Genomic DNA, 57,671 nt, shown 5'->3' with positions numbered 1-57,671 from the left:
GATCAGGACTCCGGTTCGTCGCGTCCGGTGTCGAACGCGACGAAGCGAAGCTCCGAGGTGTAGTGGTTGCCCCGGTCGTCGGTGAGCCAGGTCTGCTCCGGGGTGGGCAGCATCTCCGTGACGGTCAGCCGCGCGTCCGGGTCCTTGCGGATCAGCCGGCGGGCCGCCTTGGCCAGCAGGTTCACGTACACCGGGCTGTCGAAGTCGACGAACAGCGGCCGCGGCTCGGTCGGCGAGGTCACGAAGACGTACCTCGGCAGTTGGTGGTCCGTGGCCCACCGCCGGGCCTGGACGTACCTGCGGGCCTCGGTCTTCTCCTCGGCGAAGGCCAGCTTGTCGGCGGCGAAGCGCCAGGTCTCCCGGGCCAGGACCAGCTTGTCCACGGTCACCCGGGGGCTGTGGTCGCGCTCCGGCAGGATCCGCCAGCGATCCAGCACCAGCGAGGTCAGGACGTGCGAGAAGACGTCGACCACGTCGAACTCGGCCCCGTCGGGCAGCACGGCCACCAGCCGCTCCCCGTCCGCCTGAACGACGACGTCGGCGCTGTTGACGGTACGCGGCCGGTGCGGGTCCGCGGTGAAGTCCACCAGTGCGACGTAGTAGTCCTCCGGCCGGGCCAGGCTGTAGCGGATCCGGGTGGAGAGCCGGGACCTGTTCTCCTTCGAGATCAACGGCATGAGCCGAGGTTCCGGATAGTCCCGGTCGGTCAGTTCGACCAGCTCGGCCGGGTTCGGGTGCTGGTTGAGGTAGAGCGAGGCGCCCAGGGTGTTGATGGCGACGTGCAGCTCGCCGAGGACCAGTTCGAACTCGCCGCGCCCGACCGCCTCGGCGTCGGTCGCCGCGATCATGACGTCGGGGCTGAGATAGCGAGCCGTCGGCCAGCCGCCGCCGGGCGCGTCGAAGAGCTCGCGTACCCGGTCGGCCAGGTCGGCCAGGGAGAGGACGACCCGTCGGGCCCCGTCGTCGATCCGGAGCAGCCGGACCCAGCGCGCCCAGAACTCAGCCTGCAGCTCGGTGACGTCCGCGACGGCCTCGCCGTGCAGGATCGGCATGCAGGCGAACCAGAACGAGGCCAGGTCGACCGGGCCGTCCAGCCGGTCGAAGACCCGCCGGGCCCGGGCCATCACCCGCTCGGCCAGCGCGGAGGTGAGCCAGGTGGCGCTGGTCAGCAGCGGGTCGAGCGGGGCCAGCGCGGACATGACCTCCGGGCCGACCCGGACCGACGCGGCTCGCCGGCAGTCCGAGTAGACCAGGGCGCGGCCGGGTGCGGTCGTCGCGCCCTTCTCGCGGGTGGCGGCCGTCTCGGTCAGCGCCACGAAGTCGTCCTCCAGCGCGGCCATCGCCGCCGACAACTCGTCCGGTCCGGTTGCCTCGCGGACCCGCGTCCGGTGGTGTTCCAGCGCGGCCAGCTTGTCGAGCCCCCGCTGCCGGGCGGCCGGGTCCTCGACCCGCGCCAGCCAGGCCCGCAGGTGACGCTCCGGAAAGGCGTCGGCGGGGATGTCCAGCCGCCACACCACGAGGCGGCGACGCACCAGCTCGGTGAGCGGTTCGGTAACGTCGCGACCGAGCTCCTGGCCGATCCGCAGCGCCGGTCGGGTGCCGTCGCAGCGGTCGAGGACCTCGGACAGCTCCGGCGTCAGCTGCTGCGCCGGCCGGCCGGGCAGCGACACCGTCCGCCCGTCGACCCGGACGAACGGTACGCGCCGCGGCGCGACCCAACCGGCGAGCGCCGGATCGGCGCCGATGCTGCGGGCCAGGCCGTCAATCGCCCAGCTGGCGAAGTAGATGGTGGTCTCGGCGACGAGGCCCCGGCCGGGGTCGACCGCCAGGCCCGGCACCGTCGGGTCGTACCGGCCCCAGCCGACCGGGCCGAAGAACCCGATGGTGTCGTTCTTGACGCACAGCCGCTGCCAGTAGTGCGCGACGAGTTCCTCCCGCTGGCGCACCTGGCTGGTGCGGGCGACGGTGGGCCGCCACGACAGGTACGGCTGGACGGCCCGGCCGAGCACGACCCGGTTCTGCCACCCCACCGCCGTGAGGAACTCCGGCGCCGCGGCGGCCGACTGCAGGGTCAGGGCGGCCTTGACCGCGGACGCGGCGAACGACTCCTCGAACGTCTTCCACTCCGCCGCCGAGGCGGCCGGAGGAGCACCCGCCAACCTCCGGGAGCCGGGCGGTGGGCCGATCCGGTCGGCGGCCAGGGCCAGCTCGTCGTCCACCAGGCGGAGTACGCCGTCGGCGGGGAACCCCGCCCCGCGCAGGCTGAACTGGTCCCACAGCCGCCACCGTCCGCCCAGCCGCAGCGCGGGGTCCCCCGCGCGGTCGGTGCCGTTCGTGCCGGTCATCACGTCAGACCCCCGATACCGCGTCCGCGCTGACGACCTCGGCGAGTTCCGCCGGCGTCGGGTAGGAGAAGACCAGCGCCACCGGCACCTCCACCCCGACCGCCGTCTCGATGCCCTCGGTGATCTGGAACGCGGCCAGGGAGTCTCCGCCCGCCTCGAAGAAGTCGCTGTCCGCGTCGAGTTCGCCGTCGGCGAGCGTCTCCCGGTAGATCGAGGTGATCAGCTCCCGGAGGTCGGTACCGGCGATCGTCGTGCCGTCGATGATGGTCATCTCAGTCCTTAGGGTCGAAGGGGCTGGGGTTCGTGCCCTGATCGGGTGCCGCCGGGCTGGGCCGGCCGTCGGGTCAGCGGACGCCGCCGGCGGTGAGCGCGCGGCGGTCGATCTTGCCGGTACGGGTGGTCGGGAACCGGGTCAGTCGGGCGAACCGGCGGGGCATCAGGTGTGGCGGCAGCGTCCGCGCCAGGTACGCGCGCAGCACCGCGTCGCCGACCTCGGCCAGGTCGCCGGTGAGATGCGCGACGAGGTACGTCCGAGCCCGCTCGTCGGTCGCCGCGGTGACCGCCGCGCCGGTCACCGCGGGATGGGCCAGCAGTGCGCCCTCGACCTCGGCGGGGTCCACCCGGTAGCCCCTGATCTTGATCTGCCGGTCGGCCCGGCCCAGGTACTCCAGGTTGCCGTCGGGGTGCCGCCGGGCCAGGTCGCCGGTGCGGTAGAGGCGCGCCCCCGCGACGCCGAACGGATCCGGCACGAACCGCTCGGCGGTCAGCGCCGGCCGGCCCGCATAGCCACGCGCCACCCCCGGGCTGGCGACGCACACCTCGCCGCTGTGCCCGTCCGGGACCGGCCGCAGGTCGCCGTCGAGCAGCCGTACCGCCACGCCGTCGATCGTGGTGCCGATGAGGTCGGCGGTGTCCGGCTGCGCCGGCACCTCGAACCGGGTCGCGGTCATCGTGCACTCGGTCGGGCCGTACTGGTTCACCAGCCGGCCGGAGAACAGCTGCCGGCCGCCCGAGGCGAGGAACGGGCGCAGCGACTCGCCGGTGGTGCCGACCAGCCGCAGCCCGCGTAGCCGCCGCGCGGCCCCATCGTGGCGCGCCAGGAAGGTGAGGAACGACGGCGTGACGCTGAGCATCGTGTTGACCTCGAACCGCTCCAGGGCGGCGAAGAACTCGTCCGGCCGCAGCAGCGTCGCGCGGGGCAGCATCACCAGCCGGCCGCCGGCCACCAGCGGCGCGAAGATGTCCCTGATCGACGCGTCGAACCCGAGCGGCGCCAGCTGCACCGCCACCGTGTCCGGCCCGAGCCGGTGGTCGCGGGCGACGAACCGCAGGTACGCGTGCAGCCACCGGTGCTCGACCAGCACCGCGTTCGGCGTGCCGGTCGAGCCGGAGGTGTGGCCGACGTAGGCGAGCGACCGGGGCGCGACCCCCGGCGGCGGCGCGGCCGTGGGGCCGGGCTCGTCGAGCAGGACCGGCGGCCCCGGTACGCCGAGCGCGGCGAACCGGGGTGCCAGCGCCGCCGTGGTGAGCAGGACGTCGGCGCCGGTGACGAGCGAGGCGATCCGCTGGTCGGGCAGGTCGACGTCCACGGCCAGGAACGCGCCGCCGGCCCGCAGCACCGCGGCGATGGCGATGACCGCCTCGGGTCCGCGTTCCAGCGCCACCACGCAGACCCGCTCCGGCCCCACCCCGCCGGCGGTGAGCCGCCCGGCGAGCCGCTCGACGCGCGTGACCAGCTGGGTGTAGCTGAGCGTCCGGTCGTCGGTCACGATCGCGGGGGCGTCGTGCGGGCGCAGGTCGGCGACGAACGTGCTGATCATGCGGACTCCCCCGTGGTCTGGTCGACGGCGACGAGGCGCAGCTCGCAGCCGTATCCGGCCCCCCGGTGATCGGTCAGCCAGGTCTGCTCGGGGGTGGGCAGCATCTCGGTGACGGTCAGCCGGGCCGCCGGGTCGGCGCGGTGCAGCCGGCGGGCGGCCTTGGCGAGGATGTTCACGTAGACCGGGCTGTCGAAGTCCACGTAGAACGGTCGGGGCTCGGTCGGCGAGACCACGAAGACGAAGCGGGGCAGGTCGTGCGCGTCACGCCACCGGCGTGCCCGCACGTACCGCCGGGCCTCGACCTTCTCCGCCGCGAAGTCCAGCGACCCGGTGGCGAACCGCCACGACTCCCGGGCCACCACCATCCGGTCCACGGTCACCCGGGGCGAGTGGTCGGCGGCCGAACGCAGCGCGAAGCCGTTGATGACCTGGTTGGTCAGGGCGTAGCCGAACACGTCCAGCAGACCGAACACGGCCCCGTCCGGCAACACCAGCACCAGGCGGCCGTCCCGCTCCTCGACCAGCACGTCGGCGCCGAGCACCGTACGCGGGCGGCGCGGATCGGCGCTGTGCCCCACCACGGCGACCAGGTGGTCCCGCGGTCGGTCGAGGGCCGGCCGGTTGCGGGCCGACCAGCGCAGTTGCGGGGTCTCCTTCGGCAGCATCGGCAGCACCCGCGGGCCGGGAAAGTCCCGGTCCGTCTCGTCGAGCAACTCCCCGGCGGCGGGGTGCTGCGACACGAAGAGCGACTGGTCGAGGGTGTTCGTCGCCACGTGCAGCTCGCCGAGCACGAGCGTGCAGTCGCCGCGCCGGACCGCCTCGGGATCGTCGGCGACGACGAAGACGTCGGGGCTGACGTACCGGGCGAGGTTCCAGCCGCCCGCCGGCTCGTCGAACGCCTCGCGTACCGCGTCGGCGATCCCGGCGGCGCGGAGCTGCACCCGGCGGGCGCCCGGCGGCGCGTCGACGATCCGCTCCCACCGTTGTCGCAGCTCCGCCTGGATCCGCTCGGCGTCGGCGGCGGCGCCGGGATACGGGGTCGGCTGGCAGCGCATCCAGAGGCTCGCCAGGTCCACCGTCGAGCGTTGGTCGCGCAGCTCCCGGTACACGGCGCCGATCCGCGCCTCGGCGGCCTCGGCGACCCGGTTCGTCATCCAGCGCGCGGCGGTGAGGCAGAGTCCCAGCGGTGCCAGCGCGTCGAGCACGGCGGTGCCGACCCGCACGGTCGCGGCGCGGCGCGAGTCGGAGTAGGCCACCGCCCGGCACGGTGCGGTCCGGGCGCCCTTCTCGCGCTGGGCGGGGGTGCGGGTCAGCTCGACGAACGACGCCTCCAGCCCGGTCAGCGCGGCGATGAGCTCGTCGGGTTCGGTGACGGCCGACCGCAGGCGCTCACGTCCGTGTTCGAGGACGGCCAGCTTCGCCAGGGCAGGCTGGCGCACCGCCGGGTCCGGTATCCGCGCCAACAGGGCGCGCAGCTCACGGTCCGGATGGGTGGCGGAGGGCACGTCGAGCCGCCAGACGATCCAGCGCTGCTCCACCATGACCTGGAGGGCGTGCAGCACCTCCGGCAGGGACCGGCCGGTCGCGTCGGCGAGCTCCGCCGGTTGCCGCGTACCGTCGCACAGCTCGAGGATCCGGCGCAGCTGCGGTGCGACGGCCTGGGCCGGCCGGCCGGGCATCGACACCCGGCCGTCCTCGACCCGGGCGAACGGCACTCGCAGCGGTGGCAGCCACCGTCGCAGCCCCGGGTCGGCGCCGATCTGCCGGGCCAGCGCGTCCACCGCCCAGCTGGACAGGTACACCTCCGACTCGGCGACCAGCCGGTCCCCGGGATCGACCGCGACGCCACGCCGGGTCGGGTCGAAGCGCCCCCAACCGACCGGGCCGAAGAAGCCGATGGTGTCGTTCTTGACGCAGAACCGCTGCCAGTAGTGCGCCACGAGTTCCTCACGCTGCCGGGGCATGCTGGTCCGGCCGGCGGCAGTCGGCACCCAGGACAGGAAGGGCGCGATGCCGGTGCCGAGGACGGCCCGGTTCTGCCACCCCACCGCGGCCCGGAAGTCCGGCCGGCCCGCGATCTCCTGCAGCGTTCCGGCGGTACGCACCGCCGCCGCGTCGAAGCACCGCGCGAACTCGTCCCACTCCGGGCCGGAGAGCGCGTCCGGGACCTTGTCCGCGGCCAGGGCGAGCCCGTCCGGGGCCAACCGCAACACGCCGTCGGCCGGAAAGCCCGGCCCGCGCAGGGCGAACTGCGGCCACAACCGCCAACCACCGGTCAGGAGCACGTCGTCAGGCATTGCTCAGCACCTTCTGCGGGGCGGGCGGGACGCCGACCCGGTCCATCCGGGCCAGCGCGATCAGGAAGTTGAGCGTGGCGAGGGTGGCGCTGGCCGCGACGACGACCAGGCTCGCCCGGATCCCGACCCCCTCCATCAGGAGGCCGGCGCAGAGGAAGCCCAGCGGACCGGCAATGTTGCTGATCGTCAAGACCGCCTGGAGCACCTTGGGCAGCAGCTCGGCCGGGACCCGGGTGCCCAGGATCGTCATGTACGGGGCGTTGGAGACCGACACGGCCGCGGCCGAGACGGCCACCGCCGCCACCAGCACCGCGGGTGGGAAGGGCAGCGGCAACAGCCACAGCGGCAGCGCGACGACGATCATGGCGACGCCGGCCAGCCGAGGCGCCGGCACCCGGCCGGCCAGCACGAAGACCCCGAGCGAACCGAGCAGCGCGCCGGCCCCCTCGGCGGCGACCAGCAGGCCGCCCAGCCGGGCGTTCCCGCCGAAGCTGACGAAGGCGAGCAGCGGCAGGGCCACCGCCAGGACCCGGAGCAGGAACCCGTACATCAGCGTGGAGAGCACCGTCTGGGCCAGGAACCGGTCGGCGCGCAGGTGCCGCAGCCCGGCCAGGACTCCGGGCGGTCCGCCGCGGGCCGGCGCGGACCGGTCGACCTGCGGTACGAACGCCAGCAGCACCAGCGCGGACAGCGCGAACGAGAACGCGTCCAGCCAGAGCACCTGGGCCGGTCCGAAGAGCGCGATCAGCGCGCCCGCGATGGCGGGACCGCCGAACGCGGAGACGCCGTAAATTCCATCCAGGACGCTGTTGGCCCGGGTGAGCGCGTTCGGATCGTCGCCGGTCAGGGCGACCGCCAGCACCCGCTGCGACGCGGCGTACGGCACCCCGAACACCCCGATCACGGCGACCAGCGCCAGCAGGGTGCCCAGGCTGAGCGCGTCGGCGGCGTGCAGCACCGGAACGAGGGCCACGATCGGGGCCCGGGCGAGGTCGCCGACGAGCATCGTCCGGCGCGCGCCGAGCCGCTGGATGACGGTGCCGCCCAGGAACCCGAGCAGCGCGATCGGCAGGATCTGCACGGCGAAGACCAGACCCGTACGGGCCGCCGACCCGGTGCTCTCCAGCACCAGCCACGGCAACGCCAGCATCGTCATCTGGGTGCCGACGGAGGACACCCCGCCGGCGAAATACAGCGCGTTACGCCCGTGCCGCTGCGCCATCACGCGCCGCCGAACAGGGTCTGGCCGGCGCACCACTCCAGCACGGCGCGGGCGCTGTGGTACTTGTTCTCGGCCTGCTGGAAGGCGACGCTGGCCGGACCGTCCAGCACGTCCGCCGTGACCTCCTCGCCGCGGTGGGCCGGCAGGTCGTGCAGGAACACCGTCGCCCCGCAGCGGTCCAGCACGGCGCCGTCGACCCGGAACGGCGCGAACGCGGTACGCCAGTCGGCCGTCGGCTTCGTCGTGCCGGTGGTCTGCCACCGGGTCGTGTAGACCACGTCCACCTCGGGCAGCGCCGACATGTCGTGGCGCTGCTCGATCCTCGCCCCGGTACGCTTCGCGGCCACCTCGGCCCGGTCGAGGAAACGCGACTCGACGCCATAGCCCGGTGGCGTACGCAGGTGCAGTTCGGTGCCCGGGTACCGGGCCAGCGCGAGGGACAGCGCCGAGGCGGTGTTGTTGCCCTCCCCCACGTACAGCACCCGCAGGCCGTCGACAGTCGGGAAGTGCTGGGCCAGCGTGGTCAGGTCGGTCAGGGCCTGGGTGGGGTGCTCGGCCGCGCTCATCGCGTTGACCACCGCCATCCGGTGCTGGGCGGCGTACGCCCGCAGCTCCGACTCGGGGCCGGCGGTCCGGGCGACCAGGACGTCGAGCATCCGAGACAGCACCGCGCCGGTGTCCTCGACCGTCTCGCCGGTGTTCTCCTGCAGGTCGGCCGGACCGTACGTGATCAGGTGGGCGCCGAGGCGCAGCGCGCCCGCGGAGAAGGCCGTCCTGGTCCGGGTGGACGTCTTGCGGAACAGGACACCGACCACGGCCCCGTGCAGCGGCCGGGCGTCCTCGTGCTGGCCGGACGCGTACTCGACGCCGCGCCGCACGATCCAGTGCAGGTCGTCGTCCGTGAGATCGTCGATCGAGATCAGGTGTTGGCGCATGGGCATCGGAACCTCCCCGGTCTCCGGGCCGCGCTGCGGCCGGTGGCCCGCCGGTCTCACGTGGACGTCCGCGGTCGACGTCTCCCCGACCGACTCAGACTGGCTGGTCGCCACCCCGACCGGACAGGGAAGCGGTGGCACGGCTGGCTCGCGGCCACCGCTGCCGGTTCTTCCCGTCCGGCCGGCGGGCGAGGTCGTGGTGGCCTCGTCCCGCCGGCAGGCGGACGGCAGCGGCGCGCGAGGTCACAGCAGCCCGGCCCGCAACGCGTACGCCACGGCGTGGGCCCGGTTGCGCAACCGGTAACGGTGCGTGATGTCGTGCAGGACGCTCGTCACGGTGCGGGGGGAATAGCACAGCGCCCGGGCGATGTCGCCGGTCTCGTGGCCCTCGGCGACCATGCGCAGCACCGCGCGTTCCCGTTCGGTCAGGTTGGCCGCCAGCGCCGGGTCCCGGGCGACGGCACCGTGCTCCAGCAGGCCGTCGAGCATGTCGGGCGGCACCAGGCAGTCACCGCTCGCGGCAGCGAGCACCGCGTGGACCAGCCGGTCCGGGCTGGCGTCGCGGCGGCGGAGCAGTCCCCGCGCCCCGGCCGCGATGGCGTGCAGCGCCGCGGCCGCCGCCAACTCGGCGGCGACGAGGACCACCTCGGGCCGGTGGGGTTTGGCGCGGGTCGCCCGCACCAGGTCGAGGATCTCGTCGTTGACGTCGTCGACGATCACGACGGTGACCCAGGCCGGCTCGCCCGGCACCACCACACTGATGTCCGGGCAACTGAACAGGGCGCTGGTCGTACCCGCCTCCAGTACGGGATCCAGCGCGACAACGTTGACGCTTACAGGCTCGCCCATCTCGGACCTCCTCGTCGGACTGTCGACATCGAAATACGGCGGCCGGGGTGCGCGCATGGGTAGGACGCACGCCAATTCCGGGCCGGGGTAACCGACCGGCCGGCACGGAAGGGCCGCCTGAGGCCGGGTGGCCGCCCTCGACAGCGGCCGGCGACCCGGCGTACGCCGGACCCGCGCGGCACCCGCCCGGTCGCGGATCCCGCTCCGGGTACCGGCCCAGAGAATGTGGGTGTCCTCTACCCATGACCCGGCCCCGGCCGTATGGCAACTTACGGAGCGTGAGTCTTCTATCGACAGCCACGGGTGAGGGATCCGCCACCGACGTACTCGGTCCGCAGTGGTGGGCGAGGGCGCTGGCACCGGCGGACGGCCCGCTCGTGGACGGGGCGGACTCGTCGCGACCGGGCTGGGTCGATGTCGTCGAGCAGGCCGTCGCCGTCGCGGCGGCACACCCGGCCGGCCAGCCGCCGGCCGCCGACGAATGGCCGGACGCGTTCGCCGTGCCGCTGCGACCGTTCCTGGCCGGTGCCGAGGAGTCGCTGGCCGCGTCGGCCCGCCGCCACCTGGCGCCGGAGCAGGTCGAGCTGCGCGCCCTGACGGAGAGTTTCACCGCCGTGCTGGCCCGGCGGCTGGCCCGGATCGCGGCGCGCACCATCGTGCGCGAACTGGAGGTCGCCCGGGCCGCCGGTGACCTGGTCGGCGCCGACGGCCGGCAGCGCTTCACCGACTTCATCGCCCGGCTGTCGACCCGGCGCGGGCTGGTCGCGCTGGTCTCGAGATACCCCGTGCTCGCCCGACTGCTCGGCACGGCCAGTCAGCACGCCACCGAGGCCGCCGTGGAGCTGCTGGCCCGGTTCGGGGCCGACCGCGCGGCGATCGTCGGCGCCCTGCTCGACGGGATGGATCCGGGACCGGTCGTCGCCGTCCGGCCCGGTCTGGGCGACCCGCACCGGCGGGGCCGCTCGGTGTCGGTCGTCGAGTTCGCCGACGGTCGCCAGGTGATCTACCGGCCGCGCAGCCCGCAGGCGCTGGCCCGGTTCGGCGCGGTGGTCGGCTGGTTCAACGAGCGGGTGCCCGACGTGCAGCTCCGTACCCCGGCCGTGCTGGCCCGGCCCGGGTACGGCTGGATCGAGTTCGTGGCGCACCAGCCGCTGGACCAGCCCGGGCAGGCGGCGGACTTCTACCGCCGCGAGGGGATGCTGCTCGCCGCGCTGTACGCGACCCGCGCGATCGACATCCACTGCGAGAACCTCATCGCCAGCGCCGACCAGCCGGTCCTGATCGACGTCGAGACGCTGTTCCATCCGCTGCTGCCGGCGGGGCACACCGTCACCGCCGACCCGGCCGCCGCGGCGCTGGCCGCCTCGGTACGGCGTACCGGCCTGCTGCCGTACCTGACCGTGGGCGAGTACGGCACCCTCGACTTCTCCGGAATGGGCGGCGACCCCGGCGAGACCCGCCCCGACGGGGTGCTGGACTGGGATCCCCCGGCGACCGACACGACCCGACTGGTACGGCAGCCGGCGGCGTTCCCGGGCGCCCAGAACCGCCCGTACCTGGGCGCGGAGCCGCTGGACTCGGCCGACCACGAGGCAGCCGTGCTGGCCGGCTTCCGGCTCGGGTACGACGCGATCGTCCGGGACCGGGCCGGGTTCACCCGGTTGCTGGAGGAGTGCCGCGACGTCGAGATCCGGGTGGTGGCCCGGCGCAGCGGCGGGTACGCCCGGCTGCTCGACGACTCCACCGGGCCGGATCTGCTGGGCGACGTCGACGACTGGGACAAGGCCCTGAACACGCTCCGGGAGGCGTCCGCCCACCATCCCCTCTGGCGCGCGCTGGCCCCGTACGAGATCGCCGACCTGCGTTCCGGTGACATCCCGCTGCTGACCAGCTACCCGGGGACCCGGGACGTCTGGGCCGCCACCGACGAGCGGGTGCCGGATCTGCTCGACCGCAGCGGCCTAGCCGGCGCGGTCTCGACCGTCGAGGCGATGGACGAGGTCGACCGGGGTGACCAGGAGTGGATCATCTCCGCCAGCCTGGCCGCCCGACGCCCGGTCGGCGGGCACCGGGGCGGGCCCGCGCTGCCGGGCCCGTCGACCGTGGTGGACGCCGACCCCGGCCGGCTCCTCGCCGCTGCCTGCGGGCTGGCCGACCAGATCGTCGCCCGGGGCATGACCCAGCGGGAGGCGGACGGGCCCGCCGGCCGGGTGAACTGGATCGGCCTGCAGGCGGTGGAGGACACCCGGTGGATGGTGCTGCCGATGGGCGCCAGCCTGGGCGACGGCTACCTCGGCGTCGCGCTGTTCCTGGCCCAGCTCGCCGAGCTGACCGGCATCGCCCGGTACGCCGAGGTGGCCCGGCGCGCGGTCGGGCCGGTGCCAGCGCTGTGGACCGTGCTCGGCGGTCGCCCGGACCTGCTCTCCGCCATCGGCTGCGGCGGGACCACCGGGCTGGGTGGAATCGCCTACGGCCTGGCCCGGATGTCCACTCTGCTCGGCGACGCGACGCTGCGCGAGTGGGCCGAGACGGCCGTCGAACTGTCCGCCACCGCGGCCCCTGCCCCGGCCCCGCCGGGCTGGACGACGGGTAGCGCCGGCTGCCTCGCCGCGATGGCCGCGGTCCGCGACGAACTCGGCTCGACCGCGGCGGCGCGGCTGGCCGAGGCGTGCGCGGACCGCCTGGTCGAGCTGGTCGAGCGGACCGACGGCCGGTGCGCGGAGGACGGCGAGCCGGTGCTGCCGGGCTTCGCCACCGGACCGGCCGGCATCGGGTGGGCGTTGGCCCGGTTCGCCGAGTCCGGGGCCGACCCGCGGTACGCGCGGGCCGCGTGGCGCGCGGTCGCCCGGGCCGGCGCCCCGGCCGGCGCGATCGCCGACGAGTCGTACGGCTGGTGTTCGGGGGCCGCCGGCCTGCTGATCGCCCGCACCAGCCTGATCGGCGACCCCGCGGCCCGGTCGGTCCTGCCGCGGCTCGCCGACCGTCCGGTGCTGCGCGACCTCAGTCTCTGCCACGGTGAACTCGGCGTCGCCGAGGCGCTGATCGTGGCGGAGGCGGCCGCCCGGGGCCGCGCCGCGCGGCAGGCGCGGCGGCGCCGGGCCGGGCAGATCCTGGCCGCCATCAACCAACACGCCGCCTACTGCGGGACGCCCGGTGGCATCGCGACCCCCGGGCTGCTCAACGGACTCGCGGGCATCGGATACGGGCTGCTCCGGCTCGGCTTCGCCGAACGGGTGCCCTCGGTCCTGCTACTGCAACCCACGCCACGAAAGCCCGCCGAGGCGTTGGCTCAGTTCACTCGATGAGCCACAGCCGACAGACCCACCCACACCATCAGGGAAGCTTCGAAAGAGGAGGAACAATGTCCGAGGTAGCCAACACCACCGTCACGACCGGCGACGACACCGCGACCACCCGCACCCGTGGCACCAACCGGCTGGCGCCGGCCGCGGCCTCCTTCGCGCTGGGTGCGGCCCTGCTGGCCGGGGTGGTTGTCGCGCCGGAAGCGCCGGCGACCGGCCTGGGCAACGCGGCACAGGAGCTGATCGGTATCACCGACACCGGATGCTGCGGGACGCACTGATTGCGCTCAGGAGTCCTTCGGCGCTCCAGGTGATCGCGCCGATCGCTCGGGGAGACCATGCGGGCATGGTCTCCCCGAGCGCGTGACCGGGCCCGGCACCGTCACCGTTTACGCCGATGGACCCGCGTGGTCACGCCCGGTATCGTCTGCGGGCATGCGGACCCGCGCATCGCTCCTGGTGGGCAGAGATGACGAGCTCCGTACGGTCGAGCAGGCACTCCGCGCGGCGAGATCCGGCACGGCCGGGGCCGTGTTCCTGGTCGGTGAGGGCGGCATCGGGAAGTCCCGGCTGGCCGCCGCCGCGGCCGACCTCGGATTCGCCGACGACATGAGCATTCTGCGGGGCCGGGGCAGCTCGGTCGGCCCGATGGTGCCGTTCCGGTCGCTGGCCGAGGCGCTGATGTCACTGCTGCGTGCCGGCGAAACGATCGACATCGAGGCCCTGGGTCCGTACCGGCCGGTCCTCGCGCGGTTGATCCCGGACTGGGGCCCGCCGCCGCCGGGTGAGGCCAGCGCCTCCCTGGTGGTCCTCGCCGAGGCGGTACTGCGGCTGGCCGCCCTGGTCGGCCGTGGACGCGGCTGCCTGATGATCTTCGACGACCTGCAGGACGCCGACGCGGAGACGCTGGCCGTGATCGAGTACCTCGTCGACAACCTCGACCGGCAACCCACGATGCTCCTCGGCACGGTCCGCACCGAGCCCTGCCCCGCCCTCGACCTGGTCCGCTCGGCGGCCCAGCGGCGCTCCGCCGTCCTGATCGAGCTGAATCGGCTCGCCGACGACGAGGTACGCCGGCTGGCCGGCGCGTGCCTCGGCGGCGACGCCGCGGACGTGCCGGAACAGGTCGCCGAACACCTCCGCGCCCACACCGGGGGCATCCCGCTGCTGGTCGAGGAGCTGTTGAGCGGCATGCTCAGCAGCGGCCTGCTGGTCGCCGAGGCGGACGGCTGGCGGGTCACCGGCAAAGTGCAGACGACCGTGTCGACCACGCTGGCGCGCAGCGTGGCGGGGCGGCTGGCCAAGCTCGGCGCGCCAGGACGGGAGCTGCTGTCGGTCGCCGCCGTGCTGGGCCGCCGCTTCCCGCTCGCCGTGGTCCAGACCGCCACCGGGCTGGGCGACCGCGAGCTGCTGAGCTACCTGCACGCCGAACTGACCACCCAGCTCGTCGCGCCGGACGAGGAGATCTCCGGCTGGTACGCCTTCCAGCACCCGCTCATCGCGGAGGCGTTGCAGACGCTGCTCCACCCCGGGGAGCGCAGCCGGCTGACCCGGCAGGTGGCGGACGCGGTCGAGCAGTGTTATCCCGGCCTGCCCGGCGAGTGGTGCCAGATCGCGGCCAGCCTGCGCCTGACCTCCGGCGACCGGTCCAGCGCCGGCCGGCTCTTCGCCGAGGCCGGCCGGCGGGCCCTCGCCCAGGGCGCGGCGAAGTCCGCGGTGACCCTGCTGGACAAGGCGACCGGCCTGCTCACCCAGGACGACGACGCGCAGGACTGCGCCGACGCCTTCGCCACGCTGCTCTACGCGCTGGCCGAGGCGGGCCAGGTCGAGCGGGCGGTCGCGGCGGCCGGCGAACTGGACCGGATCAGCGGCGTGCTGGACCGCCGCGCCCGAGCCCAGCTACACACCCGCCTCGCCTGGGCCGCCGCCGTCGCCGGCCGCTCCGCCGACGGACTGGCCCAGGTGGAGACCGCCCGCCGGCTGCTCGGGCCGGACGCCGCCGACAGGGACGTGGCGCCCGTTGACGCCGTCGCCGCCCACCTGATGCTGGACGTGGCCGGTCCGGGCCAGGTCCGCACCGCGGAGTCGTTGGCCCGGCGCGCGGCGGCGGTCGCCGAGGCGGTCCCGCTGCCGGTGGTCGCCTGCCAGGCATGGCAACTGCTCGGCGCGCTGAGCCGGGGCCGGGACCCGGACGAGGCCACCGCCTGCCTGGAGCGGGCCCGGGAACTGGCGGTACGGCACGGCCTGCGGCTGGAGGAGATCCACGCCCTGATCCGGCTCGGCAACGACGACGCGCTCCGGGACGGCAACGTCGACCGGCTGGAGCAGGTGCGCCTGGAGGCGTCCCAGGTCGGCGCGGTGACCACGCGCTACCAGGCCGAGGCGAGCCTGGCCCTCTACGCCACCCTGCGCGGCGACTTCGCCGACGCCGAGGCGCTGCTCGACCAGGTGCTCGCCGTCACCACCCGGTTGAAGCTGCTGGAGACCACCCGGTACGCGCTCCTGCTGCGCGCCATCGTCGCCGCCCACCGTGGCCGGCGCCGGGAGATGGACGCGGCCCTGGCCGAGCTGCGCCGCTGGGCCGGCGACCTCGCGCAGCTCACCCCCAGGGTGCATGGCCTGGCCCGGGCGTGGTGTGCCCTGCTGGAGGAGAACCGGCCCCGGGCGATCGAGGAGCTGTCGCTGGCGCTCGCGGCGGAGGAGCGCAGCCCGAGCATCTATCAGCTCACCGGCCGGTACGGACTGCACCTGCTGCTGCGGGTGTTGAACGGGGAGGCCGACCACGCGGAGTACACCGCGGTCACCTCGGCGCCGGTCAGTCGGCTGCGCTGGGACCGGCAGTTCGCGCTCTTCGCCAAGGCCGTGTTGGAGGGCCGGGCCGGACGGGCGGCGCAGGCGGCGGAGGCCGTTGCCGAGGCCGAGCGGGTGGGCGCACCCTACGCCACCGGCCGGCACATGGGGCTCCGCCTGGTCAGCGAGGCGGCCGTCGCCGAGAACTGGGGCACGCCGGTCGAGTGGCTGCGCACCGCCGAGGAACACTTCCACACCGTGGAGGTGACGGCGGTGGCGAGCGCCTGCCGGGCGCTGATGCGCCGCGCCGGGGCGCCCGTCGCCCAGCGGCGGCGCGGTGTCCAGGAGATTCCGTCGGCGCTGCGCACGATCGGCGTCACGGTCCGCGAGTTCGAGATCCTCCGGCTGCTGATCGAACGCCTGGGCAACCGCGAGATCGCCGAACGGCTGCACCTGTCGCCGCGCACCGTGGAGAAACACGTGGCCAGCCTCATCGCCAAGACCGGCCAGCGGGACCGGATCGCGTTGAGCGAGTTCGGGTCGATGGCGCTGTCGGCCTGACGGCGACCGGCGGGATTCCCGGAGAGACCGCGCCGGAGCGGGAGACATCGGTAGGGCTCCCCCGGATTTGCACCCGCCCGCCGGTACGCGTACCCGTCGGCGGGGGTCGACCACGCTGTTGTGCCTGCTCGGCGCGGCGGCCACCACGTACGGGGCGGCCGCGAATGTGGGGAGCCGGACCCGATGCGCCGGACCCTCCCCGTTGGCGAGGCTCAGGTGGTGAAGAGCGCGACGGCGGCCCGGGACACCCCGGTCGGTCGTCGGCGAGAACGCACCCCGAAGGAGTCACCACGATGAGCAGCAACGCGACACTGGCGCCCGGCTGGGCACCGCCCCGCCACACGACACCGGTCTCCGTACCCGAGCGGTGGGCCGGGCCGGAACCCGGCGACCGGAAGCACGCGACGACGTTCCGGCCCGAGCGCGGCCGGGGATTCGGCGAGGCCACCCGGGAGGCGGGCCCGGGCGAGGCGGCCCGGGACGGGCGACAGACCCGACACCGCGCGACGCCGGTCGCGCACCCCGGCACCGCACCGCTCCGGGTGCACGTCAGTGCGCGGGACACCCGGGCCCGGGCCGGGGTCCTCGCCCTGCTGCGCCGCGCCAACCTTGCCCTTGCCGCCCAGCCGGACCGGTCGCCGGAGACGGTGGTCGTGGCGGCCGGCGGTACGGTCGACGAGGCGATCGAGGCCTGCCCCGCGGCGTACCGGTCGGGTGACTACCGGCTGATCGTGGTGGCGGACCGGTTCTCCCCCACCGGGGTGCGCCGGGCCGTGCGGGCGGGCGCCCAGGTGCTGGTGGGGTCCACCGAGGTCACCCCCGCGCGGCTCGCCGCCGCCGTGCGCTCGGCCGTGCACGGCTACGGCCGGATCGCGTACGAGACGCTGGTCCGGCTGATCAACGAGGCGAACGCCGGCGAGCCGGCGCCGGCGGCACCCGTCGCGGCCCGGCCGGCGGTGGTGTGGCCGGTCGAGCCGCTCACCGCCCGGCAGACCACGGTGCTCCGGCTGATCGCCGAGGGGCACGGCAACGCGGCGATCGCCGACACGTTGACCTGCTCCGAGCACACCGTGAAGAACGTCATCTACGACCTGATGGCCCGGTTGCAGGTACGCAACCGGGCCCACGCGGTGGCCCGGGGCGTCCGCGCCGGCCTGATCTGACCGGTCCGACGCTCGCCGGTCCGCCGACAGCGAACTGCGCGATCACCCTCGCGGTGATCGCGCAGTTCGGCCACTTGTCAGCTCTGGTCGGCCATCTGCCGGCGCAGGCTCAGCGGGCGCAGGTCGGTCCAGACCGTGCCGATGTGGGCCAGGCACTCCTCCCGGCTGCCCCGGGTGCCCTCGGCGCGCCAGCCCAGCGGAAGCTCCCGGTCGGCCAGCCAGATTGAGTACTGCTCCTCGTCGTTCAGCACGACCTGGTAGGTGCGGTCGTCCGTCTGCTCGTCGTACACGGGAAGTCCCTTCGGCTCGGGCTTGACTGTCGACTGCAACCAGTCTGCCGGCGGGCCGACGGCGGTTGCAGAGAAGAACGGGTACGGCGGGTGGTCAGTACGACTCGCGGACCCCGTCGTGGCCGCTGGCGCCGACCAGGAAGTCCAGGTCGGCACCGGTGTCGGCACCGGTGACCGTGGAGACGTAGAGCTGCTCCCAGCCGCGGTACGGGCGGGCCAGCGCGTCCGTCAACCCGGGCGACGGCGTACGGGCGGCCAGTTCGGCGTCGGGTACCTCGACGTCCAGCCGGCGCCGGGTCACGTCGAGCGTGATCCAGTCGCCGGTGCGGACCTTCGCCAACGGTCCACCGACCGCGGCCTCCGGGGCGACGTGCAGGACGACCGTCCCGTAGGCGGTGCCGCTCATCCGGCCGTCGCAGACCCGGACCATGTCGCGTACGCCGGCCCGCAGCAGCTTCTCCGGCAGCGGCAGGTTCGCCACCTCCGGCATTCCCGGATACCCCCGGGGTCCGCAGCCGCGCAGCACCAGCACCGAGTCGGCGTCCACGTCGAGCGCCGGGTCGTCGATGCGGGCGTGCAGCTCCTCGACCGAGTCGAACACCACCGCCCGGCCACGGTGGACCAGCAGGTGCTCCGACGCGGCGGCCGGCTTGATGATGGCGCCGTCGGGGGCGAGGTTGCCCCGCAGCACGGCGATCCCGGCCTGCTTCTGCAGCGGCGCCTCCCGGGTGTGGATCACGTCGGGGTCCCAGATGGCCGCACCGGCGAGGTGCTCGACCAGTGGCCGGCCGGTGACCGTGACCGCGTCCGGGTCGAGCAGGTCGGCGACCTGGTCGAGCACGGCGGCCAACCCGCCGGCCCGGTGCAGGTCCTCCATCAGGAACCGGCCGGCCGGTTGCAGGTTGACCAGCAGCGGCACGTCCGCGCCGATCCGGTCGAAGTCGTCGAGCGTCAGCGGCACGCCGAGCCGGCCGGCGATCGCGAGCAGGTGGACGACCGCGTTGGTCGAGCCGCCGATCGCGGCCAGCGCCACGATCGCGTTGCGGAACGAGCCCGCGGTGAGCACGTCGCTGGGCCGTCGCCCGGCGCTGACCAGCTCGACGGCCAGCCGGCCGGTGTCGTGGGCCCGGGCCAGCAGCCGGCTGTCCGCGGCCGGGAGGCCGGCGGTGCCGGGCAGGGTCATGCCCAGCGCCTCGGCGAGCAGCCCCATGGTGGACGCGGTCCCCATCGTGTTGCAGTGCCCACGGCTGCGGATCATCGACGACTCGGACTCCAGGAACGCGGCGGCGGGCAGGGTGCCGGCCCGGACCTCCTCGCTGAGCCGCCACACGTCGGTGCCGCAGCCGAGCGGGGTGCCCCGGAAGGTGCCGTTGAGCATCGGCCCGCCGGGCACCACGACCGCCGGCAGGTCCACCGACGCGGCGGCCATCAGCAGCGAGGGGATGGTCTTGTCGCAGCCGCCGAGGAGGACGACCCCGTCGATCGGGTTGGCTCGCAGCATCTCCTCGGTGGCCATCGCGGCCATGTTGCGCCAGAGCATCGCGGTGGGCCGCATGTTCGTCTCGCCGAGCGAGACCACGGGCAGGTTGAGCGGCACCCCGCCGGCGGCCCACACCCCCTGGCGGACGCTCTCGGCCACCTCGTTCAGGTGGCTGTTGCAGGGGGTGAGGTCGGAGGCGGTGTTGGCGATCGCGATCTGCGGCCGACCGGTGAACGCGTCGTCCGGCGTACCACGTCGCATCCAGGCGCGATGGATGTACGCGTTGCGGTCCTGGCCGGCGTACCACGCCGAACTGCGTAGCGACACGATCGGTCCTTTCGTCCGTGCGGGGCGCGCCCGCGCTGGTCAGCGGGTCGCGACGAGGGTGTCGAAGTCGGGGAACGTGGCGGCGATCCCGCTGCCGGTGAAGTTGCCGACCCAGCCGTCCTCCTCGTGGAAGAAGCGGATCGCCACCCAGTCGGGGCGGGTGCCCATGTCGAACCAGTGCCGGGTGTCGGCGGGCACGCTTAGCAGGTCGCCCGCCTCGCACAGCACCGCGTACACGTTGCGGTCGATGTGCAGGTAGAAGGCACCGGCGCCGCGGGCGAAGTAACGGTCCTCGGCGTCGTCGTGGGTGTGCTCGGCGAGGAACTTCCGCCGGGCCTGCGCCGCCTGCTCCGGGTCGACGGTCGGGTTCATCGAGAGGGCGTCGACCAGCACGTACCCCTCGGTGTCGACCACCCGCGCCACCTGGTCCGCGTACGCGGCCAGGACCTGCTCGGAGGTCGGCTCGGCGGGCAGCTCCTCGACCACCGGCCAGCGCTCGAACCGGACGCCGAGCTGCCCCAGTTCGGCGGCGATCTTCTCGCCGTCCTCGGTGCGCCGCAGCGGTGTGCCGGGCTCGTCGTCGGCCCACACGGTCAGCAGTGTCATCACAACTCCTTCGTCGGATCGTCGGTGCTCGTCGCGAGGGCGAACCGGAGCAGCCACTCCAGGCATTCGAGCCGGTGCCGGGCCTCACGCAGGTCCGCGCCCCACACGTAGATGCCGTGCCGGGCCACGATCAGCGCCGGGACGTCCGAGCGGAACCCGCGTTCGAAGGCGTCGCCGAGCGCCCGCATGTCCTGCCCGTTGGCGATCACCGGCACGGTGACCGGATCGTCGTGCGCGCCACGGCCGACGCCCTTGAGCATCTCCAGGCCGGACAGGCGTACCCCGTCCGGCCAGCGTTCGGCGGCGAGCACCGGCGCCAGCGCGTGCACGTGCACCACCGCCCCGGCTCCGGCGACCGCCGCGATCCGGGCGTGCAGGCCGGCCTCCGCCGACGGCACCCCGGCCGACACCGCGTCGCCGCCCGCGTCGACCACGATCACGTCCGTCGCGGTCAGCTCGCCCTTGTCCATCCCGCTCGCGGTGACGGCCAGCCGCAGCGGGTCCCGGCCCAGGGTCACCGACAGGTTGCCGGAGGTGCCGCGCATCCAGCCCCGTTCCGCGTACCGGGCGGCCTCGGCGGCGAGTTCCCGGCCGGCGGCGAGCAGCGCGGCCGGCGCCAGGACCAGTTCGTCGAACGTGGCGACGGTCCGGGCCGGCCCGAAGTCCGCCGCGTGGTACGGCTCCCCGGGCCGGGCCACGCCGACGGTGCGCCAGCCGGCCGCCGCCGCGGCGGCCACCTCCTCGGGTACGTCGGTGAGGAACACCGCCCGCGCCGGGTCGACGCCCAGCGCCGCCGCGATGCTCCGGTACGACGACGCGTCCCGTTTCGGTCCGGCGTTGACCGTGTCGAAGTGCCCGCTGAACAGCCCGGTCACGTCGCCGTCGGTGGTCCGGGAGAATGCGGCGAGCTGAGCGGTGACCGAGCCGGAGGAGAAGACGGCGAGCCGCAGCCCGGCCGCGTGCCAGGCGCGCAGCGCGGGCGCCACGTCGGCGAAGAACTCGGTGACCAGCTCGCCGGTCGCGTAGCCGCGCTGCCAGATCAGGCCCTGGAGGGTCTTCAGCGGGGCGACCTTCTCGTCCGCGTCCATCCAGCCGTGCAGCACCCGCAGCACGTCCCCGGTGCCCGCGTCGGGTGCCAGCCCGCCGAGCGACCGGACCTGCGCGACCGCCTCGGCGACGGCCGGGGAGCCGGCGTGTTCGTCGAGCCACGGGCCGAGCCGGGGCCGGGCGTAGTCGTACAGCACGGAGTGCACCTGCTTGGTGGGGGTGAGTGTGCCCTCGATGTCGAGCAGCACCAGGTCCACGCCGGTGGTCACGGCCCCTCCTCGTGGTAGCCGGCGAGCGCGGCCGGGTCGAAGGGGCCGCGGTCGGTGACCACCGTGGTGACGTAGCGGGGCGGGGTGACGTCGAATGCGGGGTAGTGGCCGCGGATCCGGGGATCGACCACACCGACCGCGGAGAGCACCTCGGTGCCCGCGCGGTACTCGATCGGCACGTCGGCGGTGGTCGGGGCGAGCCGGTCGGGAGCGTGGACCATCGCGAGGTACGGCACCCGGTGCGCGTGTGCGGCGATCGCGAGCCCCAGGGTGCCGACCTTGTTCACCACGTGACCGTCCATGGTGACCCGGTCGGCGGCGGTGACCAGCGCGTCGATCCGGCCCGAGGCGAGCACGGCGGCGCCCATGTTGTCGGTGATCACCGTCGTCTCGACGCCCATCTCGGCGAGGGTGTGCGCGGTCAGCCGGGCGCCCTGCTGGTACGGGCGGGTCTCGGTGCAGTGGAACGTCAGGGTCTTTCCCATCTCCTGCGCGGCGGTCACCAGCCCGACCAGGTAGAGGTCGGCCCAGCAGTGGGTGAGCACCGAGGCGTTCTCCGGTAGGAGCTTCGCGGTGTGCTCGCCGAGTTCGCGGCTGCGCGTGCGGTAGCGCTCGTCGCCGGCCCGCGCCGCGGCGAGCACGGACCCGACCAGATCCGCGTCGTCCACCGCGGACAGCACCGACCGCACCGCCTCGCGCTGGTGGTTGTTGGTGGGCCGGGTCGCGATGATCCGCTCCCCCGCCCAGCGCAGGTGCGCCAACGGGTCCGGCCGGTCGACGGCCTCCCGGGCGGCGAGCACCATCGCCCACAACGCGGCGAAGTACGGGCCGGACGACTGGGTCACCATCGCCTCGATCGCCCGGGCCACGTCCTCGACCGTCGCGCACCGCACCCACTCCCGCCGCGCCGGGAAGACCCGCCGGTCCAGGATGTGCACGCCGTCGTCGGCCAGCCGCACGCTGTCGGCCAGGATCGGGGTGCCCATCAGCCCACCCCCGACCGAACCGGCTGCCGGACGGCGCCGTCCCCGCCGGCCACGCCCCGGACCGTCAGGTACGGCGGGCTCGTCGGGACCTCGCCGGGCGGGCCCTCCAGGACGACCTCGTCGCCGTCGCGGTGCACCTCCCGGAAGCCGCCCATCCGGTAGGTCACGTACATCATCCGGTTGCGGTCGTTGGCCACGAAGTCCGCCTGCAGCCGGGCGCCGGCCTCGGCCGCGAGCCGCTGGATCTCGTTCAGCAGCACCGTGCCGACCCCACGCGACATCACCCGGCACGACATCAGCAGCAGCTTGAGCCGCCACACGTCCGGGCCGAGCTCGACCAGGGCCAACCCGATCTTGCCGTACGAGCCGAACCGGTCGGTCAGCTCGGCCAGCAGCAGCAGATGGTCGTCCGAGCGTTGCAACGCCTCGAGCTCGGCGTACGAGTACGTCCGGCCGGTGGTGTTGAGCTGGTGGGTCCGGACGGTCAACTCCTCCGCCCGCCGCAGGTCCTCGGTGGTGGCGGGGGCGATGGTGAACTCCATGCCCAGGGTGGCCAGGAACTCCTCGGAGGAGCCGGTGAACTCGGCGGCCGCCTCATCCCGGTCGATGTCGGCCCGGTACATCTGCCGCCGCTGCCGGGACTCCCCGGTCACGAAACGCGGGTGGAAGGCCGGCAGCGCCGGCAACCCGGCGGCCTCGGTGGCGTCGAAGCAGCGGACGGTCGGGTGCCGGGAGCCGACCTCCTCGCGTTCGAAGATCTGGTCGTCGACGAAGACGAGCGCGTCCGGGTTGAGGTTGAGTCGCCGCGCGATCGTCGCCACGGACTCCGCCTTGGAGCCCCAGTTGATCTGCGGGTGCAGGAACAGGTCGCCGATGCCCAGCTCGTCGAGCTTCGCGCGGGCGGCCGCCGGGTCGTTGCGGCTGGCGATCGAGTTGAGGATGCCCCGCTCGTCAAGGGCGCGGATCGCGTCGAGCACCTCCGTACGCGGGCGGATCTGCGGGTCCTCCAGCAGCACGCCGTCCCAGAGGGTGTTGTCGAGGTCCCAGATCACGCACTTCACAGGCCGGTTGGCGGCGTCCGTGCTCACCGGCTCACCTCCCCACCGACATCAGCGCGTCGGGCAGCTCCGCCAGCCGGTGCCGGTCCTGGCGGACCAGGTCGGCGATCACGATCTCCTGGATCTGGGTGCTGCCCTCGATGATTTCCATGACCTTCGCGTCCCGGTAGTAGCGCGCGGCCGGATGCCCGTCGAAGCAGCCGGCGGCGCCGTGGATCTGCACCGTCTCCCGGGCGGCCCGGTTGGCGGCGGCGGCCGCGAAGTACTTCGCCGTCCAGGTGGCCAGCGGGGCGGCCAGGTCGTTGCGCTCGCGCAGCGCGCCGGCCTGGCGGCAGAGCAGCCGGGCGGCGGCCACGTCGGTGGCCATCGCGCTGACCAGCCGGCGGATCAGCTGGTGGTCCCGGATCAGGGCGCCGCCCTGCCACCGGCGGTCGGTGTGCTCCAGCGACGCGTCCAGGCAGGCCTGCGCGATGCCGACACAGCCGGACGCGACGCTGTAGCGGCCGAACTCGAGCGCGGTCGCCGCCACCGTCATGAAGCCGCGGTCGACCGGACCGAGCACGGCGCCGGACGGCACCCGGCAGCCGTCGAGGCGTACCTCGCCCATCAGCCCGCCCCTGGTGCCGAGCACGCCGTCGATGGGCACGACCCGCAGGCCCGGGGTGTCCCGTGGCACCAGGAAGGCGGTGATGCCGTCCCCGGTGCGGGCGAACACCAGCAGCACGTCCGCGGCCAGCGCCATGCTGATCCACCGTTTGACGCCGGTCAGCCGGTAGCCGCCCGGCACCGGCTCGGCCGAGGTCACCAGGGTGCTCGGGTCGCTGCCGGCGGACTCCTCGCTCAGCGCGAACGCGCCGAGCACCTCCCCCCGGGCCAGCCGGGGCAGCAGGTCCGCCCGCTGGGCGGCGCTGCCCCAGCGTTCGACCGCCCCGGCGACCATCCCGTGCACGGTCAGCAGGGTGCGTACCGACGAGCAGCCGCGGCCGACCTCCTCGTGCAGCACGCCGAGGGGCACGGCGCCGAGGCCGGCCCCGCCGTGTGCCACGGCCACCCCGGCACCGAGGTGGCCCTCGGCGGCCAGGGCCCGTACCACGTCGGTGGGCACCCCGGTCCGGTCGATCTCGGCCGCCCGCGGGGCCACGACCCGGTCGACGAACTCGCGGAACCGGGCGGTGTCCGGGGGCCCGGGTGCGACCGGTGCCAGGGTTTCAGCCGACATGGCGCTCGACCAGCTCGGCGATCGCGTTGACGGTCCGGAAGTTGTCGCGCTCCAGGTCCTCGTTGTCGAGTTCGATCGCGAACTCCTGCTCGACGAAGAGCACCAGCTGCATGGCGAAGAGCGAGTTCACCAGGCCGGTCTCGAAGATGTCGTCGTCGTCGCGCAGGTCGCCGGGGCAGCGGGTGCCGAGGAAGGTCCGGATGCGGGTCTTGGTGTCCGGGCGGATCTTGGTGTCCAACTCAGGCTCCTTGGGTCGCGGGCCGCCGGTCGCCGGTGATCCCGTAGTGGTGGAAGCCCTCCCCGCTCTTGCGGCCGAGCAGGCCGGCGGCGACCATCGTCCGCAGCAGCGGGCAGGGCCGGTACTTTGAGTCGCCGAAGCGTTCGTGGAGCACCTCCAGGCTGTGCAGGATGGTGTCCACGCCGATCAGGTCCGCCGTCTCCAGCGGGCCCATCTCGTGGCCGAAGCACCGTTTGAACAGCTCGTCGATCGCTTCCGCCGAGGCGATTCCCTCCGCCCGGCAGAACGCGGCCTCGTTGATGGTCAGCATCAGCACCCGGTTGGACACGAAGCCCGGCGAGTCGTTCACCGTGATGGACGTCTTGCCCATCGACGCGAGCAGGGACTGCGCCGTCTCGATCGTGGCGGGGGTGGTGTGCCAGCCGGGGATGAGCTCCACCACCGGCTTCAGCGGCACCGGGTTCATGAAGTGCAGGCCGATCACCTGCCCGGGCCGCGACGTGAGGGCGGCGACGTCGGTGATCGGGAAGCAGGAGGTGTTGACCACGAAGACGCAGCCGGGCTCGCAGATCCGGTCCAGCGCCCGGTACACCGGCTCCTTGGCCGGCCACTTCTCCGAGACGTTCTCGATCACCACGCTCGCCGTGGCGAGTTCGTCGAGATCCTGGGTGAAGGTGATCCGGTCCAGCACCTCGGCCGGCGCGAACGTGCGCAGCTTCGGCGCGACGAGCCGCTGGAACCGGACCGCCCGGCCGATCTCCGCCCGCGCCCGGTCCAGCGCGTCGGCCGACGTGTCGACCAGGACGACCTTGTGCTCGGCCTGGGCCAGGCTCTGCGCCACGCCCGTCCCGATGGTGCCGGCACCGACCACGCCGATCATGACTCACTCCTTGGGGTGTCGTTGGTGAAGCGCGCCCAGTCGACGTCGAGGCCCGCCGTCCACAGCCGACCGAGCGAGGTCAGCAGCCCGGCCGTCTCCGAGCGGCCGGCGAACGCGGGGGCCAGGCCCGGCTGGACGCGGGCGAGCCGGGCCCGGTCGCAGGCCGGGTGGTGGCGGGCGGACGAGGAGAGACCCTCGCCGGGGCCGAGTTCGATCGCCACCGGGTCCACGTCCCGCCACAGGGTGCCGAGACCGGACATCAGCTCGACCGGACGCGCCAGGTGCTGGGCCCAGTACGCCGGGTCGGTCGCCTGGGCGTCGGTGAGCCAGCTGCCGGTGATGTTGGAGACGTACGGGATCCGGGGCTCGGCCAGCCGCACGTTGGCGCCGATCCACGCGGTGAGCCGCGCGCCGAGCGGTGCCATGGTGCGGGTGTGGAAGCCGTGGTGGGCACCGACCCGCTGATAGACGACGCCGGCGTCGGTCAGCCGCTGTTCGAGGTCGGCGACCGCCGCCCGGGGGCCGCCGAGCACGGTCTGGAAGGGACTGGTCACGGCGGCCACGTCGAGGTCGGTGCCGAGCCACGGGCCGATCTCGTTCCGGGCCAGCGCCACGGCCAGCATGCCGCCGGGCGCCAGCTCCTCGATCCGCTCGGCCCGCCACCGCACCAGCCGCAGCGCGTCCGGCAGGGACATCACGCCGGCCAGGCAGGCGGCGACGTACTCGCCGAGGCTGTAGCCGATCATGGCCGCCGGTTCCACGCCCCAGCTCCGGACCAGCTCGGCCAGCGCGTACTCGAGCACGAAGACGCCCGGCTGGCCGTACCGGGTGGTGGCGAGCGGGCCCTGCGGCACCTGCCGGGGCCGCAGCATCGCGCGCAGGTCGCCCGGCAGCCGCGGGGTCTGTTCCACCGGCCGGACCAGCAGGTCGAGCAGGTCACAGCCGTCGGCCTCGAGCACGGCGCTGCAGCGGTCGACGGCGTCCCGGAACACCGGTTCGGTCCGGTACAGCTCGGCGCCCATCCCCGGGTACTGGTCGCCAACCCCGCTGAGCAGGAACGCCACCGGCCGCCGGACCGCCGGCTGGCCGCCCTCCAGGCCCCGGCCCCGGCGCAGCGCGGCCACCACGGAGGCGGTGTCGGCGCCGGCGACCGCTCCCCGGTACGCGCCGTGCGCCGCGTGCTGCGACTCGCGGGCCAGCTCCGGCAGCGATTCCGGCGCGGCCTCGATCCGCCCGAGCAGGGCCTGCCGGGCCGCGGGCAGTCCCTCGGCGGTGGCGGCCGACCACAGCAGCAGTTCCGCCGGGCGGGTGGCCACCGTGGTCAACACCGACTCAGTCATTTCGTGTTCCTTCCAACGCGGCGACGAGTCCGAGATGCTCGCGGACGAGCCGGAGCACCGCAGCCCGGTCGGAGACCAGGTTGAAGTGGCCGTGGCCGATCAGGTCGACGGTGCACCGGCCGGTGGTGAGGTCGCCCCAGCCGGACAGCTCGGGCTGCGACACGTAGTGGTCCCCGGTGCCGCTGCACGCGTGGATGTCGCAGCCCAACGGCGTACGCGCCGGCCACCGGTACCGCTCGCAGGCGGCGAAGTCGGCCCGCAGCATCGGCAGCAGCAGCCGCAGCAACTCCTGGTTGGCCCAGACCGAGTCCGGAATGCCGTCGTACCCGTGGCGTACCCGGGCCAGGAACTCGGCGTCCGGCAGGTGGGCGATCTCCGGCTCGGTGCCGGGCCGGTGCGGGGCCGTCGCCCCGGCCACGAAGAGCCGCTCCGGCTCGCGCGGCAACCGGTGGGCGACCTCGTACGCGACGAGCGCGCCCATGCTGTGGCCGAACAGCGCGTACGGCCGGTCGAGCAGCGGCCGCGCCGCCTCGGCCACCCGCGCGGCGATCACGTCGAGGTCGTCGACCGGCGGTTCGCCGTAGCGCGACTCACGGCCGGGCAGGTGCACCAGGCACACCTCGACCGCCGGAGCCAGCTCGGCCAGCCAGCGGGCGTAGAACGACGGCCCCGCCCCGGCCGGCGGTACGCAGAAGAGCCTGAGCCGGGCCTCCGGCAGCACCCGGGGTCGCCTGATCCACGGCGAGCCGGTCACGACGCCACCTTCAGGGCCTGGCCGACGGTCAGCGATTCGAGCACCGTGCAGAGCCGGGCCAGTTCCTCCGCCGAGTTGTAGTAGTGCACGGAGACTCGGAGCAGGCTGCTGATGCCGCGCCGCTGCATGTCGACGCAGGCGGCGTTCGACAGGCACACCCAGGTGTTGATGCCGGCCCGCTGCAACTCCGCCCGGACCAGCTCTGCGGCCTGGCCGTGCACGGTCACCGCGATGGTGCCGCAGCGTTCCCGGCCGCGGTCCTCCACGGTGATCCCCGGGATGCTCGCGAGATCCACGCGCAGGCCGGCGGCGAGCTCCCGGATCCGGTGCCAGGTGTTCTCGATCCCCCAGGAGAGCGCGTAGTCGACGGCGACACCCAGCCCGATCCGGGTCGCGCAGTTGGTCTCCCAGGTGTCGAACCGGCGGGCCGCCGGCGCGAACCGGTAGCCGACCCCGTCCCACTCGACGCCGTCGAGCCCGACCGTGCCGGGCGAGAGCTGCTCGGCGAACTCCCGCCTCGCGTACAGGAACCCGGTGCCCCGGGGGCCACGCAGGAACTTCCGGCCGCAGCCGACCAGCATGTCGCAGCCGATCTGGCGTACGTCGACGGGGAGCTGCCCGATCGACTGGCTGGCGTCCACCAGGTAGGTGATCCCGTGCTCGCGGGCGACCCGGCCGATGGCGGCCACCGGGTAGATCAGGCCGTCGTGCATCGGCACGTGGGTCATGGCGATCAGCTTCACCCGCTCGTCGATGTGCTCCCGCAGCTCCGCGACGTCCACCAGGCCGTCGGCGTCCACCGGCAGAACCTCCAGCTGGACGCCGGTACGCCGGGCGAGGTGCAGGAAGGAGAGGTAGCTGCTGCCGTATTCCATCGGGCTGATGAGCACCCGGTCGCCGGGCCCCAACACGATGCTGGACAGCGCCGCGCCCCAGGCCCGGGTGGCGCTCTCGAACATCGCGATCTCGTCGCTGTGGCAGTTGAGCAGGTCGGCGAGAGCGCTGTGCCCGCGTTCGACGGCCACCCGGGCCCGCTCGGCGGCCTCGTAGGGGCCCAGCTCGGACTCCAGCCGGAGGTGACGCATGACCGCGTCGACCACCGGTTTCGGGGCGAGGCTGGCGCCGGCGTTGTTGAGATGGGCGACGTACTTCACTCCGGGCGTGTCCGCCCGCGCCCGTACCAGGTTGATGTTCATCTCAGCTCATCTCGACAGATCGGTACGGTTAACCGGCCAGGTAGCGCAGCGCCAGGGAACCGGCGTCCGCGCGTTCCTCGTTGACCACCTGCCAGCCGGCCTCGGCCAGCTCGGCGAATGTGCGGCAGCCCCACAGCCGCGTGATCGGCACCTTCATCCGGTTGCGCTTCTCCCACCGCGCCAGCGCCTCCAGGAAGGTCAGCGAGTCGCAGCCGACCGCCAGCAGTTCGTCGTCGTCGACCAGGTCGTCGACCCCGACCAGGTCGCCGACGATCTGCATGAGGTGCTCGCACAGCTCGTCCTGGGTCGCCGCGGCCGGCTGGGCGTCGCCCGGCTCGTCGGCCGGCCGGCGGCGCAGCAACCGGCGTACCCGGTCGACGCGCTCGGTGAGCGGCACCGTCGACACCACGAGCCGGGCGTCCCCGGCGGCGACGACCGAGCCGAGCAGGCCGGTCGCCTGGTCCACGTCCATCGCCGTCGCCGTGGCGGCGGTGGCGCCGAGGCCCGCGGCGGCCTTGTCGAACCGCCAGACGTCCCAGTCGACGCTGACCCACGGCGCGCCGTTCGCGCTGCGCCATTCGGCGTACGCGTCGAGGTAGCGGTTGGCCGCCGTGTAGACGCCGAAGGTGATGCCGCCGAGGACCGCGCTCAGGCTCGAGCAGACCAGGAAGAAGTCCAGCGGCTGGGTACGGGTGACGCGGTCGAGGACGCCGATTCCGGTGGTCTTGGGCCGCAGCAGGTCCTGGGCGTGGTCGGCGGAGGTCTCGGCGACGAACGTGAAGCCGCTGCCGCCGCCCTCGATCCCGGCCGCGTGCACCACGCCGTTGACCGGACCCCAGTGCCGGTTGACCTCCTCGACCACCTGGGCCATCCGCCGCTCGTCGGCGACGTCGGCGCGCAGCGTGAGCACCTCGGCGCCGAGTTCGCGCAGCCGCCGGGCGGCGTCCGCGCCGGGCGGCCGGCCCTGGCGGGACACCAGCGCGATCCGGGTTCCGCCGGATGCCGCGAGGTGGGTGGCGATCGCCAGGCCCATCCGGCCCGAGCCGCCGGCGATCAGGTACACCCCGCCCGGCCGGACCGGCGTGGCCACCCCGCCCGCGGTGTCCAGCCGCTCGAAGGACGGGACGTGCCGGTCGGCGCCGCGGTAGGCGACCTCCGGCGTCTCCGCCGGGCTCGCCAGTTCGGCCAGCAGCCGGGCCGCGACGTCGGCGGCGGGCGTACCGGCCGCGAAGTCCAGGGCCTGGCAGCCCAGGTCGGGATGCTCCTGCGGGACGACCTGGCAGAGCCCGAGCAGCGCCGCCGCCGCCGGGTCCACCGCCGTGGCGTCCCCGACCGGCTGGGCGTTCTCGGTCACCACCCACAGTTCGGGCGACTGTCCGGCCGCGACCAGCGCCCGGACCAGCGACAGCGTGCCGAGCACGCCGGTGGCGAGGGCCGCCTCGGCGGGGGCGCCGCCGGAGCGCAGCCGTACCACCCGGGTGACCGGGCCGATCTCCGCCACCACGTGCTCGACCAGTCGGGCCAGGTCGGCGGGGTCCTCCGGCCGCACCCGCACCACGCCGTCGGCGGTCACGTCGAACTCGGTGGCCGGCTCCACCGCCACCACGGTCAGCCCGGCCGCGGCGAGTTCCGCCCGTACCGTCGCGGCCGGTTCGGGCTGGTCGCCGACGACGAGGCAGGTGCCGTCGGTGCGCGCCAGGTCGCCGGGGTGGTGCGGGCGGGGCAGCCCGGTCCGGGTCCACACCTGCCGGTACAGCCACCGGTCGACCGGTTCCGGCTCCTGCGCCGTACGCCCGGCGGCGCCGCCCGGGGTGACCTGCTGGTCGGCGACCGGCACCCACAGCTCCTCGCCCTGCCAGGGGTAGGTGGGCAGGGACAGCCGGCGGTACCGCCGGCCCTGGTACCGGGCCGCCCAGTCGACGTCGCCGCCGTCGACCCACTCCCGGGCCAGGTCGGCCAGTTCCCCAGCGGCAGGGTTGTCGCCGGCCGGGTCGTCGCCGGCCAGCGCCCGGGCCAGCTCCGCGGTCGACGAGACCACGGCGGCCCAGCGTCGCGGCTGCGGTCGCCGGCCGGCCGCCAGCGTGAACGCGAGGTCGGCCAGCGCCACGTCAGGCCGCCCGGCCAGCCAGGCCAGCAGCCGCTCCCGCATCGCGTACAGCGCGGTCTCGCTGCGGGCCGAGAGCAGCACCGCGTGCTCGGCCGGCGGGTGCGGTTCGGCCGGCGCCGGCTGCGGCGGCTGCTCCACGACCAGGTGGACGTTCGTGCCGCCCATGCCGAAGGAGCTGACACCAGCCCGGCGCGGGCCGTCCGGCCACGGCCGCAGGGTGCGGTTGACATAGAACGGGGAGTCCGCGAAGTCGATGCCCGGGTTGGGCTCGTCGAAGTCCGGCGCGGGCGGGATCTCGCCGTGCTTCACCGACAGGATCGCCTTGAGCAGCCCCGCCATGCCCGACGCGTAGCCGAGATGCCCGATGTTCGCCTTCACCGAGTTCAGCGCGCAGAACCCACGCTCCCGCGTGTACTGCCGGTAGGCGCGGGTGAGGGCGCGTACCTCGATCGGGTCGCCGACCGCGGTGCCGGTGCCGTGCCCCTCCACCAGGTGGATCGACTCGGCCGGCACGCCGGCGGCGGCGAGCGCGGCGCTGATCGCCGCGGACTGCCCCTCGACCCCCGGCGCGGAGAAGCCGGCCTTGGCCTTGCCGTCGTTGTTGATCCCGCCGCCGAGGATCACGGCGTGGATGTGGTCGCCGTTCGCGATGGCGTCGGAGAGCCGGCGCAGTACGACGACCCCGACGCCGTCGCCCTCGACGTAGCCGGTGCCGCGTTGTTCGTAGGCGCGGGTGTGGCCGTCGGCGGAGAGGATGAACCCGTCCTGCTGTTCGTAGGCGAGACTGTCGTGGCAGCGGATGTTGACCGCACCCGCCAGCGCGAGATCGGCCCGGCCGGCGCGTACCGCCTCGGCGGCCAGGTGGATCGCGACCATCGACGACGAGCAGGCGGTACGCACGCTGAGGCTCTCGCCGGTGAGGCCGAGCTTGTAGGAGATGCGGGTGGAGAGCGTGTCCGGGGCGTTGGACAGCTCGACGAGCAGGCGTTCGGCGGCCGAGTGCGCGTCGAACTCCCGGCCCTCGCGGTAGGTGTTCGGCCCGACCGTGGTGTAGACGGCGACCCGCTCGGTGAGCCGGTGCACGTCGTAGCCGGCCTCCTCCATCGCCGCCCACGCGTGTTCGAGCAGGACGCGGTGCTGCGGGTCGAGGACCTCGGCCTCCCGCCGGGGGATGCCGAAGAACTCGTAATCGAAGCGGCGTACGTCGTCGAGCACGCCGCGGGCGTGGATCCACCGCCGGCCGGCCTCCTGGTCGTCGACGGTCAGCGGGGCGCCGAAGGTGATCGACTCCCGTCCGGCCCGCAGGTTGGCCCAGAACTCGTCGAGGTCGCCTGCCCCGGGCATGGTGGCCGCCATCCCGATGACGGCGATCGGTTCCTGGTTCATCAGCCCCGCACCCCCACGCTCGCGATCGACTCGGCCAGGCTCCGGACGGTCGGGTACTCGTAGAGCGCCGTCACCGGCAGCTGGGCGCCCAACTCCTGGTGGATCCGCCGGCTCAGCGCCGGCACCGACGCCGACGTACCACCGAGGTCGAAGTAGTTGTCGTCGACGCCCACCGTGGGCACCTCGAGCAGTTCCGCCCAGAGCGCGGCGATCACGGTCTCCAGTTCGGAGCCCGCGGCCGCGTACCGGCTGCCCAGGTCGAGCCGGGCGGCGCCGGTGTCGGCCCGCAACGCGGCCCGGTCGAGCTTGCCGTGCTGGGTGAGCGGCAGCGCCTCGACCCGGTGGTACTCGGACGGGATCATGTAGTCGGGCAGCCGTGCCGCCAGCCGGCGGCGCAGCTCGGCGACGGTCGGCGCGCCGGCGGCCGGGACGACGTACGCGGCCAGGACCCGGTCAGCGCCCTGCGTCCGGTCGACCACGGCGGCCTGCCGGATCTCCGGGAGTTCCGCCAGCGCCGACTCGACCTCGCCGAGCTCGACCCGGTTGCCGCGGATCTTCACCTGGTCGTCGGTGCGGCCCAGCACCTGGACCAGCCCGCCGGGCAGCCTCCGGGCGAGGTCGCCGGAGCGGTACAGCCGGGCGCCGGGCCGGGTGCCGACCGGGTCGGGCACGAACGCGGCGGCGGTGAGGTCCGGCCGGTTGTGGTAGCCGCGGGCCAGCGCGTCGCCGCCGATGTACAGCTCGCCCTGCTCGCCGTCGGCAACCGGGCGCAGCCGCTCGTCGAGGATGTGCACCTCGGTGTCGGGCAGCGGCCGGCCGACCGGGGGCGGGGACTGCGCCAGGTCAGCCGCCGTGAACTGGTGGCAGCAGGTGAAGACGCCGGCCTCGGTCGGGCCGTACCCGTTGGCGATCCCGGCGCCGAGCGACCCCAGCGCGTGGGCGACGTGGGCGCTCGACAGGACCTCGCCGCCGACCACCACCTGGTGCAGGCCCGCGCCGTCGAGCAGCGCGTCGTCGACGATCCGGTTGAACAGCGTGGGGGTGAGCCAGAGCGTGGTGACCCCGGTACGGCGGACCGTGTCCACGATCAGCTCCGTGGAGACCCGCTGGTCGGGCAGGATCGCCAGCCGGCCGCCGTTGGCCAGGCAGCCGAAGATCTCGAAGACCGACGCGTCGAACGACAGCGGGCAGGACTGCAGGAACGTCTGGCCCGCGTCGAACGTGCCGTAGATCCCGGACCGGACGATGCGGGCGGCGGCGCGGTGCGGCACCGCGACGCCCTTCGGGGTGCCCGTCGTGCCCGAGGTGTAGATGACGTAGGCGAGGTGGTCCAAGGTGGCGCGCGGCCCGGCCTCGGCCGGCACGGCGTCGGGTCGGGCGTCGGCCGGTTCGGCGTCGACCGGGACCCGGATCCCGTCGAACTCCGGCAGGCCGCCACGGGTCGCGTCGGACTCGACGAGGACCCGCGCTCCGGAGTGGTCGAGCATGAACCGGAGCCGGTCGGCCGGGTGGCCGACCCACAGTGGCAGGTACGCCGCCCCGGCCTCGAGGATGCCCAGGATCCCGACGAGCATGTCGATGGAGCGCGGCACGTGCAGGCCGACCACGACGTCGGGCCCGACGTGCTGGGCGCGCAGGGCCGCGGCCAGTTGCCGGGACCGCTCCCGGAGCTGTCCGTAGGTGATCGACCGGTCGCCGGCAACGGCGGCGATCGCGTCCGGCGCGGCGTCCGCGTGTAGCGCGAACATGTCGTGCAGGCACTGGGTTGAGGCGTCGTTCATCGCGCGTCACTTCCGCCCAAACGTTTGTCCACTTGGCTCTCCCACCACTCGGCGTCGCAGCTCTGCCGGCGATCGTCCTCAGCCTGCTCGCCCGGCTGGTCCGGCGGCAGAGAAGCAGCGACAGGGGTGGATTGCCGGTGCCGTTGCGCGTTTTCCTGCCCGGCGTCGACCGGCGACGGCGCACACCCGTCCGCCGGCGGGCACGACGGCGCGCCCGGCCCCACGATCGGGGCCGGGCGCGCCGTTCAAGCAGCTCAGTCGCCCAGCTGCTCGGTGATGGTCCGGGCGAGCTGCGGGACGTGCTCCCGCATCACCGAGAAGTGGTCTCCGGTCATCCGGTGAACCCGCACCTCGGCGGCCAGCTCCCGCCAGCGCGCCAGGTATTCGGAGAAGCTCTGCCCGGCGTCGACGACCTCGTGCTCGCCCTGGGCGAGTTCGTCGCTCACGATCAGGTGCAGCCGTCCGGCGTAGCGCCGGTGCCGGTACGACATCATCATCTCCATCACCTCCGCCCACATCCGCGCCGCGGGGAGCCACATGTCTCCGGCGCCGCGCTCGGGCAGGGTGATGCCGTCGTCCCCGACGAAGTCGTCGACCAGGTGCTCGAGCAGCCCGATGGTTTCCAGCCGCAGCCGCGCGGTGTCCTCCTCCGGCGCCGCGCCGGCGAGCGCCTCCAGGTTGGCGACACACTTCTTGATCAGCCCGAACTCGTCCCAGAGATGCTGCTTCTCGGTGGCGTCCAGCGCCGGGTCCAGCAGGATGAAGGTGACGTCCTCGCCGTCGGCGGCGAGGAGGTGCGCGACCTCGCTGGCCACCCCGCTCCCGCCGCACCAGCTGAAGATCCGGTACGGGCCCTGTGGCACGGCCTCGCGCAGCTCGGCGACGTACCGGGCCGCCATCTCCGCCGTGGCTGGCACCTGTCCGGAGCCGTCCGGCAGGCCGGGCCACTCGAACGCGACCACCGGGAGATCCGGGTCGAGGTGCACGACCAGGCGCTGGTACCAGTGGGCGCTGCCGCCGCCGGGATGGATGCAGACCAGCGGTGCGCGCTCGCCGGTGCGGTTGAGCCAGAGCAGCGCCTTGGTCGGCAGTTCCCCGCTGTCGATCGACTCGGCGAGCGCCTCGACGGTGCGGTGGGTGAGGAAGGACCGGACGGGCACCTCGATGCCGTGGCGTTGGCGCAGCATCGCGATGATCCGCAGGATCAGCAGCGAGTGCCCGCCGAGGTCGAAGAAGTCGTCGTACCGGCTCACCCTGGGCAGCCCGAACACCTCGGCCCAGATGTCCGCCACGGCCCGTTCCGCCGGGGTGCGGGGCGCGCTGAACTCCCGGGTCCGGCTCGCCGCCGCCGGCAGCGGCAACGCGGCCCGGTCGACCTTGCCGCTGGCGTTCAGGGGGAGCTGGTCCAGCCGTACCCACGCGGTCGGCACCAGGAAGTCGGGGACCCGCCGGCGCATCAGGTCGCCGAGCCGGGCCGGGTCGGCCGGCCCGCCGGCGTCCAGGACGACGTACCCGACGAGTTGCTTGACCCCGTCCGAGCCCCGGTACGCCGCGGCCGCGGCGGTCCGGACCGGCGGCAGCTCGGCGAGCGCGGCCTCCACCTCGCCCAGTTCGACGCGGTGCCCGCGGATCTTCACCTGGTGGTCCTGCCGGCCGATGTAGTGCAGGGTGCCGTCGGGGTCCTGCCGGACGATGTCGCCCGTGCGGTACAGCCGCGCGCCGGGTTCCGCGCCGGACGGGTCCGGCACGAAGCGTTCCGCGGTCAGGTCGGGCCGTCCCTGGTAGCCGCGGACCACGCCGGGCCCGCCGAGCAGCAGTTCCCCCGGTACGCCGAACGGAACCGGGTTGAGATCGCCGTCCACGACCTGGACCCGGGTGTGCGAGACCGGGGTGCCGATCGGGATGGAGTTCTCGGTCTCCAGGCGGGAGACCCGGGGGTGCGCGGTACCGAAGACGGTGCCCTCGGTCGGGCCGTACCCGTTGCCGACCGGCACACCGTGTTCGAGCGCCGTGCGGACGTGCGGCGGGGAGAGTGCCTCGCCGCCGACCAGCAGATGCCGGACCGTGGCCAGCGCCTCGGGCCGGACGTCCACGATGGTGTTGAACAGGCCGGAGGTCAGCCACAGCACGGTGACCCCGTGCCGGCGCAGCAGCTCCTCCAGCTCGGCGGCGGTGGGGGTGCCCGGCGGGCACACGGCCAGCCGGGCGCCGGTGCAGAGCGCACCCCAGATCTCGAACGTGGAGACGTCGAAGGCGAGCGCGCTGAGCAGGAAGAGCGTCTGTTCCTCGCCGAGGGTCGTGTAGTTCGGGTCGTGCACCAGCCGGACCACCCCGCGGTGCGGCACCAGCACGCCCTTCGGGCGGCCGGTCGAGCCGGAGGTGTAGGTGACGTACGCCAGGTTGTCCGCCGACAGCCGCACCTCGGGGGTGTCGGTCGGCCGGTCGGCCAGCGACCGCCAGGCCGGGTCCAGCACGATGGTGGTGAGTGCCGCGTCCGCCGCGAAGCGGTGCGCGTGGTCCGGCTGGGTCAGCATCACCCGGGCCCCGGCGTCGTCCACGATGTACCCGATCCGGGAGTCCGGATACGCCGGGTCCAGCGGCAGGTAGCAGCCGCCGGCCTTCAGGACGCCGAGCAGGGCGGTGACCACGTCGAGTCCCCGGTCCAGGCACACCGCGACCGGCGTGTCGGGGCCCACCCCGTATTCGCGCAGCGCCCAGGCCAGCTGGTTGGCCCGGGCGTCCAGCTCGCGGTACGTCAGCCGCCCCGCACCGAACTCCACCGCCACCGCGTCGGGCCGGGCCGCGACCCGGGCGGCGAACAGGTCGGTGACGCACAGCTCAGGCGGCGTACGCCAGGTCGCCGCCGGTACGCTGAGCCGCTCCGCCGAGGTGGCGTGCAGGTCGACGGGGTTCGCGCCGCCGTCGGCGACCATCGCCGCCAGCAGTTCGAGGTAGGTCGCGCCGAGCGCGTCGAGGCGTTCCCGGGTGGCCCAGCCGGCCCGGCACTCCAGCCGTACCTCGCCGGGGAAGGTCAGCACGTTGAGGGTGAACTCGTTCGGGCTGTCGTCGACGATCGTGCCGAACGCCTCCTGCTGGTCGTCGAGGACGTGGAAGTCGAGGTAGGAGAAGATCACGTCGATCAGCGGCGCGCCGTCGCCCCACTCGCGCTGGATCGCGGGCAGCGGATACCGCCGGTGCGGCCAGAGCGCCAGCTCCTCGTCGAACACGGCCCGCAGCAGGTCCCGCCAGGACGGCGCCCGCAGGTCCACCGCGAACGGCAGCGTGTTGAGGTGCATGCCGAGCACCTCGTCGCCGCGCAGCAGCTCGGGGCGGCCGTTGCAGACCAGCCCGCTGAAGAACCGGCGCTGGCCGGTGATGATCCCGAGCATGGCGAGGTGGGCGGTGTGCAGCACCGTCTTGAGCGAGGTGCGGGTGCGCGCGACGAGGTCGCGCAGGGCCGGCTCCAGGTGCCGCCAGGACACCCGCAGCTCCTCGACCTTTCCGTAGCCGGCCGGGGCGGTGTCCGCCGGCAGCGCCAGCCGGTCGAAACCGCGCACCCGGTCCCGCCAGAACTCCTGGTCGGCCGCGGCGGCGAGGGAGCGGCGCTCCAGCGCGACGAAGTCGGCGTACCGGGCCTCGGGCGCGCTGCCGGGTCCGCCGGTCCCGCCGTCGCGGATCGCCCGGTACGTCGCGCGCAGCTGGCCGATCAGCGAGTGGTGGCTCCAGCCGTCGAGGATGGCGTGGCACTCGGTGTGCGTCAGCACCCACTCCCGCTCGCCGGTGCGGTGCACGTGCCAGCGCAGCTGCGGGGCGTGGGCCACGTCCAGCGGGCTGGTCCGCATGGTGTGCCGGTATTCGGCGATCACCGCCTGCTGCTCGGCATCGGGCAGTCCGCGCAGGTCGTCGTAGCCGATCTCGGCGCGGGCGTCGGCGTGCACGAGCTGCATCGGCTCCGAGAAGCCGGACATGTCGAACGTGGTCCGCAGGATCTCGTGCCGGTCGACCAGCAGCTGCCCGGCGGCGCGGAGCGCGGCCAACGAGAACGGACCGTCGTCGGTGATCGGGAAACTGGTGACGTTCTGGTAGGCCGGGTGCTCGGTGCCGGCGAGCATCTCGTAGACCATGCCGGCCTGCACCTGGCCCATCGGGTAGGCGTCGACCAGCCCGTCCGGCAGGCGGTCCCGGTCGGCGGGGATGAGCTGCGTGAACCGGCCGACGTGGGTCTCCTCCGTCGCGGCGTCGGCCCGGCCGGCCACGGTCGCCAGCTCCGCCGGGGTCTGATGGGTGAAGATGTCCTGGACCGACAGGTTCACCCCGGCGGCACGCAGCCGGCCGATCGCGCGGATCGCCCGGATCGAGTCGCCGCCGAGGTCGAAGAAGCGGTCGTGCGCGCCGATCCGGTCGACGCCCAGGGCGGCGGTGAGCGCGTCGGCCACCTGCCGCTCCAGCTCGGTGCGGGGGGCGACGTACTCGCCGGCCAGCGCGGCGCGGGTCCGGTCGGGTTTCGGCAGCGCGGCGCGGTCGAGTTTGCCGCTGGTGGTGAGCGGCAGCGCGGCCAGCGGCACCCAGTGGCTGGGGATCATCGCCTCAGGCAGCCGATCACGCAGGTACGACGCCGCGGCGGTCCCGTCGACCTCGGCGCCGGCGACGAGATAACCGACCAGTTGCCCGTCGTGCACGGCGACCGCGGCGGCGGCCAGGCCGGGCAGCTCGCCCAGCACCGCCTCGACCTCGCCGAGTTCGATCCGGTGGCCGCGGATCTTCACCTGGCGGTCGAGCCGGCCGAGATACTCGATGCTGCCGTCCGGCCGGTGCCGGGCGAGGTCGCCGGTGCGGTACAGCCGCTGGCCCGGGCAGCGGCCGAACGGGTCGGGGACGAACCGGTCGGCGGTCAGCTCGGGCCGGTTGAGGTAGCCCCGGGCCAGTTGCACCCCGCCGAGCAGCAGCTCGCCGGGGACTCCGATCGGGACCGGCCGCAGGGTGTCGTCGACGATGTAGGCGCGGGTGTTGGCGATCGGCCGGCCGATCGTCACCGGCGCGCCGGGTACGCAGCGCGCCGCGGTGACATCGACCGCCGCCTCGGTGGGGCCGTACAGGTTGTGCAGCTCGCAGCCGATCCGCTCGTACACGGCGTCGACCAGGTCGGCGGTGAGCGCCTCACCGCTGCAGATCATCCGGCGCAGCGACGGCAGCGGGGGCTGCGGCTCGGCGAGGAACGCCCGCAGCATGGTCGGTACGAAATGGACGGTGGTGACCCGTTCGGTGGTGATCAGCTCGGCCAGGTATCCCGGGTCGCGGTGGCCACCGGGGCGGGCCAGCACCAGGGCGGCACCGGTGATCAGGGGCCAGAAGAACTCCCACACCGACACGTCGAAGCCGTACGGGGTCTTCTGCAGCACCCGGTCGGTCGGATCCAGCCGGTACGCGTCCTGCATCCAGCGCAGCCGGTTGACGATCGCCCGGTGCCCGACCACGACCCCCTTCGGCCGGCCGGTCGACCCCGAGGTATAGATCACGTAGGCGGGGTGGTCCGGGTTCAGGGCGGAGCCGGGGTTGTCGGCCGGCCCGCCGTCGGCGGGGAACCGTTCGGTGTCGTCGAGCACCATCGTGGCCCCGGCGTCCGCGCACATGTACGCCAGCCGGTCGGCCGGGTTGTCCGGATCGAGCGGCAGGTACGCGCCGCCCGCCTTGAGGACGGCCAGCAGCGCCACCACCAGCTCGGGGCCGCGCTCCCGGCGGACGCCGACGACCGACTCGGGTCCCACCCCGGCCTCGATGAGCCGGTGCGCGAGCCGGTTGGCTCGGGTGTTCAACTCGGCGAAGGTAACGATGTCGTCGCCGGAGACGACCGCGACCGCGTCCGGGGTCCGCGCCGCCTGCCGTTCGAACAGCGCCGGCAGGGTGTCGTCCGCCGGATAGTCGACGGCCGTGTCGTTCCACTCCTCCAGCACCCGCCGCCGCTCGGCCGCCGGGAGCACGGACAACCGGCTGACCGGTGTCTGTGGGGCGTCGGCGAGGCCGCCGGCCAGCTCGACGAACTGGGCGGCGAACCGCTCGGCGGTCTCCCGGTCGAACAGCGCGGTGGCGTAGTTCACCGCACCGGCCAGCGACCCGTCGGGCCGGTCGGCGACGGCGACCGTCAGGTCGAACTTGGCGTCGCTCTCCCCGACCGGCAGCGGCTCGGCGCGCAGCCCACCGAAGCGCTGTTGCCGCGTGGCGCCGGCGCCGTCCCAGAGGAACATGGTGGAGAACAGCGGGGTCCGGGCCGGGTCACGCTCCGGGGCCAGCTCCTCCACCAGCCGCTCGAACGGCAGCTCCTGGTAGGCGTACGCGTCCAGCGCGGTCTCCTTGACCCGCCGCAGCACCTCCGCGTACGACGGGTCGCCGGAGAGGTCGGTACGCAGCACCAGGGTGTTGAGGAACAGCCCGATCAGATCCTGCGTCTCGGCCCGGTCCCGGCCGGCCACCGGGGTGCCGACCGTCACGTCGGTCCGCCCGGCGTACCGGCCGAGCAGGATCGTGTACGCGGCGAGCAGCGCCATGAACGGCGTCGCCCCGGCCTGGCGGGCGAACCGGGTCAGCCGGCCGGCGACGGACGCGGGCACCACGAACGGGACCTTCCCGCCCGCACTGTCCCGAACCGGTGGTCGGGGCCGGTCGGCCGGCAGTTCCAGCGGGGCCGCCCCGGCCACTTTGCCGCGCCAGTAGCCGAGCTGCCGGTCCAGGGTGGCGCCCGACATCGCCGTACGCTGCCAGGCGGCGAAGTCCGCGTACTGCACCGGCAGCGGGGGCAGGGCCGCCGCCTCGCCGGCCAGCGCGGCCGCGTACCGGCGGTCCAGCTCGCGCCAGAGCACCTCCTCCGACCACTCGTCGAACGCGATGTGGTGCAGGGTCACCAGCAGCGCGTACTCCTCGTCGCCGAGCCGGGCCAGCGTGGCGGCCAGGACCGGCCCGCCGGCCAGGTCGACGGGGCGGCGGTCGTGGCTGGTCCAGCCGGCGAGCCGGCCGTCCTGCGCCGTCCGGTCGAGGTCACGCAGGTCCACCTCGGTCAGCGCGACCGGGGCGGGGTCGTCGACCACCTGGACCGGTTCGTCGTCGACCACGACGTAGCGGGTACGCAGCACCTCGTGCCGGGCCACCAGCCCGTCCAGCGCGGCACGCAGCGCGCCGGTGTCGAGGGGGCCGGACAACCGCAGCCCGGTGGTCATCAGGTACTCGGTGCCGCCGCGCAGCTGGTCGAGAATCCACAGCCGGCGCTGCGCGAAGGACACCGCCAGCGGGCCGGGGCGCGGGACGCGCCGGATGCGGTTGTCGGGTGCGACCGTCACGTCGCCGCGCAGCCGCCGCCGGAGCAGCTCCGCGCGAAGGTCGGTCCGGGCGAGGGCTTCAGTCATGACACACCTTCTCGTGAGAGCAGCTCGCGCAGCTGCGCGTCGGTCATCCCGTCGATCTCCGCCGCGATGTGCTCGGTGGTCACCGCGGCCAGATCCGCCACGGTCGTCGCCTCGAACAGGCAACGCAGCGGCAGCTCGGTCGCGAAGGCCCCGCGCAGCCGGGCCAGGACCCGGGTGGCCAGCAGCGAATGGCCGCCGAGTCCGAAGAAGTCGTCGTGCACCCCGATCCGGTCGACGTCGAGCACGTCGGCCCAGATCCCGGCGATGATCTCCTCCGTGCGGTCGCGGGGTGCGACGTACTCCCGGGCGCCGTTGAGCTGGGACGGGGTGAGGTCGGGCAGCGCGGCACGGTCGACCTTCTTGTTGGAGTTCAGCGGCAGGGCCGGCACGGTCGTCCAGGCCGACGGGATCATGTACTCCGGCAGCAGCTCCCGCAGGTGCGCGCGGAGCTCGGCGATGTCGGGCCGGGCGTCGTCGGCGCACTCCAGGTAGGCGACGAGCCGCTTGTCCCCCGGAGCCACCTCCCTGGCCACCACGGCCGCCGCGGCGACGGCGGGGTGCCGGGCCAGCGCGGCCTCGATCTCCGGCAGCTCGATCCGGAAGCCACGGATCTTCACCTGGTGGTCGAGCCGGCCGAGGAACTCGACGGTGCCGTCGGGCCGGTAGCGGACGAGGTCGCCGGTGCGGTAGAGCCGCGCTCCCGGTTCGGGCCCGAACGGGTCGGGGACGAACCGTTCGGCGGTCGTCTCGGGCCGCTCGTGGTAGCCGCGGGCCAGCCGTACGCCACCGATGCACAGTTCGCCCGGCACCCCGACCGGGAGCGGACGCAGCTGGGCGTCCAGCACGTGCACCCGGGTGCCGGCGACCGGTCGACCGATGTGCAGTGTCGCCGTACCGCGTTCGCCGGCGAGGTCGCCCGCCACCGGGTTGAGCATGCAGGTGATGGTGGCCTCGGTCGGTCCGTAGTTGCACAGGAACCGGCCGGGCAGCCCGGTCGCCGCCCACCGCTGGGCGTCCGCGACGGTGACCACGTCGGCGCCGACGTTCATCAGCCGCATCCCGGCGAGCTTGTCCACGTCGGACTCGAGCATCTCCCGGTAGTAGGCCGGGGTGATCTCCATGATGGTGACGCCGTACCGGGACAGCTTGGCCGGCAGCTCGGCGGGCAGCCAGAAGACCGGGTCGCTGACCACGAGCGTGGCGCCGGCGACCAGGGTCACCGCGATCTGGTCCATCGCCAGGTCGAAGGTGAGCGCGGAGAGCAGCACCACCCGCTCCCCCGGGCCGATGCCGTACGCGTCGGCGATCACCCGGCAGTGGTGCGCGTACGACCGGTGCTGGATCATGACACCCTTGGGCCGGCCGGTCGAGCCCGAGGTGTAGATGATGTAGGCGAGATTGCCCGGCCGTGCCACGGTCCCGAGGTTCGTCGACGGCATCCCGACGACGCAGTCCTCGTCGTCGGCCAGCAGCACCCGGCGGCCCGGCTGCCGGACCCGGTCGGCGAAGCCGCGGGTGGTCACCACCGTGTGCGCCCCGGCGTCGGCCAGCATGTAGTCGAGCCGTTCCGCCGGGTGCGCCGGGTCGAACGGCACGTACACGCCGCCGGCCTTCAGCACGGCCAGCAGCACGACGACCGGTTCGACGCCCCGTTCGAGGCACGAGCCGACGACGGTCTCCGGGCCGACGCCGACCGATCGGAGCCGGTGCGCCAGCCGGTTGGCGCGCGCGTTGAGCTCGGCGAAGCTGATCCCCTGGTCCTGGAAGACCACGGCGGTCGCGTCGGGTGTCCGGGCCACCGCCCGCTCGAACAGCTCCGGCACGCACAGGTGCCGCTCGGCGGGCGGGTCGAGCACGTCCAGCCGGTCCGCCGCCGGGTTCGGCCACTCGTGCAGGATGGTGTGCCGCTCGGCGGCGGAGAGCACGTCGAACTCGTCCAGCCGGCGGTCCGGGTCCGCGCCGAGGCGCTCCAGCAGCCGCAGGTAGTGGCCGGCCAGACGCTCGATCGTCGACCGGTCGAACAGCGCCGTCGCGTACTCGAACCGGCAGCGCAGCCCGCCCTCGGCCGGCTTGCGGATCGACAGCGTCAGGTCGAACCTCGCCACCTCCGGGCCGCTGCGGATCGGCACCGCGGCGCAGCCGGCGATGGTCGGGGGCAGCAGCCCGGCGGTGTGCTGCACCTGGAACATGATCTGGAACAGCGGATTGCGGGACATGTCCCGGCTGGGTTGCAGGGCGTCGACCAGGTGCTCGAACGGCACGTCCTGGTTGGCGTACGCCTCGACCGCGCCGCGCCGGACCCGCTCGACCAGGTCGGTGAAGGTCGGGTTCCCACCCAGGTCGGCGCGCATGACGAGGTTGTTGACGAAGAAGCCGACGAGGTGCTCGGTCTCCGGCCGGCTCCGCCCGGCGACCGGGGTGCCGACCGCGACGTCGGTGCGCCCGGTGTACCGGCCGAGCAGCACGTCGAACGCGGCCAGCAGCACCATGAACGGGGTCGCGCCGGTGCGGGCGCCGAGCCGGTCCAGTGCCGCCGCGACCGCCTCCGGCACCTCGACGTCCAGGGTGTCGCCACGCGGGTCCCGCTCGGCCGGGCGGGGCCGGTCGGCGGTCAGCTCGACCGGGGAGAGGCCGGCGAGCCGGCCGCGCCAGTAGTCGAGCTGCTCGGCGAAGACGCCCTCGGACTCCCGGTCCCGTTGCCAGGCGGCGAAGTCGGCGTACTGGACCGGCAGCGGGCCGGCCGACCGGTTGGCGTCGTACGCCTCGTTCAGCTCACGCAGGAAGATCCCCATCGACCAGGCGTCGAAGGCGATGTGGTGCAGGGTGATCGTGACCAGGTGTGCCTCGGCCGCGGTGCGCACCACGGTCACCCGCAACGGGTGCTCGCGGGCGAGGTCGAACGGGCGGGAGTTGGCCGCGTCGATGATCGTGGTGGCCTGCGTCTCGGCGTCCGGGGCACCCGCCAGGTCGACCACGTCGAACACGATGTCGCCGGGCGGGTCCACCACCTGCAACGGGGTGCCGCCGTCGCCGACGTAACGGGTGCGCAGCACCTCGTGCCGGGCCACGACCCGGGCCACCGCGCGGCGCAGCGCCCCGGTGTCCAGCGGACCGGTGAACCGGAACGCCAGCGGGATCAGGTACTCGGAACTTCCGGGCTCGAGCTGGTCGAGGAACCACAGCCGCCGCTGGCCGAACGAGGTGGGCAGCGCGCCGTCACGGGCCACGGGGACGATCTCCGGCCCGTCGCCCGGCGTCGTGCCGGCGTCGATCCGGGCGGCGATCCTCGCCACCGTCCGGCCCTCGAAGAGTTCGCCGACGGTCAGCTCCACGTCGAAGCCGCGACGCAGCCGGTGGGCGAGCCGGATGGCGAGCAGCGAGTGCCCGCCGAGGGCGAAGAAGTCGTCGTCGGCGCCGACCCGGTCCGCCCCGACCAGCTCGGCCATGATCGTGGCGACCGCCCGCTCGGTCGGCGTACGCGGCGGGACGTGGCCCGGCGCGTCGGCGCGTACGCCGCTGCCCGGGGCCGGCAGCTTCGACCGGTCGAGCTTGCCGTTGGGCAGCGTCGGGAAGGCGTCGAGCGCGATCACGGCCGAGGGGATCATCGCGGCCGGCAACCGGGCGTCGAGATGCTCCCGCAGCGTCTCGGCGGACACCTCCGCCCCGTCGGCCGGCACCACGTGGGCCACCAGCTCCAGGTCCCCGGCCGCACCCCGGTGGGTGGTGACCACGGCGGCGGCGACCGACGGGTGGGCGGCCAGCACGGCCTCGACCTCGCCCGGCTCGACCCGGACCCCGCGCAGCTTGACCTGCGCGTCGAGCCGGCCGACGAACTCCAGCGTCCCGTCGGCGCACCACCGGGCCAGGTCGCCGGTGCGGTACCAGCGCGCGCCCGGGGCGGCGGCGAACGGGTGCGGGGTGAACCGCTCGGCGGTGAGGTCGCCACGGCCGAGATAGCCCCGGGCGAGACCCGCGCCGGCGACGCACAGCTCACCCCGCACCCCGACGGGTGCGAGCTGGTCGTCGGCGTCGACGACGAACACCTCGACGTCGGGCAGCGGGGCGCCGATCGGGACGATGCCCGCCGGCCCGCCACGCCGGTACCGCCACGCCGTCGAGTCGATCGAACACTCGGTCGGGCCGTAGGTGTTGTACAGCTCCACGTCGAGCGTGTCGAGCAGGCGCTCGGCCAGGGCGGCCGGCAGCGGCTCCCCGGCCGAGCAGACCAGTCGCAGCGCGCCGCAGTCGGCCAGCTCCGGCTCGTTGACGACCAATTGGAGGACAGAGGGCACGAGCTGCAGGACGGTGACCTGGTGCTCGGCGACGGCGCGGACCAGCACGGCCGGATCGCGGTGCGCGTCCCGGGGCGCCATGACCACGGCACCGCCGCAGACCAGCGGCGCCAGGAACTCCCAGACCGAGGCGTCGAAGCCGATCGTCGTCTTCTGCAACACCCGGTCCGTGCGGGTCAGCCCCTGCTCCTCGACCGCCCACCGCACCCGGTTGCGGATCCCGCCGTGGGGCACCACGACGCCCTTCGGACGGCCGGTGGATCCGGAGGTGTACATGACGTACGCCGCCTGCGTCGCGTCGATCGCGACCGGTGCCAGCGGCGCGCAGTGCCCGATCTCGTCCCACCGCTCGTCGACCGCCACCACGGCGGGGCCGCCCGCGGGCAGCCGGTCGCGGGACGACGCCTCGGTGAGCACCAGCTCGACCCCGGAGTCGGCGAGCATGTACTCCAGCCGCTCGGCCGGCAGGTCCGGCGGCAGCGGGACATACACTCCGCCGGCGGCGAGCGTCCCGAGCAGGGCCACGACCAGGTCGGGGCCGCGCTCCATGGCCACCCCGACCGGGGTCTCGGCGGTGACACCGCGGGCGCGCAGGAAGCCGGCGAGCCGGTCCACCCTGGACAGCAGCTCGGCGTAGCTCAGCCGGGAGCCGCCCGAGACGACGGCGACGGCGTCCGGGGTGGCGGTGGCCCGCGCCCGGATCAGGTCCGGCAGGGCGGCGTCCGGCACCTCGACGGCCCGCGGATTCCAGCCCAGCAGCCGGGTCCGCTCCGCCTCGGTGACCGTCACCACCCGGCTGAGCGGGACGTCCGGCCGGGCCGCCACGTTCGTCAGCAGCTCCAGATAGTTCGCGACCATCCGCTCGATCCGCTCCCGGTCGAACAGCGCGGTCGGATACAACATCCGGGCGTTCCACCAGCCGCCCGGCTTCTCCGCCAGGTTCAACGACAGGTCGAACGTGGCGTCCATCGCGTACAGCGGCAGCGGCTCGACGTCGAGTCCGGGCAGGTCGAGCGTCTCCCCCTGGGCGTTGTGCACCATGAACGCGGCCTGGAACAGCGGATTCCGGGACATGTCGCGGTCCGGCACCAGCTCGGCGACCAGCCGCTGCAGCGGGACGTCCTGGCGGCCGAACGCGTCCAGCGTCACGTCGCGGGTACGGGCCAGCAGCTCGGCGAAGGTGGGATCGCCGGCGAGGTCGGTACGCAGCACCACGGTGTTGAACAGCGGCCCCACCACCTGCGCCAGCTCGGCCCGGTGGCGGCCGGTCATCGACGCCCCGACGTTGATGTCGTGCCGGCCCGAGTAGCGGCTGAGCAGGAGGTTGAACGCGGCCAGGAACACCATGAACGGCGTTGCCCGCGACGCCCGCCCGACGGCCACGAGCCGGGCCGCCAGCTCGGCGGGTACGGCGATGTCCACGGTGTCGCCGGTCGGGTCCCAGCTGGCCGGACGCGGACGGTCCGTCGGCAGGTCGAGCGGCTCCAGCCCGGCAAGCCGGTCACGCCAGTGATCGAGTTTGCGGGTCAGCGCCGGGTCGGGCGTCTCCCAGCGTTCCCGCTGCCGCCGGGCGTAGTCGGCGTACTGGCCGGGCCGCGGCTCCGCCGGCGCCGCCTCGCCCGCGGCGTACGCGCCGTAGAGCAGGCGCAGGTCCCGGGACACGATGCCCAGCGACGTGTTGTCGAAGGCGATGTGGTGCACGACGATCAGCAGGATCGCGTCGTCCGGGGCGAGCAGCAGCAGCGAGAGCCGCCAGGGCGCCGTACCGAGGTCGACGGGGCTGCTGGCCTCGGCCACGCCGAGCTCGCGTACCCGGCGGTCCCGCTCCGCCGCCGGGTACCCGGTCAGGTCGACGACCCTGAGGTCGACCGGGGTCGGTGCCCCGACGACCTGGGTCGGCCGGCCGTCGACCGTCCCGTACCGGGTACGCAGCACCGAATGCCGGGCGGAGACCTCCGTCAGCGCGGCGGCCAGCGCGGCCCGGTCCAGCGGGCCGCGCAGCCGGAACGCCGCGTGCATGAGGTATTCCCGGGCCCCGGAGCGAAGCTGGTCGAGAAACCACAACTGTTCCTGCTCGAAGGAGAGCGGGTAGTGGCCGCTGACTTCCATCGATTGCCTCCCGGGCATGACGGGGATCGGGGTCGAGGCGGTGCCGCCCGACGGACGCGTTCCGCGCGGGCGGGGTTTCTGAGTCCGAGCTAGGCGAAGACCTGGGTGCCCGCCGGCAGGAAGTCGTCCAGCCGGGTGCCCAGCCCACGGGAGACCGCCTCCCGCCGGACCAGGTCGGCCACGGCCAGGTCCAGGCAGCCCAGGCCGAACGGGGAGAAGACGGTCAGGCGGTGTTCGTCCGCCACGTACGGCGCGCCGGAGACGAGGATCTCGCCCAGCGACGACGCGATGAAGTCCCGGTTGCCGGTCTCCTGCTCCGCCAGGTGCAGCGAGGTCGACGCCCGGCACACGTGATCCGCGTCGTCCACGATGTTCACGGCGGACCGCACCGACGGCACGGTGAGGTCGCGCAGCGACAGGTGCAGCAGCAGCGTTCCCGGGCGGCACGGCGCCGGGTCGAGGTGCGGGACGGCCGCCGTCGTGGCCAGCGAGACGAGTCGCTGCGCGGCCAGGGCGTCCGCCGGCCGCCCCGCCACGTCGACGGTGAGCGTGGGCCAGGCCGAACGCGCCTTCGCCGCGAAGGACTCCGCCCGCGCCCGGTCCAGGTCGTACACCGTCGCGTTCTGCAGCGACGGGAACACCGCCCGCAGGTACCGCAACACCTCGAAGTTGATCAGCCCGCAGCCGAGCAGCGACACCCCGGTCGACGAGTTGACCGACAGCAGTGTCGACGCGGCCAGGGCGGCGCTCGCCGCCGTACGCCGGGCGGAGATCGTCGAGGCCTCGAGGAACGCCTCCGGCACGCCGGTCCGCATCGAGTTCAGGATGATCGCCGCCGACGCCCGGTCCAGGCCCTGGGCCACGTTGCCGGGGAAGGACGACACCCACTTCACGCCGGCCACCGGAGTCTCACCACCCAGGTACGCGGGCAGCGCGATGATCCGGTTCCGGGTGTCGGCCGGGAAGCGCAGGAACACCGAGTGGGGCACCGACGTGCCGCCCAGCGCGTGCCGTTCGTAGGCGTCCCGAACCGCGGCCAGCACACGCCGCTCGGCGCCGTCGAGGACGGAGCGGACGTCGCCGGCTCCCAGGATCAACATGATGCCGCCTCCAACTGGGGTTTCCTCCACAGGTGGGACACGTCGCCGAAGTGCTGCCCGACCCAGTCGTCGTCGTAGATCGTGTCCAGGTAACGGTCGCCCCGGTCGGGGAAGACCAGGACGCAGGTCGAGCCCGGGGGAATGCGGTCGCGCATGCTCTGCATCGCCGACACCACCGCCCCGGAGGATCCGCCGGCGATGATCGCCTCGCGGGCCGCCAGGCGCCGGCAGCCCGCCACCGCCCCGAGATCGTCGATGTGCACCACGATGTCGGCGAGGTCGTCGCCGTAGAGGGCCGGGCGGATCGAGGCGCCGTGGCCGGGGATCAGCCGGCCGCCGACCGGTGGGCTGAAGATCGCGCTGCCCAGCGCGTCGACGGCGACGAGGGTCACCGGAAGCCGGTGCGCCCGGACATACTCGGCGCAGCCGCGCAGGGTGCCGCAGGAGCTCGTGGCGCAGAACAGGAAACTGAGGTCCGGCAACGCGTCGAGGATCTCCCGCATCGTGTTGCGGTGCGCCCGCGGATTCAGCGGGTTCGCGTACTGGTTGGGGCAGTACGCGTGGTCGAGCGTCGCCACCAGCTCCCGGACCCGGCGGATCCGCACCGGCAGGTACTCACCGGTGACCGGATCGGCGTCGGTGACCACCTCGACCTCGGCGCCCAGGGCACGCATGATGGCGATGTTCTGCCGGTTGGTCCTCGGATCGACCACACAGATGAAGCGGATCCCGTGGTAGGCGCACACCTGCGCCAGGCCGATGCCGAGGTTGCCCGAACTGGATTCGACGACCACCGAGCGTCCCGGCACGAGCCGGCCGTCGCGGATCCGGTCGCGCAGCATCTCCAGCGCGGCCCGATCCTTGATGCTGCCGCCAGGATTGTGTGACTCCAGCTTGGCGTAGGTCCGGAAGGTGCTGTTCGGGTCGAGCCTGGTCAGCTCGACGATCGGTGTCGTCCCGATGGTCGCGAGGACGCCGGGAACGGGGAGACCTGCATCGGCCATCGGGCTGCTCCTCGCATCGCGTCGACTCGGCTGCCGTGTGTCCCAGCAGCCTGCCGGGGCGTGGCGGGCCGGACGCAGAGGAGAACATGCAGAACCGCGCGCGCCCGCACGTCTACCGGTTGTTCTCTCGCCGCCGCCCACGCCTCCGGCCACTGTCGATGGATGAGCATTGACACGTCCGTCCAGCCGGCGGCACCGCTGCCGGACACCGAGCCGCCGCTCCCCCACGTCATCTCCGCGGCCGCCCCGGACGCGTCGGCGACCGAGTTTCTCGCCGACGCCCGCGAGACGGTCCGGCGGCGGCTGCACGAGCACGCTGCGGTCCTGCTCCGGGGCTTCCAGGTCGGCGGCGTCGACGGCTTCGACCGCGTGGTACGCGCGGTCTCCGGCGAGCCGCTGACCTACGCCGAGCGGTCATCGCCGCGCAGCACCATCAAGGGTCAGGTCTACACGTCCACGGACTACCCGCCGGCCGAGGAGATCTTCCTGCACAACGAGAACTCCTACCAGGCGACCTGGCCACTGACCCTGTTCTTCTACTGCATCACCCCGCCCGACACGCTGGGCGCCACGCCGCTCGCCGACACCCGACGCGTCCTGAGCCTGATCGACCCGTCGGTACGCGAGGAGTTCGCCCGGCGCGGCTGGACCGTGGTCCGCAACTTCACGCCGGGCTTCGGTGTGCCGTGGCAGCAGGCGTTCAACACCGACGACCGGGCCGCGGTCGAGGCGTACTGCGCCCGCAGCGGGATCGAGGCCGAGTGGGTGGGCCGCGACGGGCTGCGCACCACGGCCCGCCGGCGGGCGGTGCACCAGCACCCGGTGACCGGCGAGCAGGTGTGGTTCAACCACCTCACGTTCTTCCACGTGACCACCCTGGCCGAGGAGGTGTGTGAGGGGCTGCGGGAGATGCTCGACGAGGCGGACCTGCCGACCAACACCTACTACGGCGACGGCGCCCGGATCCCCGACGAGATCGTGGCGCACCTGCGGGACTGCTACCGGAGGGCCCAGCGTCGCTTCGACTGGCAGCGCGACGACGTCCTGATCGTCGACAACATGCTCGCCGTGCACGGCCGGGAGCCGTTCACCGGGCCTCGCAAGATCGCCGTGGCGATGGCCGAGCCGTCGGCATAAATCCACGACTCCTTGCATCTTGGCGTACTGCGCTTGATCTTGTCGTACTGGGTTTGGAGGGAACGGCGACGACCGGCGAGGCCTACTCCGGCTGACGGCCGGGTGGACGGACCCTCCTGGCAGTTCCCCTCGGGTGTCAGGGGTCGTTGGCGCAGTTCCGAACTGGACATCTCGCTGCAAAGCGCGGTGTCGGGTGATCGCGGACCCCGATGATCCACTCCAGGTACCGCGATCGGCGGTCTCCCGGCCAGTTATGACCGCAATGTGCCGCACACAAAGTCAATCATGGACGCGGCGGGCATCCGGCGCTCACCGAGACCACCACCTGCCGCACCCGGAGTCGATCATGGACCGCGGCGGCGACTCGACCGCCTAGAGCACACCCCCTGTGCGTCCTAGGAGGCTGGTATTCCGGGGAGCGCCCTACGGCTCGGCGGCTGCGATCACCGGGCCGCAGGGCGCGAGGCCCGGTGATCGCAGTGCCCTGGAGGTCAGCCGACGGGTGGGGCGGTCCACGAGGAGCGGATCAGCTCCCGCTCGGTGGCGGCGAGGTGGGCGGTCGCGGCCAGCCAGGCCCAGGCGTACCGGTCCGGGTCGGGATCGGCGAGCCGGCCGAACGCATCCCGGCCGCGCCGGTCGGACTCGGCGGCGAGCGCGGCGACCACCACGGCGGCCGTGGTGAAGCCGGCGCGGCGCAGCGGACCGGCCAGCCCGGCGCCCTCGCCACGAGCCGACTCCGCGACGGCGCGACGACCGCCGGAGACGGCCAGCTCCACCAGCCGGCGGACCCGCCACAGTGGGGACTCGGCGACCGCGTCGGCACCGACGGCGAGAACCGGCTCGGTCATCGCTGCCGGGTCGCGCGGCGGCAGGTGGCCGCCCTGGATCTCGTCGTAGCCGAGGTCCGCCCGGCCGTGCCAGTCCGACGGCAGCCGCAACGTCGCGGCGGCGCCGGGCACCGGACCGACCGCCAGCGGGCGGAGTGTGCTGGCCCGGTCCGGGTCCAGCCGGCCGACCACCCGGATCCGCAGACCCGGCCAGGAGGCGAGCCGTCGCAGGTTGGCCACGTGGGCCAGCACCGGGTGGGCGTTGACCGGCACCAGCCGGATCACCGGCCCGTCCGGCACCGGCGCACGGTCCCCTCCGGAGTCGGCGGCGTGGGCCAGCTCGCGAGCCAGCACCTGGTCACCGACGGCGCCCACGACCACCAGGTCACCGCCGACCAGCGCGGTCCCGGCACGGGCCGGGTCCTCCGGGTCGTCGGCGGCGAGCTGGGCGGTCACCACCTCGGCGAGCGGGTGGGCGAACAGTTCCGCCAGCGGCCCGGTGGACCAGTCGGTCCCGCCGAGCGGGGTGGCCCGGACCCCCGCGCCGGCACCGAGCCGGCCGTCCGGGGAGACGGTGGTGCCGCTGATCCGCAGGCCGCCGCGAGCCAGCACCGCGTGGTTGACCGCGACCGCGCCCATCCCGGTGACCGCCCGGGCGCAGTCCCGCGCCCGGTCCGGGCCGCCCGGCTTCACATCGCCGAAGGAGAGCCGCCGCCCGTCGGCGGCGACCAGGTGGGTGACCACCCCGGCGTACCCGGTCGCGCTGATCACCGGTTCCCGGCAGACGCCGTACACCTCCAGCGTGCCGTCCGGCTGGTAGGCCCGCCGGAGGACGCCGACCAGCGCCGGGTCGGGATCGCCGGCGGCCAACCGGCCGGCCACGTACAGCAGGTCGTGCAGCACCTCGACCAGCTCGGCCAGCCGGTGGCCGGTCTGCCGGTCCCGGTGCGCGCGCAGGCCGCGTACCGTGCGCAGCGCGGCGCTCTCGGCCCGGGGCAGGCCAGCCAGCCGGGCGCTGTGCGCGGCCCGCAGCAGTTCGGCCTGGAGGACCGCGCCGGCGGCCGGCACGCCGGCCGCGAGCACCGCGGCTGCGGCCCGCCACAGCGCGGCGGCGGCGGCCCGTTGCGCCTTCGTCGGTGTCGCGCTCCGGCCGGTACGACCGGCGGCCGCCTTACCGGTACGCCCGGTCCGGCCGCCGGCCGCGCCGCTGCCGTCCGGAGTGGACGACACGGCGGTGGTGGACGCCGGATCGGGGTGGCTGGCCGGGTCGGCGACCGGGCAGGCGACCAGCACCGCGGTCCGGTGCAGGCAGCGGGGCGCCAGCAGACAGCTGCACCGGGCCTGGTGCGGTTCGGCGACCACGCCGGTCGGCCCGGGTGTCAGGGTGACCACAGCCTCGGGGCCGCAGTCGACCGACACACCGCCGTCGGCCCGGCCGACCGGTACGGCGGCCAGCCGCTCGACGGTGGCGTCCAGCCGCTTGTGCAGCCGGGACGGCAGGGCCGCCACCGCCGCGGCGGCGACCCCCGGCAGCACCGGCGGCAACCGGTCGGTGTCCACGGCGGTGGGTGTGCGGTTCGTCAACGTGATCCTCCGCGTACACGTTCGCCCACCCAGCGGGCGAGTTCGAGCGGGCTGAGAGCGGCGACCGGCATCCCGGCCGCGACGAGCTGCTCGGCGACCGGCACCGAATAGCAGGGCACTCCCTGGTCGTTCAGCGCGGCGCAGCCGAGCAGGTGCACGCCGGAACCGGCCAGCGTGCGGACCTCGCCGAGCAGACCGGCCAGCGGGTAGCCCTCCTCGAAGTCGCTGACCACCGCGACGATGGTGCGGCTCGGCACGGTCACCAGCGAGCGGGCGTGGGCCAGCCCGGCGGCGATGTGCGTACCGCCGCCGACGCGCACCTCCAGCAGCAGTGACAGCGGGTCGTCGACCCGGTCGGTCAGGTCCACGACCTCGGTGGAGAAGGCGAGGAAGTGGGTGGACAGGGTGGGCACCCCGGCCAGCACGGCGGCGGTCAGCGCCGACCACACCACCGACGCCTCCATCGAGCCGGACACGTCAACCACCAGCACCAGCCGCCAGTCGGCCTCCCGGCGGGTCCGGGTGTTGAAGACCGGGCGTTCCGGCACCACCACCGTCCGGCCGTCGCCGAGCCGCTGGGTGTGCGCCAGGTTCGCCCGCAGCGTACGGGCGAGGTTGATCCGGCCGCCGGGACGGCGGGACGGACGCGGGTTGGTCAGCCCGGTCAGCGCCGGACGCAGTTGGGTGGACAACTGCCTGGTCAGCTCCTCGACCAGCCGCCGGACCAGCGGCCGCAGCTTGGCCAGGTGCCCCTCGGGCAGGCCACCAGCCAGCGAGAGCACCGAGGTCAGCAGCTCCATCGAGGGACGCACCTTGGTCGGGTCCAGCTCGGTGAGCACGTCGGTACGGCCGTTCTCGGCCGCCCGGGCGATGACCTCCTCGCGTACCGCGGCGCCGAAGAGCGCATCGAGTTCGTCGGCCCACTCACGCGCGGTCGGGAAGGAGGCTTCCTGGCCGCCGCCGACCGCCTGGCCGAGGTCGGTGGCGCCTTCGCCCTGACCCGCCCCGTACAGCTCGTCCAGGGCGCGGGCGTAGCGGCGGGCACCGGCCGGCAACCGGTCGGGTTGGCGGCCGAGCAGCAGCCGCCACCGGTCGGTGGGAGTGAGCCGGTCGGTGTCCGGTACGGCGTCGGCGTCGGCGTCGGTCGGCGCGTCCGGCCCAGGTTGGGCGTCCGCGTCGGTCGGCGGGCCCGGGATCGGGATGTGGCGGGCGTCCAGGGCGGCCCGACCGGCCGCGTCGGCGGCGGCCCACCGGGCCAGCAGCTCCGGCGGGGCGGACAGGGTCACGTCGAGCCGGTCGCCGAGCCGGTCGGCGACGGTGTCCAGCAGCCGGTCCCGGGCCGCCGGGGTGAGCACGTCGAACCCGCCCCGCAGCGCCGGCAGCCGGTCCAGGAACCCGGTGTCGGTGAGCCGCTCGATCCGCTCCAGCAGCGGATCCAGCGCGGCCGGGGCAGACTGCAGCAGCGGATGCGCCGCGGTGAGCAGACCACCGAGCCGCCGGTGCAGGTGCCGGCGGGTATCCGGTCCGGTCGCCGCGTCGACCCAGCCGGCCACCCGGGTGCCCAGGGTCTCCAGATCGGTCAGGTCGAGCAGCACCCGGGCGGCCAGGGCGGCGCCCTGGATCAGCGACGAACCGGCCCGGGCCAGGTGGCCGAGGGCCTCGTCCAGGCGCAGCCCGATCCGCTCCTCGCCGGCCCGGACCGCGAGGTCGACCAGCGCGGCGGCGTCGGCGACGGAGTCGCTTCCGGCCAGGCCGGGCAGCCCGCGTACCGCCGCGTCGAGCAGCACGACGGCGAGCTCGGCCGCCCGGGCCCGGCCGTCGGCGGTGGTGCCGGGCAGGTGTTCCCGGCGCAGCGCCTCCAGCAGGTCCAGCGCGGCCAGCAGCTCGGGCAGCGTACCGGTGCCGGGCAGCACCGCGGCGGCCAACTCGAGCCGGTCGGTGACCAGCCCCGGCAGGTCACACCGGGCGGCGTCGCGCAGCCCGGTGAGCAGTTGCCCGGCGGTGGGGCCACCGTCGGCGGCCTCCCGCCGGAACCGCTCCCGGAGGGTGCCGGCCGCGGCCAGCGCCGCAGTCACCCCGCGTACGCCGACCAGGTCCAGCCGGGCCGCCACGGACGGCGTCCAGGCCAGTTGCCAGCGGGTGGTCAGGGCGGCGCCGTCGCCGGTACCGGTGACCGCGATCGGCTCGCCGTAGCCGACGCCGCAGACCTGGAGGCGTTGCAGCAGGATCTCCCGCCGCCCGTCCAGTTCGGTGCGCAGCGGGTCCAGCCGGACCTCGCGGGACTTCGGGCTGTCCGGGCCGGGCAGCCGCAGCGCGGTGAGTTCCGCCTCCACCGCGGGGCCGAGACCGGAACGGGGCGTACCGGGTGCGACCCGGCCCCGCTCGGCGCCGACCAGCACGGTCTCCAGCGCCTTGGCCAGCGCTCGGCCGCGGCCGAGCAGCTCACCCTGGCCGAGCACGCTGGTCACCGCCTCCAGCACCTCGCCCCGGCCGGGGGCGGGCAGGTCCCGCAGCCGGGCCAGGTCGCCGGCCAGCCGTACCGTCTCGGCGGCCTCGCCGGTGCCGGCGGTGTGCCCGGCCGAGCGGAGTTCCCGGCACAGGTCGGTGACCGCCCGTGCGGCGGCGGCCCGGATCCGTTCCGGGTCGCCGGCGGCGGTGAAGACGGACTGCTGCCAGCGCGGGTCGCGGATGCCTGCCGGGTAGCCGGACCGGGAGTCGAGCAGGTCGAACGCGTACGGCACCAGCGAGGTGACCGCCGCGCCGCCGCCGGTGGTGGCCGGCCGGGTCGTGACGGACCGGACCGGGCCGGTCGGGGCGGCGACGGGCCGGGACGGCACCGCGGAGTCGGCGGCGGTGCCGGGCGGGGCGTCGCTGTCGTCGGCGTTCGCGTCGGCCTCGGTGAGCAGGCCCGGGGCGTGGAAGGCGCCGATCACGGCGGCGACCCGCCGGCCGTCCGCGCCCGCCTCGGCCAGCACCCGGCGCATGTGCCGCTCGCGGGCCAGGTCCCGGGCCGGCACCCCGTCGCCGCCGGCACTGTCGGTACGCATCGCCCAGCCGACGCCGAGGGCGGCCCGGCGGACCGCCTCCGGCGGGCAGCCCGGGGCACGCACCTCGACCACCCGGTCCCAGAGGTCGTCGCCGTCCCGGCCGGTGCCGCTGGCGCTGAGCGCGGCGGCGTAACCCGACCGGGGCGGGCCGGGCACGGGCTCGCCGGCGTCCGGGCCGGGATCGCCACCCGCGGTCGGCTCGGCACCGGCGGTCGGATCGGAGCCGGTGGTCGGGCCGGTCGCGTCGGTGGTCCAGCCGGGATCGGCCAGCGGCAGGTCGCAGCAGACCACCTCGACGCCGTGCTGCCGGGCCCAGCGGATCGCGGCCAATTCCGGGGAGAAGTCGGCGAACGGGTAGAAGCCCATCGCCCCGTCCGCGCCGTGGCTGCCCACCAGGGCCAGCGGGGCCCGGGCGGCCGGGTCGGACAGGTACGGCAGCCACTGCTGGAAGTCAGCCGGCAGCTCGATGCAGACCACCTCGGCCCCGGCGGCGTCCAGCAGTGCCGGGACCACCGCCGCCAGGGCCGGGCTGTGGTGCCGCACGCCGATCAGGTACGGCCGGACCGAACCGGCGAGCGCGTCGACCACGGCCCGCGGGTCGGCCGTCGTCGGATCGACCGTCGACGGGTCGACGGCCGGCGGGGCCGCACCGTTCGGCGGGCTGGCGAGAGTCGTCACCGGAGCGTCTCCCGCAGGTCCCAGAGCCGGCGCCACATCGCCGAGCCGTCCTCGGCGCGGCGGCGGACCGGGCCGTCCCAGTAGCCGAGCAGCCGCGCGTGGTCGTTCTCGTCGTCCTTGCGGACCACGCCGAGCAGGTGCCCGGGCACCAGGTCCAGCGCGTCCCCGGCGGGCAGGTACGCGGCGGCCAGGCCGAGCGAGGCCGCCACCTGCACCGCCTCGGCGGTGGACATCACCGTGCCGGGCCGTTC

The 57,671-nt window shown here is 74.3% G+C and carries 33 protein-coding genes (1 of these 33 only partly in view); 5 read left to right on the top strand and 28 right to left on the bottom strand.

Annotated features, from left to right (window positions below; translation table 11 throughout):
- Positions 1-2 precede the first annotated feature (2 nt).
- From ACIRG9_RS28135 to ACIRG9_RS28105, 7 genes are all read right to left on the bottom strand, one after another.
- Positions 3-2,345, bottom strand: a complete 2,343-nt coding sequence (locus ACIRG9_RS28135; protein WP_402862276.1) for a lantibiotic dehydratase — start codon at positions 2,343-2,345, stop codon at positions 3-5.
- A 4-nt stretch (positions 2,346-2,349) separates the two neighbouring features.
- Positions 2,350-2,616 carry an acyl carrier protein gene (locus tag ACIRG9_RS28130; protein WP_402862273.1) on the bottom strand — a complete coding sequence of 89 codons (267 nt, stop codon included), beginning with the start codon at positions 2,614-2,616 and terminating at the stop codon, positions 2,350-2,352.
- 73 nt (positions 2,617-2,689) lie between these two features.
- Positions 2,690-4,162 (bottom strand): amino acid adenylation domain-containing protein, encoded by a 1,473-nt coding sequence (locus tag ACIRG9_RS28125; RefSeq protein WP_402862325.1) that lies wholly within the window; start codon positions 4,160-4,162, stop codon positions 2,690-2,692.
- Complete coding sequence (locus ACIRG9_RS28120) at positions 4,162-6,462, bottom strand: lantibiotic dehydratase (protein ID WP_402862271.1); 2,301 nt, start codon at positions 6,460-6,462, stop codon at positions 4,162-4,164. The genes ACIRG9_RS28125 and ACIRG9_RS28120 overlap by 1 nt, the downstream gene beginning before the upstream one ends.
- Positions 6,455-7,684, bottom strand: coding sequence for an MFS transporter (locus ACIRG9_RS28115; RefSeq protein WP_402862268.1), 1,230 nt, complete (start codon positions 7,682-7,684; stop codon positions 6,455-6,457). The genes ACIRG9_RS28120 and ACIRG9_RS28115 overlap by 8 nt, the downstream gene beginning before the upstream one ends.
- Positions 7,684-8,625, bottom strand: coding sequence for an ornithine carbamoyltransferase (locus ACIRG9_RS28110; protein WP_402862265.1), 942 nt, complete (start codon positions 8,623-8,625; stop codon positions 7,684-7,686). Before ACIRG9_RS28110 ends, ACIRG9_RS28115 begins: the two co-directional genes overlap by 1 nt.
- A 237-nt stretch (positions 8,626-8,862) precedes the next feature.
- On the bottom strand, positions 8,863-9,468 hold the full coding sequence (locus tag ACIRG9_RS28105) for a response regulator transcription factor (protein ID WP_402862262.1): 606 nt from the start codon (positions 9,466-9,468) through the stop codon (positions 8,863-8,865).
- 278 nt (positions 9,469-9,746) lie between these two features.
- Here ACIRG9_RS28105 and ACIRG9_RS28100 point away from each other — a divergent pair, with 278 nt between their 5' ends.
- From ACIRG9_RS28100 to ACIRG9_RS28085, 4 genes are all read left to right on the top strand, one after another.
- Positions 9,747-12,773 (top strand): type 2 lanthipeptide synthetase LanM family protein, encoded by a 3,027-nt coding sequence (locus tag ACIRG9_RS28100; RefSeq protein ID WP_402862259.1) that lies wholly within the window; start codon positions 9,747-9,749, stop codon positions 12,771-12,773.
- A gap of 56 nt (positions 12,774-12,829) precedes the next feature.
- Positions 12,830-13,051 (top strand): hypothetical protein, encoded by a 222-nt coding sequence (locus ACIRG9_RS28095; protein WP_402862256.1) that lies wholly within the window; start codon positions 12,830-12,832, stop codon positions 13,049-13,051.
- A gap of 154 nt (positions 13,052-13,205) precedes the next feature.
- Positions 13,206-16,121, top strand: coding sequence for an AAA family ATPase (locus ACIRG9_RS28090; RefSeq protein WP_402862253.1), 2,916 nt, complete (start codon positions 13,206-13,208; stop codon positions 16,119-16,121).
- A gap of 293 nt (positions 16,122-16,414) precedes the next feature.
- Positions 16,415-17,284 (top strand): response regulator transcription factor, encoded by an 870-nt coding sequence (locus tag ACIRG9_RS28085; protein ID WP_402862250.1) that lies wholly within the window; start codon positions 16,415-16,417, stop codon positions 17,282-17,284.
- Positions 17,285-17,361: 77 nt separating this feature from the next.
- Here the strand turns inward: ACIRG9_RS28085 and ACIRG9_RS28080 are convergent, their stop codons facing one another.
- The 18 genes from ACIRG9_RS28080 to sbnA form a co-directional block, all read right to left on the bottom strand.
- Complete coding sequence (locus ACIRG9_RS28080) at positions 17,362-17,574, bottom strand: MbtH family protein (protein WP_402862247.1); 213 nt, start codon at positions 17,572-17,574, stop codon at positions 17,362-17,364.
- A 94-nt stretch (positions 17,575-17,668) separates the two neighbouring features.
- The gene (locus ACIRG9_RS28075) at positions 17,669-19,381 is read right to left on the bottom strand and encodes an IlvD/Edd family dehydratase (protein ID WP_402862244.1); all 1,713 of its coding nucleotides are present in this window, start codon (positions 19,379-19,381) and stop codon (positions 17,669-17,671) included.
- Positions 19,382-19,420: 39 nt separating this feature from the next.
- Positions 19,421-19,987, bottom strand: a complete 567-nt coding sequence (locus tag ACIRG9_RS28070) for a 1,2-dihydroxy-3-keto-5-methylthiopentene dioxygenase (protein WP_402862241.1) — start codon at positions 19,985-19,987, stop codon at positions 19,421-19,423.
- Entirely contained in the window at positions 19,987-21,303 is a 1,317-nt protein-coding gene (mtnC, locus tag ACIRG9_RS28065; protein WP_402862238.1) for an acireductone synthase, read from the bottom strand. The genes ACIRG9_RS28070 and mtnC overlap by 1 nt, the downstream gene beginning before the upstream one ends.
- Positions 21,300-22,289 carry a hypothetical protein gene (locus ACIRG9_RS28060; RefSeq protein WP_402862235.1) on the bottom strand — a complete coding sequence of 330 codons (990 nt, stop codon included), beginning with the start codon at positions 22,287-22,289 and terminating at the stop codon, positions 21,300-21,302. Before ACIRG9_RS28060 ends, mtnC begins: the two co-directional genes overlap by 4 nt.
- Positions 22,289-23,377, bottom strand: a complete 1,089-nt coding sequence (locus tag ACIRG9_RS28055) for an HAD-IIIC family phosphatase (protein WP_402862232.1) — start codon at positions 23,375-23,377, stop codon at positions 22,289-22,291. The genes ACIRG9_RS28060 and ACIRG9_RS28055 overlap by 1 nt, the downstream gene beginning before the upstream one ends.
- A gap of 4 nt (positions 23,378-23,381) precedes the next feature.
- Positions 23,382-24,566: an acyl-CoA dehydrogenase family protein gene (locus ACIRG9_RS28050; protein ID WP_402862229.1), complete on the bottom strand. Its 1,185-nt coding sequence runs from the start codon at positions 24,564-24,566 to the stop codon at positions 23,382-23,384.
- Entirely contained in the window at positions 24,556-24,804 is a 249-nt protein-coding gene (locus ACIRG9_RS28045; RefSeq protein ID WP_402862226.1) for a phosphopantetheine-binding protein, read from the bottom strand. The genes ACIRG9_RS28050 and ACIRG9_RS28045 overlap by 11 nt, the downstream gene beginning before the upstream one ends.
- A 1-nt stretch (position 24,805) precedes the next feature.
- Positions 24,806-25,684 carry a 3-hydroxyacyl-CoA dehydrogenase family protein gene (locus ACIRG9_RS28040; RefSeq protein ID WP_402862223.1) on the bottom strand — a complete coding sequence of 293 codons (879 nt, stop codon included), beginning with the start codon at positions 25,682-25,684 and terminating at the stop codon, positions 24,806-24,808.
- Entirely contained in the window at positions 25,681-27,024 is a 1,344-nt protein-coding gene (locus ACIRG9_RS28035; RefSeq protein WP_402862220.1) for an acyltransferase domain-containing protein, read from the bottom strand. Before ACIRG9_RS28035 ends, ACIRG9_RS28040 begins: the two co-directional genes overlap by 4 nt.
- Positions 27,017-27,778, bottom strand: a complete 762-nt coding sequence (locus ACIRG9_RS28030; RefSeq protein ID WP_402862217.1) for a thioesterase II family protein — start codon at positions 27,776-27,778, stop codon at positions 27,017-27,019. The genes ACIRG9_RS28035 and ACIRG9_RS28030 overlap by 8 nt, the downstream gene beginning before the upstream one ends.
- Positions 27,775-28,974 (bottom strand): aminotransferase class V-fold PLP-dependent enzyme, encoded by a 1,200-nt coding sequence (locus ACIRG9_RS28025; RefSeq protein WP_402862214.1) that lies wholly within the window; start codon positions 28,972-28,974, stop codon positions 27,775-27,777. The genes ACIRG9_RS28030 and ACIRG9_RS28025 overlap by 4 nt, the downstream gene beginning before the upstream one ends.
- Positions 28,975-29,002: 28 nt before the next feature.
- Positions 29,003-32,467: an SDR family NAD(P)-dependent oxidoreductase gene (locus ACIRG9_RS28020; RefSeq protein WP_402862211.1), complete on the bottom strand. Its 3,465-nt coding sequence runs from the start codon at positions 32,465-32,467 to the stop codon at positions 29,003-29,005.
- Positions 32,467-34,248, bottom strand: coding sequence for an amino acid adenylation domain-containing protein (locus tag ACIRG9_RS28015; protein ID WP_402862208.1), 1,782 nt, complete (start codon positions 34,246-34,248; stop codon positions 32,467-32,469). The genes ACIRG9_RS28020 and ACIRG9_RS28015 overlap by 1 nt, the downstream gene beginning before the upstream one ends.
- 254 nt (positions 34,249-34,502) lie before the next feature.
- Complete coding sequence (locus ACIRG9_RS28010; protein WP_402862205.1) at positions 34,503-41,642, bottom strand: amino acid adenylation domain-containing protein; 7,140 nt, start codon at positions 41,640-41,642, stop codon at positions 34,503-34,505.
- On the bottom strand, positions 41,639-48,043 hold the full coding sequence (locus tag ACIRG9_RS28005) for an amino acid adenylation domain-containing protein (protein WP_402862202.1): 6,405 nt from the start codon (positions 48,041-48,043) through the stop codon (positions 41,639-41,641). Before ACIRG9_RS28005 ends, ACIRG9_RS28010 begins: the two co-directional genes overlap by 4 nt.
- Positions 48,044-48,132: 89 nt before the next feature.
- Positions 48,133-49,143, bottom strand: coding sequence for a 2,3-diaminopropionate biosynthesis protein SbnB (gene sbnB / locus ACIRG9_RS28000; RefSeq protein ID WP_402862199.1), 1,011 nt, complete (start codon positions 49,141-49,143; stop codon positions 48,133-48,135).
- Positions 49,137-50,147, bottom strand: coding sequence for a 2,3-diaminopropionate biosynthesis protein SbnA (gene sbnA, locus ACIRG9_RS27995; protein ID WP_402862196.1), 1,011 nt, complete (start codon positions 50,145-50,147; stop codon positions 49,137-49,139). Before sbnA ends, sbnB begins: the two co-directional genes overlap by 7 nt.
- Before the next feature lie 162 nt (positions 50,148-50,309).
- Here sbnA and ACIRG9_RS27990 point away from each other — a divergent pair, with 162 nt between their 5' ends.
- A complete protein-coding gene (locus ACIRG9_RS27990; protein ID WP_402862193.1) occupies positions 50,310-51,284 on the top strand; it encodes a TauD/TfdA family dioxygenase in 975 nt (324 codons plus the stop codon).
- Positions 51,285-51,775: 491 nt separating this feature from the next.
- Here the strand turns inward: ACIRG9_RS27990 and ACIRG9_RS27985 are convergent, their stop codons facing one another.
- The 3 genes in view from ACIRG9_RS27985 to ACIRG9_RS27975 are tightly spaced (each overlapping or abutting the next) and all read right to left on the bottom strand, a layout consistent with a single transcriptional unit that may run on beyond the window.
- Complete coding sequence (locus ACIRG9_RS27985) at positions 51,776-53,695, bottom strand: hypothetical protein (RefSeq protein ID WP_402862190.1); 1,920 nt, start codon at positions 53,693-53,695, stop codon at positions 51,776-51,778.
- Positions 53,692-57,420 carry a DUF5682 family protein gene (locus tag ACIRG9_RS27980; protein WP_402862187.1) on the bottom strand — a complete coding sequence of 1,243 codons (3,729 nt, stop codon included), beginning with the start codon at positions 57,418-57,420 and terminating at the stop codon, positions 53,692-53,694. Before ACIRG9_RS27980 ends, ACIRG9_RS27985 begins: the two co-directional genes overlap by 4 nt.
- Positions 57,417-57,671 carry the end of an AAA family ATPase gene (locus tag ACIRG9_RS27975; protein WP_402862184.1) on the bottom strand. 936 nt of this gene lie beyond the right edge of the window, so the window shows 255 of its 1,191 coding nt (coding positions 937-1,191); its start codon lies off the right edge, out of view; it ends in the stop codon at positions 57,417-57,419. Before ACIRG9_RS27975 ends, ACIRG9_RS27980 begins: the two co-directional genes overlap by 4 nt.

This window comes from Micromonospora sp. NPDC093277, from assembly GCF_044765245.1.
In the GTDB taxonomy this organism is placed as follows: Bacteria; Actinomycetota; Actinomycetes; order Mycobacteriales; family Micromonosporaceae; genus Micromonospora.
The sequence above is the reverse complement of the archived record's forward strand: the minus strand, read 5'-3'. Positions and strand labels throughout refer to the sequence as shown.

Bases quoted from the DNA above. Each gene is read 5' to 3' on its own strand.
- ACIRG9_RS28135 (WP_402862276.1), bottom strand. From the start codon at position 2,345: ATGACCGGCACGAACGGCACCGACCGCGCGGGGGACCCCGCGCTGCGG.
- ACIRG9_RS28130 (WP_402862273.1), bottom strand. From the start codon at position 2,616: ATGACCATCATCGACGGCACGACGATCGCCGGTACCGACCTCCGGGAG.
- ACIRG9_RS28120 (WP_402862271.1), bottom strand. From the start codon at position 6,462: ATGCCTGACGACGTGCTCCTGACCGGTGGTTGGCGGTTGTGGCCGCAG.
- ACIRG9_RS28115 (WP_402862268.1), bottom strand. From the start codon at position 7,684: ATGGCGCAGCGGCACGGGCGTAACGCGCTGTATTTCGCCGGCGGGGTG.
- ACIRG9_RS28110 (WP_402862265.1), bottom strand. From the start codon at position 8,625: ATGCCCATGCGCCAACACCTGATCTCGATCGACGATCTCACGGACGAC.
- ACIRG9_RS28105 (WP_402862262.1), bottom strand. From the start codon at position 9,468: ATGGGCGAGCCTGTAAGCGTCAACGTTGTCGCGCTGGATCCCGTACTG.
- ACIRG9_RS28095 (WP_402862256.1), top strand. From the start codon at position 12,830: ATGTCCGAGGTAGCCAACACCACCGTCACGACCGGCGACGACACCGCG.
- ACIRG9_RS28090 (WP_402862253.1), top strand. From the start codon at position 13,206: ATGCGGACCCGCGCATCGCTCCTGGTGGGCAGAGATGACGAGCTCCGT.
- ACIRG9_RS28085 (WP_402862250.1), top strand. From the start codon at position 16,415: ATGAGCAGCAACGCGACACTGGCGCCCGGCTGGGCACCGCCCCGCCAC.
- ACIRG9_RS28070 (WP_402862241.1), bottom strand. From the start codon at position 19,987: ATGACACTGCTGACCGTGTGGGCCGACGACGAGCCCGGCACACCGCTG.
- ACIRG9_RS28060 (WP_402862235.1), bottom strand. From the start codon at position 22,289: ATGGGCACCCCGATCCTGGCCGACAGCGTGCGGCTGGCCGACGACGGC.
- ACIRG9_RS28050 (WP_402862229.1), bottom strand. From the start codon at position 24,566: ATGTCGGCTGAAACCCTGGCACCGGTCGCACCCGGGCCCCCGGACACC.
- ACIRG9_RS28040 (WP_402862223.1), bottom strand. From the start codon at position 25,684: ATGATCGGCGTGGTCGGTGCCGGCACCATCGGGACGGGCGTGGCGCAG.
- ACIRG9_RS28035 (WP_402862220.1), bottom strand. From the start codon at position 27,024: ATGACTGAGTCGGTGTTGACCACGGTGGCCACCCGCCCGGCGGAACTG.
- ACIRG9_RS28025 (WP_402862214.1), bottom strand. From the start codon at position 28,974: ATGAACATCAACCTGGTACGGGCGCGGGCGGACACGCCCGGAGTGAAG.
- ACIRG9_RS28020 (WP_402862211.1), bottom strand. From the start codon at position 32,467: ATGAACCAGGAACCGATCGCCGTCATCGGGATGGCGGCCACCATGCCC.
- ACIRG9_RS28015 (WP_402862208.1), bottom strand. From the start codon at position 34,248: ATGAACGACGCCTCAACCCAGTGCCTGCACGACATGTTCGCGCTACAC.
- ACIRG9_RS28010 (WP_402862205.1), bottom strand. From the start codon at position 41,642: ATGACTGAAGCCCTCGCCCGGACCGACCTTCGCGCGGAGCTGCTCCGG.
- ACIRG9_RS28005 (WP_402862202.1), bottom strand. From the start codon at position 48,043: ATGGAAGTCAGCGGCCACTACCCGCTCTCCTTCGAGCAGGAACAGTTG.
- sbnB (WP_402862199.1), bottom strand. From the start codon at position 49,143: ATGTTGATCCTGGGAGCCGGCGACGTCCGCTCCGTCCTCGACGGCGCC.
- sbnA (WP_402862196.1), bottom strand. From the start codon at position 50,147: ATGGCCGATGCAGGTCTCCCCGTTCCCGGCGTCCTCGCGACCATCGGG.
- ACIRG9_RS27990 (WP_402862193.1), top strand. From the start codon at position 50,310: ATGAGCATTGACACGTCCGTCCAGCCGGCGGCACCGCTGCCGGACACC.